The organism is Bradyrhizobium canariense (genome assembly GCF_019402665.1).
GTDB lineage: Bacteria > Pseudomonadota > Alphaproteobacteria > Rhizobiales > Xanthobacteraceae > Bradyrhizobium > Bradyrhizobium canariense.
The window spans coordinates 1-57,671 of the sequence record NZ_VSST01000010.1 but is presented as its reverse complement, the minus strand read 5'-3'; the positions used below and the strand labels follow the sequence as shown (position 1 = coordinate 57,671).

Annotated in this window: 39 protein-coding genes and 13 pseudogenes (1 of these 52 running past the window's edge); 23 read left to right on the top strand and 29 right to left on the bottom strand. The window is 58.4% G+C overall.

The genetic code is table 11. The features are described 5' to 3' along the window. From FXB41_RS04415 to tnpC, 12 genes are all read left to right on the top strand, one after another. Positions 1 to 611, top strand: the end of a protein-coding gene (locus tag FXB41_RS04415; protein WP_219680029.1) for a hydantoinase/oxoprolinase family protein. It extends 1,465 nt beyond the left edge of the window; only the last 611 of its 2,076 coding nucleotides appear in the window; its start codon lies off the left edge, out of view; the stop codon is at positions 609 to 611. Further along, entirely contained in the window at positions 604 to 2,277 is a 1,674-nt protein-coding gene (locus FXB41_RS04410) for a hydantoinase B/oxoprolinase family protein (RefSeq protein ID WP_219680026.1), read from the top strand. Before FXB41_RS04415 ends, FXB41_RS04410 begins: the two co-directional genes overlap by 8 nt. A gap of 123 nt (positions 2,278 to 2,400) precedes the next feature. Next, positions 2,401 to 3,462: an extracellular solute-binding protein gene (locus tag FXB41_RS04405; RefSeq protein ID WP_246648592.1), complete on the top strand. Its 1,062-nt coding sequence runs from the start codon at positions 2,401 to 2,403 to the stop codon at positions 3,460 to 3,462. Between the two features lie 56 nt (positions 3,463 to 3,518). Then, a complete protein-coding gene (locus FXB41_RS04400; protein WP_219680023.1) occupies positions 3,519 to 4,592 on the top strand; it encodes an ABC transporter ATP-binding protein in 1,074 nt (357 codons plus the stop codon). Continuing rightward, complete coding sequence (locus tag FXB41_RS04395) at positions 4,589 to 5,461, top strand: ABC transporter permease (RefSeq protein ID WP_219680020.1); 873 nt, start codon at positions 4,589 to 4,591, stop codon at positions 5,459 to 5,461. Before FXB41_RS04400 ends, FXB41_RS04395 begins: the two co-directional genes overlap by 4 nt. Before the next feature lie 17 nt (positions 5,462 to 5,478). Then, complete coding sequence (locus FXB41_RS04390; RefSeq protein WP_219680017.1) at positions 5,479 to 6,273, top strand: ABC transporter permease; 795 nt, start codon at positions 5,479 to 5,481, stop codon at positions 6,271 to 6,273. A gap of 61 nt (positions 6,274 to 6,334) precedes the next feature. Next, positions 6,335 to 7,315 carry a threonine ammonia-lyase gene (locus tag FXB41_RS04385; RefSeq protein ID WP_219680014.1) on the top strand — a complete coding sequence of 327 codons (981 nt, stop codon included), beginning with the start codon at positions 6,335 to 6,337 and terminating at the stop codon, positions 7,313 to 7,315. A gap of 4 nt (positions 7,316 to 7,319) precedes the next feature. Further along, entirely contained in the window at positions 7,320 to 7,697 is a 378-nt protein-coding gene (locus FXB41_RS04380; protein ID WP_219680011.1) for a RidA family protein, read from the top strand. Between the two features lie 50 nt (positions 7,698 to 7,747). Beyond that, positions 7,748 to 8,518 (top strand): GntR family transcriptional regulator, encoded by a 771-nt coding sequence (locus tag FXB41_RS04375; protein ID WP_219680009.1) that lies wholly within the window; start codon positions 7,748 to 7,750, stop codon positions 8,516 to 8,518. Between the two features lie 366 nt (positions 8,519 to 8,884). Next, positions 8,885 to 9,286 carry an IS66-like element accessory protein TnpA gene (tnpA, locus tag FXB41_RS04370; RefSeq protein WP_219680007.1) on the top strand — a complete coding sequence of 134 codons (402 nt, stop codon included), beginning with the start codon at positions 8,885 to 8,887 and terminating at the stop codon, positions 9,284 to 9,286. Next, entirely contained in the window at positions 9,283 to 9,630 is a 348-nt protein-coding gene (tnpB, locus tag FXB41_RS04365) for an IS66 family insertion sequence element accessory protein TnpB (protein ID WP_219680004.1), read from the top strand. The genes tnpA and tnpB overlap by 4 nt, the downstream gene beginning before the upstream one ends. A gap of 44 nt (positions 9,631 to 9,674) precedes the next feature. Next, positions 9,675 to 11,322 (top strand): IS66 family transposase gene (tnpC, locus tag FXB41_RS04360; RefSeq protein ID WP_219680001.1). Its coding sequence is split into 2 segments (ribosomal slippage): positions 9,675 to 10,265 and positions 10,267 to 11,322, totalling 1,647 coding nucleotides; the frame shifts between segments, so codons are not numbered across the junction. A gap of 346 nt (positions 11,323 to 11,668) precedes the next feature. On the opposite strand, the gene FXB41_RS04355 is transcribed toward tnpC, so the two are convergent. The 5 genes and pseudogenes from FXB41_RS04355 to FXB41_RS40480 form a co-directional block, all read right to left on the bottom strand. Then, positions 11,669 to 12,823: a M24 family metallopeptidase gene (locus FXB41_RS04355; protein ID WP_219679999.1), complete on the bottom strand. Its 1,155-nt coding sequence runs from the start codon at positions 12,821 to 12,823 to the stop codon at positions 11,669 to 11,671. A gap of 131 nt (positions 12,824 to 12,954) precedes the next feature. Beyond that, positions 12,955 to 14,230, bottom strand: a pseudogene (locus FXB41_RS04350) (Glu/Leu/Phe/Val family dehydrogenase). A 163-nt stretch (positions 14,231 to 14,393) separates the two neighbouring features. Further along, positions 14,394 to 15,386 carry a bifunctional methylenetetrahydrofolate dehydrogenase/methenyltetrahydrofolate cyclohydrolase FolD gene (gene folD / locus FXB41_RS04345; protein WP_219679994.1) on the bottom strand — a complete coding sequence of 331 codons (993 nt, stop codon included), beginning with the start codon at positions 15,384 to 15,386 and terminating at the stop codon, positions 14,394 to 14,396. A gap of 1,133 nt (positions 15,387 to 16,519) precedes the next feature. Further along, complete coding sequence (locus FXB41_RS04340) at positions 16,520 to 17,674, bottom strand: M24 family metallopeptidase (RefSeq protein WP_219679991.1); 1,155 nt, start codon at positions 17,672 to 17,674, stop codon at positions 16,520 to 16,522. A gap of 218 nt (positions 17,675 to 17,892) precedes the next feature. Further along, positions 17,893 to 18,161, bottom strand: a pseudogene (locus tag FXB41_RS40480) (LysR substrate-binding domain-containing protein); the annotation flags it as partial. Positions 18,162 to 19,745: 1,584 nt separating this feature from the next. Between FXB41_RS40480 and FXB41_RS04335 the strand changes: the two are divergent. Both FXB41_RS04335 and FXB41_RS41895 read left to right on the top strand, forming a co-directional pair. After that, positions 19,746 to 20,922, top strand: a pseudogene (locus FXB41_RS04335) (diaminopropionate ammonia-lyase); the annotation flags it as partial. A 222-nt stretch (positions 20,923 to 21,144) separates the two neighbouring features. After that, positions 21,145 to 21,243: pseudogene (locus tag FXB41_RS41895) on the top strand (hypothetical protein); the annotation flags it as partial. Here the strand turns inward: FXB41_RS41895 and FXB41_RS40475 are convergent. From FXB41_RS40475 to panB, 4 genes and pseudogenes are all read right to left on the bottom strand, one after another. Further along, positions 21,215 to 21,787 (bottom strand): GNAT family N-acetyltransferase, encoded by a 573-nt coding sequence (locus FXB41_RS40475; protein ID WP_246648591.1) that lies wholly within the window; start codon positions 21,785 to 21,787, stop codon positions 21,215 to 21,217. The pseudogene FXB41_RS41895 and the gene FXB41_RS40475 overlap by 29 nt on opposite strands. A 1,223-nt stretch (positions 21,788 to 23,010) precedes the next feature. Then, positions 23,011 to 23,298, bottom strand: a pseudogene (locus FXB41_RS04325) (polysaccharide deacetylase family protein); the annotation flags it as partial. After that, a pseudogene (locus FXB41_RS04320) lies at positions 23,298 to 23,509 on the bottom strand (pantoate--beta-alanine ligase); the annotation flags it as partial. The pseudogenes FXB41_RS04325 and FXB41_RS04320, both read right to left, overlap by 1 nt. A gap of 13 nt (positions 23,510 to 23,522) precedes the next feature. Then, positions 23,523 to 24,396, bottom strand: a pseudogene (panB, locus tag FXB41_RS04315) (3-methyl-2-oxobutanoate hydroxymethyltransferase). Positions 24,397 to 25,712: 1,316 nt separating this feature from the next. Between panB and FXB41_RS04310 the strand changes: the two are divergent. Then, positions 25,713 to 26,826, top strand: a pseudogene (locus tag FXB41_RS04310) (IS630 family transposase). Here FXB41_RS04310 and FXB41_RS04305 read toward each other — a convergent pair. The 5 genes and pseudogenes from FXB41_RS04305 to bioB all read right to left on the bottom strand — a co-directional run bounded on the left by FXB41_RS04305 (position 26,815) and on the right by bioB (position 31,327). Beyond that, the gene (locus FXB41_RS04305) at positions 26,815 to 28,083 is read right to left on the bottom strand and encodes an adenosylmethionine--8-amino-7-oxononanoate transaminase (RefSeq protein WP_219679985.1); all 1,269 of its coding nucleotides are present in this window, start codon (positions 28,081 to 28,083) and stop codon (positions 26,815 to 26,817) included. The pseudogene FXB41_RS04310 and the gene FXB41_RS04305 overlap by 12 nt on opposite strands. Continuing rightward, positions 28,080 to 28,712, bottom strand: a complete 633-nt coding sequence (gene bioD / locus FXB41_RS04300; RefSeq protein ID WP_219679980.1) for a dethiobiotin synthase — start codon at positions 28,710 to 28,712, stop codon at positions 28,080 to 28,082. The genes FXB41_RS04305 and bioD overlap by 4 nt, the downstream gene beginning before the upstream one ends. Next, positions 28,709 to 29,856, bottom strand: a pseudogene (locus FXB41_RS04295) (8-amino-7-oxononanoate synthase). Before FXB41_RS04295 ends, bioD begins: the two are co-directional and overlap by 4 nt. A gap of 62 nt (positions 29,857 to 29,918) precedes the next feature. Continuing rightward, a complete protein-coding gene (gene panD, locus FXB41_RS04290; protein WP_219679977.1) occupies positions 29,919 to 30,293 on the bottom strand; it encodes an aspartate 1-decarboxylase in 375 nt (124 codons plus the stop codon). A 50-nt stretch (positions 30,294 to 30,343) separates the two neighbouring features. Then, a complete protein-coding gene (gene bioB / locus FXB41_RS04285; RefSeq protein ID WP_376707481.1) occupies positions 30,344 to 31,327 on the bottom strand; it encodes a biotin synthase BioB in 984 nt (327 codons plus the stop codon). 215 nt (positions 31,328 to 31,542) lie between these two features. On the opposite strand from bioB, the gene FXB41_RS04280 reads away from it, so the two are divergent. From FXB41_RS04280 to FXB41_RS04265, 4 genes and pseudogenes are all read left to right on the top strand, one after another. Beyond that, on the top strand, positions 31,543 to 32,178 hold the full coding sequence (locus FXB41_RS04280; protein WP_219679971.1) for a GntR family transcriptional regulator: 636 nt from the start codon (positions 31,543 to 31,545) through the stop codon (positions 32,176 to 32,178). A gap of 165 nt (positions 32,179 to 32,343) precedes the next feature. Continuing rightward, positions 32,344 to 32,703, top strand: coding sequence for a Dabb family protein (locus FXB41_RS04275; protein ID WP_219679968.1), 360 nt, complete (start codon positions 32,344 to 32,346; stop codon positions 32,701 to 32,703). A gap of 116 nt (positions 32,704 to 32,819) precedes the next feature. Further along, positions 32,820 to 34,215: pseudogene (gene pabB / locus FXB41_RS04270) on the top strand (aminodeoxychorismate synthase component I). After that, the gene (locus FXB41_RS04265) at positions 34,212 to 34,787 is read left to right on the top strand and encodes an anthranilate synthase component II (protein WP_219679965.1); all 576 of its coding nucleotides are present in this window, start codon (positions 34,212 to 34,214) and stop codon (positions 34,785 to 34,787) included. The pseudogene pabB and the gene FXB41_RS04265 overlap by 4 nt, the downstream one beginning before the upstream one ends. Positions 34,788 to 35,282: 495 nt before the next feature. On the opposite strand, the gene FXB41_RS04260 is transcribed toward FXB41_RS04265, so the two are convergent. The 6 genes from FXB41_RS04260 to FXB41_RS04235 all read right to left on the bottom strand — a co-directional run bounded on the left by FXB41_RS04260 (position 35,283) and on the right by FXB41_RS04235 (position 42,128). After that, entirely contained in the window at positions 35,283 to 35,522 is a 240-nt protein-coding gene (locus FXB41_RS04260) for an aminopeptidase P family N-terminal domain-containing protein (RefSeq protein WP_219679963.1), read from the bottom strand. 541 nt (positions 35,523 to 36,063) lie between these two features. Then, positions 36,064 to 36,912 carry a formyltetrahydrofolate deformylase gene (gene purU, locus FXB41_RS04255; RefSeq protein ID WP_376707480.1) on the bottom strand — a complete coding sequence of 283 codons (849 nt, stop codon included), beginning with the start codon at positions 36,910 to 36,912 and terminating at the stop codon, positions 36,064 to 36,066. Between the two features lie 77 nt (positions 36,913 to 36,989). Continuing rightward, complete coding sequence (locus tag FXB41_RS04250) at positions 36,990 to 37,607, bottom strand: sarcosine oxidase subunit gamma (protein ID WP_219679959.1); 618 nt, start codon at positions 37,605 to 37,607, stop codon at positions 36,990 to 36,992. After that, a complete protein-coding gene (locus FXB41_RS04245; protein WP_219679957.1) occupies positions 37,600 to 40,584 on the bottom strand; it encodes a sarcosine oxidase subunit alpha family protein in 2,985 nt (994 codons plus the stop codon). The genes FXB41_RS04250 and FXB41_RS04245 overlap by 8 nt, the downstream gene beginning before the upstream one ends. After that, complete coding sequence (locus FXB41_RS04240) at positions 40,581 to 40,856, bottom strand: sarcosine oxidase subunit delta (protein ID WP_219679954.1); 276 nt, start codon at positions 40,854 to 40,856, stop codon at positions 40,581 to 40,583. The genes FXB41_RS04245 and FXB41_RS04240 overlap by 4 nt, the downstream gene beginning before the upstream one ends. 21 nt (positions 40,857 to 40,877) lie before the next feature. Further along, positions 40,878 to 42,128: a sarcosine oxidase subunit beta family protein gene (locus FXB41_RS04235; RefSeq protein WP_219679951.1), complete on the bottom strand. Its 1,251-nt coding sequence runs from the start codon at positions 42,126 to 42,128 to the stop codon at positions 40,878 to 40,880. 446 nt (positions 42,129 to 42,574) lie between these two features. Here FXB41_RS04235 and FXB41_RS42140 point away from each other — a divergent pair. Beyond that, positions 42,575 to 42,682, top strand: a pseudogene (locus FXB41_RS42140) (IS110 family RNA-guided transposase); the annotation flags it as partial. Positions 42,683 to 42,902: 220 nt separating this feature from the next. Here FXB41_RS42140 and FXB41_RS04225 read toward each other — a convergent pair. The 4 genes and pseudogenes from FXB41_RS04225 to FXB41_RS04210 form a co-directional block, all read right to left on the bottom strand. Continuing rightward, positions 42,903 to 43,910 (bottom strand): GlxA family transcriptional regulator, encoded by a 1,008-nt coding sequence (locus tag FXB41_RS04225; protein WP_219679948.1) that lies wholly within the window; start codon positions 43,908 to 43,910, stop codon positions 42,903 to 42,905. 198 nt (positions 43,911 to 44,108) lie between these two features. Beyond that, positions 44,109 to 44,465, bottom strand: a pseudogene (locus tag FXB41_RS40470) (transposase family protein); the annotation flags it as partial. Positions 44,466 to 44,618: 153 nt separating this feature from the next. After that, a complete protein-coding gene (locus tag FXB41_RS04215) occupies positions 44,619 to 46,019 on the bottom strand; it encodes an aminotransferase (protein ID WP_219679944.1) in 1,401 nt (466 codons plus the stop codon). Between the two features lie 10 nt (positions 46,020 to 46,029). Further along, positions 46,030 to 47,541, bottom strand: a complete 1,512-nt coding sequence (locus FXB41_RS04210; protein WP_376707483.1) for an NAD-dependent succinate-semialdehyde dehydrogenase — start codon at positions 47,539 to 47,541, stop codon at positions 46,030 to 46,032. Between the two features lie 157 nt (positions 47,542 to 47,698). Between FXB41_RS04210 and FXB41_RS04205 the strand changes: the two genes are divergently transcribed. Further along, positions 47,699 to 48,175: an Lrp/AsnC family transcriptional regulator gene (locus FXB41_RS04205; RefSeq protein ID WP_219679941.1), complete on the top strand. Its 477-nt coding sequence runs from the start codon at positions 47,699 to 47,701 to the stop codon at positions 48,173 to 48,175. Positions 48,176 to 48,819: 644 nt separating this feature from the next. On the opposite strand, the gene FXB41_RS04200 is transcribed toward FXB41_RS04205, so the two are convergent. From FXB41_RS04200 to FXB41_RS41885, 5 genes and pseudogenes are all read right to left on the bottom strand, one after another. After that, on the bottom strand, positions 48,820 to 50,151 hold the full coding sequence (locus tag FXB41_RS04200; protein WP_219679937.1) for a Glu/Leu/Phe/Val family dehydrogenase: 1,332 nt from the start codon (positions 50,149 to 50,151) through the stop codon (positions 48,820 to 48,822). A gap of 392 nt (positions 50,152 to 50,543) precedes the next feature. Next, positions 50,544 to 51,896, bottom strand: a complete 1,353-nt coding sequence (locus FXB41_RS04195) for a CapA family protein (RefSeq protein ID WP_219679933.1) — start codon at positions 51,894 to 51,896, stop codon at positions 50,544 to 50,546. Positions 51,897 to 52,276: 380 nt separating this feature from the next. Beyond that, positions 52,277 to 53,680 (bottom strand): dipeptidase, encoded by a 1,404-nt coding sequence (locus tag FXB41_RS04190; RefSeq protein WP_219679929.1) that lies wholly within the window; start codon positions 53,678 to 53,680, stop codon positions 52,277 to 52,279. A gap of 773 nt (positions 53,681 to 54,453) precedes the next feature. Continuing rightward, a pseudogene (locus FXB41_RS04185) lies at positions 54,454 to 55,671 on the bottom strand (IS701 family transposase). A gap of 107 nt (positions 55,672 to 55,778) precedes the next feature. Continuing rightward, positions 55,779 to 56,063, bottom strand: coding sequence for an FAD-dependent oxidoreductase (locus FXB41_RS41885; protein ID WP_376707482.1), 285 nt, complete (start codon positions 56,061 to 56,063; stop codon positions 55,779 to 55,781). 319 nt (positions 56,064 to 56,382) lie between these two features. Between FXB41_RS41885 and FXB41_RS04180 the strand changes: the two genes are divergently transcribed. Continuing rightward, on the top strand, positions 56,383 to 57,138 hold the full coding sequence (locus FXB41_RS04180) for a gamma-glutamyl-gamma-aminobutyrate hydrolase family protein (RefSeq protein ID WP_246648590.1): 756 nt from the start codon (positions 56,383 to 56,385) through the stop codon (positions 57,136 to 57,138). 203 nt (positions 57,139 to 57,341) lie between these two features. Further along, the coding region (locus FXB41_RS04175) for an aminopeptidase P family N-terminal domain-containing protein (RefSeq protein WP_219679923.1) at positions 57,342 to 57,671 on the top strand (330 nt) is incomplete at its 3' end.

Sequence of the window (57,671 nt, the reverse complement as noted above, 5' to 3'; positions counted from 1 at the left end):
TGATTCTCTCCGATCTTCAGGAAGACTTTGTTGCCAGTTGCCGAATTCGGGTCGGTACCGGCATGGATGAAGCTGCCCGCGTGATCGCGGATCTGGCATCGCAGGGCAAATCCTGGCTCGCTAGCGAGGAGGCGGAAGGCGCGCTCGAAGGACGTCTCGTTCTGTCGCTGGACATGCGTTACGTGGGTCAGAACTACGAGCTCCCGGTGGAAATTGCCAACGGCGCGGAGCGGCCGGCCTTGCGCGGCCCGGATGATCTGAAGGCCGCCTTCTTCGCCGAGTACCAAAGAAGCTACGGACACTACGACGCGAGTGCACCAATCGAGATCGTGAATGTCAGGCTGCGCGCGGTGGCGAAGCTGCCCCAAAGCAGCTTTCCGGCACGTTCTCCTGAAGTGCTCGCCCCGCCCTTTGACACCAAGGACGTGTGGTTCGACGATAGCGGACCAACTCCTACCCCCATGTACGATCGCGCCGGACTTCCAGCTGGAACGACAATCGAGGGCCCCGCCATCATAACGCAGCTTGATTCAACCACCGTTGTGCCGCCCCGCGCCGAGTTGCGAGTGGACGCCGCCCTCAACATGATCATGGAAATGAAGAATGCCTGAGATCGCGATCGATCCGATTTCCCTAGAAATTACTTGGAACGGGCTGAAATCTATTGCCGATGAATGCTTTATCAGCATCATGCGGAGCGCCTTTTCTACAAACGTGAAGGAGCGTCACGATCACTCCACCGCGATCGCGGACGAGCGAGGACGACTCATTGTCCAGGCAGAGATGGCACTGCCGATCCATCTCGCATCCATGCAGGGATTGATGACCTTCATCGTCAATCGCTTCGACAAAGACATTTCGCCCGGAGATGTCTTTATCGCCAACGACCCCCATGTCGCCGGCGGCACGCACCTGCCTGATATCAACATGGCGATGCCTGTGTTTGACGGAAGGCGCCTCGTCGGCTTCGTCGCCAACATCATCCATCACGCCGACGTAGGCGGCGCGGCTATCGGCTCGATGTCCGGTGGCCTCGACGAGATCTACAAGGAGGGGCTCCGAATTCCGATCATCCGCCTTTATTCAAAGGGCGTTCTCGACGAGGATCTTTTGCAGCTTCTTCTTCTCAACATGCGCCTTCCCGACGAGCGACGCGGCGATCTCAACGCCCAGATCGCGGCCTGCAAGCTCGGCGTGTCGCGCCTCGAAGACATGGTACGGGAGCATGGCGGTGACCGCCTCTCCACCATCTTTTCGGAGATCGTCGTCCGGACCGAGATGCGGATGCGAAAGGCGATCTCCTCTCTTCGCGACGGCATCTTCACCTTTACCGATTACATGGATGACGACGGTGCTGGCACGGAAAACATCAAGATCACCTTGCGCATCGAAAAGAGGGGCGATCGTATCCTCTTTGATTTCGATGGCACCGACCCGCAGGTCGCGGGCAACTTTAACATGACGCTCAACGCGACCCAGTCAGCCATCTGCTTTTCGATCAAGGCATTGCTCGATCCAAACGTTCCAAACAACCAAGGTATATTCGATGCAATCGAGTTGAAGGCGCCGCTCGGGTCGTTCGTCAACTGCGTCGCACCAGCGGCTGTGGCGCTACGCGCGAACTCCTGTCAGCGAGTCGTGGATTGCGTATTCGGCGCATTGGCGCCGCAGGTTCCCGACCGGGTGATCGCGGGAGCCAACGGAGCGAACACCAGCGCAGTGTTCACCGGCAAGGATCCTCGCACAGGCCAGCTCTACGTTTACCTTGAAACGCTCGGCGGCGGGATGGGTGCGCGCGCAACCTTCGACGGCAAGGACGGCGTCCAAGTCAACATCACTAACACATCGAACCTGCCCGTCGAAGCTATCGAGCTCGAATATCCGCTCCGGGTCGAGGAATATTCCTTGATCGAGAATACAGGTGGCGCAGGCCGCTTTCGCGGAGGTCTTGGCATCCGCCGCGTGATCCGTCCCGTTGGGCATACCTGCGAGTTCAACGGCGTCGGGGAGCGTTTCCTCCACAAACCGTGGGGCCTGTTCGGCGGCAAAGACGGAGCAACCGGACGCTTCTATCTGCGGAGGGATGATGGCCGGAAGACGATGCTCGCGTCGAAATCGTCCTGCATCCGGCTTCCGGAGGATTCCGTTGCGGTCCTTGAGACGCCTGGCGCCGGCGGCTATGGGCCGCCAGCCGAGCGAACCGCCGTGGCCATTCAAGACGATCTCACATCAGGGAAATTCAGCCAAGAGTTCGTGAAACAGCATTACCTCGTCTGATGGAGCTGCCCGTTAACGTGCCAGGCCTTAGCCTGGCTCTTGGCCCAAGGCCGAGTCGCAAGACATAACTCTCGGCGAAGTCGCAACAACTCACGGATCTTAATCTGGAACAGGAGACAAGCGATGAATGATCTTACGAGAAGAAATGCTCTGCGTCTCGCCGCGGCAGGGCTGGCCATGCCTTGGGTCACTAAGGCCCAGGCCCAGGAGCGGAAGATTACGCTCGCCGCCTATACCGGGATGTTCGAGGATCTGTACAAGAAGACGGTGGTTGAGCCGTTCATGAAGGCGAATCCGAGCATCAAGGTGAACTATGTCGGCATGCCAACTTCGGCTCAGAACCTGGGCACCTTGCGCGCTCAGAAGGCATCGCCGCAGGTCGACGTCTGCATCATGGACGTAACCGTCGCCAAGGCGGGCGCAAACGAGAGTCTTTATAAGACGGTAACCACTGAACAGCTTCCCGTGATGAAGCAGCTGACACCGAGCGCCCTGATCGAGGGGGCACCCGGGCCTGCAGTGACGTTCGACATGATCGTCTTGATGTACGCGCCGCAGAAGTTCCAGGATGCTCCGACGTCCTGGAAGGAGCTGTGGAATGCAAAACATAAAAACCGCATTGCCATCGATGCGCCGCCGAACTTATTAGGGCTGGGATTGACGCTTATCGCGAACAAGATGGCCGGAGGCGGCGACTATCGCCAGTCGGTCGCGAAGGGCATCGAGTTGCTCGGCGACTTAGCCCCGCTCGTCCAGACTTGGGAGCCGAAGCCGGACTGCTACGCGGCCGTGACCAACGGGGCCGTGGATCTGAGCATTGGATACAATGCGCGGACGCAAATTTCCTCGAAGCAGACACCGGATCGTATCGCGGCCGTGATTCCGGAACAAGGCTCCGTCGCCCAGATCAACACGATCAACCTCGTCAATGGATCTTCGCAAACGGAGGCTGCGCTTCAATTCATGTCCTACGCGTTGAGCCAAGAAGCGCAATCCACGTTCACGGAGGCGGCGTACTACTCGCCGACCAACCCGAACGCGTCCATCAGCGCCGACGCTCGCCAGCGAACCGCTGCGACGCCGGAGAAGATCGCGAAGATGATTGACGTCGATTGGATCGCGGTTGCGAAAATAAGGGACGCTATAACGGAGCAATGGCGCAGGAACGTCATTAGTCGCAGCTGATCGCGGCCTGCTGTTTCTTGACTCGCTAGGAGCACCACTACGGTGGTGGTGAGGCATTGTATCTAAAAGTCGAATCTCTAGAGAAGCGATACGGGCATTTGGTACCCGTATCGGGTCTATCCTTCTCGTTGGGGCAAGGTGAACTCCTTGGGCTGCTTGGGCCGTCGGGCTGCGGCAAGACTACCACTCTGCGGATGATCAGCGGCTTGATCCACGCGACTTCCGGCAAGATCATAGTGGGTGGCCACGACGTCACCCACTTGCCTACCTACCGGCGCAATATGGGCGTCATGTTCCAGTCCTACGCACTGTTTCCGCACATGACCATCGCCGAGAACGTGGCGTTCGGCCTGGAGATGCGGAAGCTCTCGAAGGCGGATATCGCCCAGCGCGTCTCGAGTGCGCTGAGCATGGTTCGCTTGCCAGCCCTAGGCAATCGTAAGCCGCTTCAACTATCAGGCGGGCAACAACAGCGCGTCGCGCTGGCCCGTGCCCTGGTGATCGAACCGGACATCCTCCTCCTCGACGAGCCGCTGTCCAACCTCGATGCTAAGCTCCGTGACGAGATGCGCAATGAGATACGCGAAATCCAGCAGCGGCTCCGCATGACGACTGTGTTCGTCACTCACGACCAGACTGAAGCCATGGCGATCTGCGATCGCATCGTGGTGATGAATCGCGGAAAGCTCGAGCAGATCGGCACGCCACACGAAATCTACGAACGACCCTCCACACCGATGGTGGCTGACTTCGTGGGGCGTATCAACCGAATCAGGTGTCGCTGGCGAGACGATGGAGCTATAGCCTTTGGACATACGGCTATAGGAGCAGTCTCGACAGGCCCCGCAGGATCGGAAGTGCTGGTCATGGTCAGGCCGCATCGTATCGAACTCCGCTCTGCCGGGGCAAAGGCTGGCCGTGCCGAAGGAGAGAACACCATTCCGGGCACGGTTCGGCAGGTCACCTATATCGGGGATTCCTTGCAGTACGCGGTCGAATCTGAAGGCGAGAAAATTATGGTCGAACAGGCGACGACCTCGGCTGGCGACACCTACAAACCTGGGGACGCCGTGACATTGAATTGGCGAGCGCGGGATACGCTCACCTTTGCCGCGGAAGCTGACGTATGAAGGACTCAGCGGCAGTCGACCAAAGCAACTCGTCAAGACGTGCGGCAGGTGTTGTTTTCGGTTTGCTGCTTCCCATCCTGATCGTCAACATCATCGCATTCGTCGTGCCGGTACTCAATCTAGCGGCCATGTCGTTCCGGAGCGCAACCGCGATAGGCTCGTTGGATGAAGCCCTTACGCTGTCGACCTGGCAATCTCTGCTCGGCGATACTTTCTACTGGTCCATCCTTTGGCGGACGGTTTGGATGGGCGCATTGATAACCGCGGTCACGTTGCTGCTTTCGTATCCGCTCGCCCTGTTCGTCAGTCGCCGATCAGGATGGGTCAAGACAGTCCTCGTGGTGGCATGCATTTCGCCACTCCTGATTTCCGCAGTGGTGCGTACCTACGGATGGATGGTCATTCTCGGAAACCAGGGCTTCCTACCTGCCCTGATCCGAGCCTCCGGATTTACGCCCCCGCGATTAATCAACAACGAATTCGGCGTCCTCGTCGGCATGACGGAGATCCTCATGCCTTATATGATCCTGTCACTACTTTCCGGCTTCGGCCGGCTGGACCCGATACTTGATCAAGCGGCAGAGACCCTCGGGGCACGACCGCTTACAGTTTTGCGACGTATCGTTCTGCCCTTGAGCTTGCCAGGCATCCTGCTTGGATGTCTTCTGTGCTTCGTCTTGGCCGTAAGCAGCTTCATAACTCCCAAGATGCTTGCCGGCGGGCGCGTCTCGCTGCTGGCCACGGAAATCTACGATCAGGCAATCGTCACTCTGAACTGGCCGCTCGCGGCCTGCCTGTCCGTGTTCATTCTATTTGTGTTCGGAGCCGCGCTGCTGGCCTACGGACAACTATCGAAGATCGTAGACTGAGAAGGGAGGAGACGCACATGCTGGGGAGCTTTCTACGCAGCCTGCAGTTTCTCGGCCTTGCAGCGATCCTTTTGTTCCTCCTGGCGCCGGTCATCCTGGTCTTCCCTATCTCCTTTTCCGCCGACGCCTACGTCGCGTGGCCACCTTCGGGATGGAGTACCCGATGGTACGGCGAACTGCTCAAGAATGAGGAGTTGACTGAAGCGTTTAGCAATAGCTTGGTACTTGCGATCTACGTGACGATCCTGACGCTGCTCATCGCAACACCAGCGGCCTTGGTGCTTGCGCGGAATACATTCGCGGGCCGTAGCGCCTTGGTTTCACTTTTCACTTCTCCGCTGCTGCTTCCCAGCATTGTATTGGGTTTGGCGATATTGGTCATTTTCGTAGGCTACGGTCTCGTCGGAAGCTGGACGGGCATGATTATCGGCCATCTAGTCATTACCTTACCCTATGCATTGCGCGTTCTGATGACCGGACTCAGCACGCTTCCGCCTTTCGTCGAGGATGCCGCCGGGACACTCGGTGCAGGTCCATTTGCCGTTTTCCGACGTATTACCTTGCCGTTGATCGCTCCGGCCTTGGTTGCTTCAGCAGCATTGTCTTTCATTGTTTCGTTCGACGAAACGGTCATCTCGCTCTTCATCGCTGGTACACGGCTGAAGCTTCTTCCCGTGTCGCTATATCACTACGTCGAAAGCCGAACCGACCCCCTCATCGCTGCGGTCTCGGCTCTCATGGTTCTCGGCATCTTGGTCCTTGTCATTGTGATCGAGCGGGCAATTGGCCTGCGAAAAGCGGTCGCGAAATAGGTCGTTGGATTGAGAGGTTCTTGCGGCATTCACCATCTTCTAAGAGAGAAAAGCCCAACATATGATCACGATTGACACCATTGGGCAGGCCTACGCGCGATTGCGGGGCAAGCATGTCCTGACTCCCTTATTAGAATACGAGCATATCAATGATCTCGTCGGGGGGCGCGTTCTTTTCAAAGCCGAAAATCTACAGCGAACCGGGTCATTCAAGTTTCGAGGAGCCTACAACAAGATCGCGTCGCTCGACGACCGGCAACGGGCTCGCGGCGTCGTGACCTTTTCGTCTGGCAATCACGCACAGGGTGTCGCTGCGGCAGCGAAATCATTCAATATTCCAGCCACGGCCGTCATGCCTGACGATGCACCCGTTCTAAAGATCCAGAACACACGCAGACTCGGCGCCCAGGTTATCCTATACGATCGGCGGACAGGCGACCGTAGAGCCATAGCAGAGAATATAACTCAGGAGACCGGTGCGATCATGGTACCGCCCTTCGACGATGAGATGGTGATTGCCGGACAGGGTACGATCGGAATCGAGATCACCGAGCAACTGGAAGCCGTGCGAGCGCCGGCTGACATCTTGCTTTGTCCTGCCGGGGGAGGTGGACTGATCGCAGGGGTTTCCACTGCGACAAGGGCGCTGACTCCCACTCTCGATGTCTACTGTGTCGAGCCGGAAGAATTCGATGATACGTGCCGGTCACTCAAACGGGGCGAGCGGGTTGCCAATGAGCCGGGTCGCACTTCAATTTGCGACGCTATCGTTACCCAGATGCCAGGCGAGCTCACCTTTCAAATCAATCACGCCAATCTGTCTGGCGGTTTCGCGGTCTCCGACCAGCAAGTCGGCTCGGCGGTCAACGAACTGTTTGAAATGACAAAGCTCGTCGTCGAACCTGGGGGAGCTGTTGGCTTTGCAGCATTGCGTTCCGGCGCGCTGGCGTTGAACGGCCGGACGGCAGTGGTCATCCTCTCCGGAGGGAACGTAGACCTGGTGCAATTTCGTAAGAACTTCGATATGGAAATGAGGAATTAGATCCATGATTAGGAAGATTGTCGCGACAGCCGCGCCTCCGCCAGCGGGCAACTACAGCCAAGGCATCGTCGCCTCCGGCGAATTTCTCTTTATTTCCGGGCAAACACCGCGTCTCGCCGATGGGACGCGGTTGAAGGGACGGCCCTTCTCCGATGATGCTCGGCAGGTCATGAACAATGTGAAGGAAATAGCCGAAGCCGCCGGCTTCGACCTGGCGACACAATGCGTTAAAATCGTTGTCTATCTGACGGAATGGGCAAACAAGCCCGAGTTCGACCGGGTACTCGCTGTCTATTTCCCGAAAACCCGTCCGGCCCGCACGATTGTGCAGTCGTCTTTTGTAGACTTTAGTGTCGAGCTGGAGGCCGTCCTCGTCCGCTAAAGTGTTGCTTCGGCAAGACCATTGAGCCATATGAACCTAGAGCGGTCGGATTGATCCGCCTGAAATTGCGTTGCTCGGGCGTGAAGGATAAGAGAGAAGACGTGGCAAAACAGGTCCGTGGCGGTAGCAAGATCTACAACACGATCCGCGAAGCGATCCTTCGGCTGGAAATGCGCCCTGGATCCGTTATCGACGAGGCAGAGCTGGCTAATCGGATTAAGGTCAGCCGCACGCCGGTCCGCGAGGCGATCATCCAATTGATCGCCGATGATTTGGTCATTCGCGACGGGCGATCCGCGAGGGTTGCTCCGCTAGACTTCGACGAGGTGCCCAAGCTTTATGACGCCCTGCTTGTTTCGAGCAGGATGATCCACCGCCTGGCCGCGCAGAACCGGACTTCCGAAGACCTAAGAAACATTCGGGCTGCAATGGTCGCGTTTGAAAACGGGATCGAATCGGGGGACGGGCTGACGCGATCCGAACTCAACGTCGATTTTCACCTGAAGATATCCGCTGCGGCGCACAACGCCTATTTCGAGAGCTTCTACGAAAAAATCCTGCTCGCAACCATCCGCCTTGCCCGAGCCTGCTTCTCAAGTCTCGAGCGAACTGAGTTCGTAGCGGCACATCCTGAGGAGGACATCGCCGCCCATCTGGCAGAAACAGTGCGCCACCATAAGCTGATGTACAAGGCTATCCAAGCTCGCGACGTAGAGGCCTCGGACCGGCTGGCAGTCATGCATCAGGATCTCTCCAAGAATCGTCTACAAAGAGCGCTGTTTCAGACTGCGACAGCGTTGGGGGCCGTTGCGCTGAACTAGGCTCTCTGAAAGGGCGACGCTGTCCTGAATGGCCATTAACGGTTGCCGCACTACCATCCCATTCGTCAGGTGGTGCCCGCCCCACTCTCCGTTCCAACCTTTTCCTTCTAAACGCGTCCGGCGTCGTGCTTTCGCGACAACTCATCCCCCTCAGCGCGTCAGCCAGCCCGCCACCGCCCGCGTTCTTATCGAGATTAGGCGAAGCCGCGTCCCGTTCTTCCGTTCTTCTTTACGCAGCACAATTCAGGAAGTTAGCAAGTTAGCAAGTTACGCCGTCACGCCTGATCCGTATTCCTGCGTTGAGGGCCGCCTTGTTTGACGGACGCGGACGCTGCAGGTCCTAGGGGTAATCCTAGGAGAAGCGCTATGACGATTTCGAGGGCGGAGGTGATCACATCGGTCGAGCGGCGGCGCCGGTGGTCGCAGGATGAGAAGGAACGGCTTGTTGCAGCATCGCTCGAGCCCGGAGCCTGCGTTTCCGAGGTGGCTCGCATGGCTGGCCTTCATGTAAGCCAGCTGTTCAGGTGGCGCAAAGAGCTTTGCAAGCACGCTGAAGCGAGTATAGCGCCGTTCGTGCCGGTCGAGATTGGGTCGTCTGTGCCGCCGCGGGCGATGGCCGAAGCGCCATTGACGACGACGGCGGCCCGTCGACGGAAGCGCCATGGCATCATCGAGATCGACCTTGGTAGCGGGCACCGCATCCGGGTCGATGGCGACGTTGATGGAGACGCCCTGCGTCGGGTTCTCGAGGCTCTGGTGCGCCGATGATCCCGGTTCCGACGGGCGCGCGCGTGTGGCTTGCGACAGGCTACACGGACATGCGCCGAGGCTTTCCGACGCTGGCACTCCAGGTGCAGGAGGTGCTGCGCAAGGACCCGCTCAGCGGTCATCTGTTTGTCTTCCGCGGTCGCCGAAGCGATCTTGTGAAGGTGATCTGGCACGATGGCCAGGGAGCATGCCTGTTCACCAAAAGACTGGAGAGAGGGCGGTTCATCTGGCCTTCGGTTGCCGGCGAAGCAGTGACGATCTCTCCGGCGCAGATGAGCTACCTGTTGTCCGGAATCGATTGGCGCAACCCACAAGAAACCCAGCGTCCGACGCGGGTCGGATAGCCGTTTTGGGTTTGAATCTGTGCTTGATCTGATTCAATGGCTTCATGGTATCGAAGCCGAACGACCTTCCATCGGATCTTGTCAGTGCCCTGGCAGCGCTGCAGGCCGAGCGTGAGGCGCGGCTGCGAGCCGAGGCGATGGCGGCCAGTGCGCGGGCGGAGCTGTCGGACAACGCGGCGCTGATCGCGCATCTCGAGCTGCGGATCGAGAAGTTCAAACGCGAACTGTACGGGCAGCGCTCCGAGCGCACGGCGCGGCTGATCGAGCAGTTGGAATTGGAACTCGAAGAACTCGCCACCACGGCGAGCGAGGATGAGCTTGCGGCTCAGGCCGCGGCGGCGAAGACCCAGAGCGTGCGCGCCTTCACGCGCAAGCGGCCGGTACGCAAGCCCTGGCCGGACGACATCGAACGCGAGCGAGTCGTCATTGAGGCGCCAACGACCTGCGCCTGTTGCGGTGGGGCGCGCCTTGCGAAGCTCGGCGAGGATGTAACCGAGACGCTGGAGGAGATCCCGCGCCGGTTCAAGGTCATCGAGACCGTGCGCGAGAAGTTCACTTGCCGCGATTGCGAGAAGATCAGCCAGCCGCCGGCGCCGTTCCATGCCACACCGCGCGGCTTCATCGGCCCGCAATTGCATGGCGACCATCCTGTTCGACAAGTTCGGCATGCATATCCCGCTCAACCGCCAGAGCGCGCGCTTCAAGTGCGAGAGGATCGACCTGCCGTTGTCGACGCTGGCCGACCAAGTCGGCCACGGGACCTTCGCCATCATGCCGCTCTTCCACCTGATCGAGCGTCATGTGCTCGCGGCCGAGCGCCTGCATGGCGACGACACTACCATCCGCGTCCTGGCCAAGGGCAAGTGCAAGACCGGGCGGATCTGGACTTATGTGCGGGATGACCGGCCCTTCGCCGGGCCTGCGCCGCCAGCGGCGGTCTATTACGCCTCGAGCGACCGACGAGGCGAGCATCCCCAGAAGCATCTGGCCGCCTTTGCCGGTATCCTGCAAGCCGATTGCTACAACGGCTTCGAGCCGCTGTTCGATCCGCAGAAGAAGGTGCTGCCGATTACGCCTGCGTTTTGCTTCGCCCATGCGCGGCGGGGGTTCTTCGAGCTGGCCGACATCGAGAAGAACGCCCGGGAAAGCCACAGGGGCAAACCGGTCTCTCCGATCGCGTGGGAGGCGGTCAGACGCTTCGATGCTTTGTTCGAGATCGAGCGCGCCATCAACGGTCGCGGCGCCGACGAGCGGCGCGCCGTGCGCCAGGAAAAAAGCAAGCCGCTGCTCGACGACATGCACGCCTGGCTGCTGCGCGAGCGAGAACCCCTCTCGCGCTCCTCCGAGGTCCTGAAGCCCATGAATTACATGCTCAGGCGCTGGGTCGACTTTGCCCGTTTCCTCGACGATGGCAGGATCTGCCTCAGCAACAACGCCGCCGAAAGAGCGTTGCGCGGCATCGCCTTGGGAAGGCGCAATTGGACCTTCGCCGGCAGCCTGCGCGGTGCCGACCGCGCCGCCATCATGCTGACGATGATCACCACCTGTCGTCTTAACGATGTCGATCCCAAAGCCTGGCTCGCCGACGTCCTCGCCCGGATCGCCGAGCTTCCCGCTTTGCGTCTGCACGAACTGCTGCCCTGGGAATGGAAGCTCCAAGCCGACAAGCCTACCGATCAGCAAGCTGCCTAACCTTCACGCAGCGCTATCATAGCGCTACCCGCCCCCCGCGCGCATGTGTCAATCAAGCGGCCTTCGTCGTATGCGTACCCTGATCCTTCTTTAATAAAAAAACTGCCCCACGATCACGCGCGACCCATATCGCGGTGAAGCAAGTCTTGGCGGAGGAAGCAATAGAACGGACTGTGGCGCTGACAATGAGAAGTGGTCGCTCGAGTTCGCTTAGGGCGGCAAACGCCGCAATGGCGGCCACTAGGCGCGCTGCGGCCAGCCTGGGTTTTGTCGAGGAGCTAGATCATTGAGCGGCGCCTCGTATCTAGCCGTCCTTATATTCTGGCGTTGCCTTTGCAGGAGTTTTCTAATTCACAACTAGCGCTTTTGGCGCATTGGTAAGTTGCTCCTGGCCGGTGGCTGTGCAGAGCACGGTCTCCCCGACAGACATTGCCAAGTTGTTGGCCTCATCGTGTAGGATCATGTGAAGAAATATGACCATGTTCGGTTCTATCTGAAGAGGACTACCGGCATATATAAACGGCTCCTCGGCCCACGACGGCGGAAATGTCGCACCAAGATGGTAACCAATAGCGCTCGGAAATATCCCTGCATAGCCGGCCTTAGCAAACGCGTTCGCATGCGCATCAAATATTTCGCCGAAAGTACGACCTGGCCGACAATTATCCTTGCATGCCTCAAGCGCATCCTTGCACGCCGCGAACATGTCTCGTTGCCTCGGGTCAATTGAGCCGGTGACAACACAGTGCATTAGGCAGGTATGATAGTGTCTATAGGAAGCGCCGAATTCATGCGTGATCTGGTCATTGGCTCCGATATATCGGCGACCGGAGTGATATCTGAGTAGTAACGCAGTTTTTCCGCTCCCCATTGGCCACACTCCCGATCCCGGCGGATCGCCATCGCCGCGTAAAATCGCGGCATTCATTGCCGCGTAGATGTCACCCTCGAAGGTGCCCGGCGTAGACAAGCGGTTCGCTTCGTCGAGCGCCGCGTGACAAAGAACCGCCGATTGACGCACATACTCGAGCTCAGCGGCACTTTTCAACCAACGTAGTTGATCGACGAGGTCGGACTCGTCGCGTAACACGCAGAACCCATCCAATGCTTCATCGAGCATTTTCCCACGCTGCGTGGAGAGACCAATAGCGCGATATTCAACACCCAGCTGCTTTCCGCTCGCACCGCGGCGTTCAAGAAACTCCCTGATCGCAACCGCGGGATTCACACCCTCGCGGTCTTTCCAGATTTCGATGTCGGAGATTGTTGAGGTTTGCCGCGCCAGTACAGCATCCGGAGTTCTGGTGAGAAGCGATACCGCCCCATTGCTGTCGAGATACAATACTTGGAATGAGAGATAACCGATCCGGTCATATCCTGTCAGGTAATACATGCTCTCCTGCTTGAAGAGCAGCATACCGTCAAGACGCTTAGCTTCCATCGATTTGAGACATCTCGCGATGCGGGCCTTATATTCCGTCATGCTGAAATGTAGCGTCATCGTGAGCGTCCGCCTCGTTGGTTGAGTATTCTGCTTGTATACTGAAGTGCTTCTCCCGTCAACGGGCGTGCCGCCTGTCCCCGGCCATTTATCATCTGGAACGCTCCGGAGCGCGTGAGCCTGCTGTGTGTTCAATCGCTCGGACCCTTGGACTTTGAACCAAGACTATGAGCAGCAATGAAGTTACTATGGGAATAGCCCACGTGTTTCGCTCCACGTACACGCTCTACGCCTATCGCCATAGCCGCGGTCGGGTTGAACACGTTGTCGCGCCTGCTGCGTGCCAACACCTGGTCGAAGGCCCGATCCAAGACTTGGTACTCGCGCCGGATGAACCTCTTCCTCTTCCCAGAATAAGCGCTGGAGGTCCTGGACCCACTCGAAATAGCTTACGACGACGCCTCCGGAGTTGCACAAGATGTCCGGGATCAAGAAGATTTCCTCGCTGCGCTTTTCCAAGAGCTGGTCGGCCTCGGGCGTGGTCGGTCCGTTAGCGCCCTCGGCAAGGATACGACAGCGCAGGTTGGAGGCGAGCTTAGCGTCGATCACTCGTTCCATGGCAGCGGGGACGAGCATGTCGCATGGCAACGACAGGAGGTCCGTCGTATTTAGGCCGTGCTCCTTGCAGTAACCTTCTAGGCTCCCTCGCGAAGCAGCATGTTCAACCAGCGTTGGAATGTCGAGGCCGGCAGGCCGATGAAGAGCGCCGGTATGATCGCTGACCGCGATGACCTTGACTCCTTTGTTGTGCAGCTCCAGTGCCGCGATCGAGCCGACATTGCCAAATCCCTGGACGACAGCGGTTGCACCATCCAGGCAGATTTTTAGTTCATCTGCGGCGCGACGGACCAAGTGCGCCACGCCCCTGCCTGTCGCTTCACGCCGTCCGAGCGTTTCACCCGCGCTCACAGGCTTGCCCGTGACGATCTCGGCAACTGTTTGTCCTTTGTACATCGAGTAGGTGTCCATGAACCAGGCCATGACCTGCTCGTTGGTGCCCATGTCAGGCGCCATCACATCTGTATGTGGTCCAACGAATGGGATCATCTCCTGCATATACCGCCGCGAAAGCGCTTCAAGTTCACGCCTGGACAAGGTCGAGGGGTCGACAGTGACGCCGCCCTTGGCACCACCATAGGGCAACCCGACCAGTGCGCATTTCCAGCTCATCCAGATCGCCAGCGCGGCGACCTCGCCGAGGTCGACGCTCGCGGCGAACCGCGTGCCACCCTTCGTCGGGCCAAGCGTGAGGTGATGCTGCACGCGATAACCTTCGAACACCGCGGTGGAGCCATCGCTTCGGATCAATAGCCGCGCCCTCGCATCTTCCGGGATGGATAGATAATCCGCGATCACCTCGAATTGTTTTACGGCCATCTCAAACACTGGCCCATTGTACGCGCTCACGTGAGCTCCTTAGCGAGACGTTGATTTAGCAAGCGACACTCTCATACGTAGAGGTACTCGAGATTGAGCTGGCCTGCAGTTCACAAGCGCGAGCCATTTTTCTCGCACCTACCGTGCACCGTTCGGTCAAGCACCGCGGACGGTGCGACTGCACGAAACATGGCTAAACGGCGCTGACGTCCAGATCCTTGCATTTTGCACAGTGCAAATTGGCGTGCGGAGCCTCGCCTCCGGGCGTGGCGTTCGAGAAAAGCGTAGCCTGTCGCCTGCCAGGACTTGCCAACAAAAACAAGCCTCGGCGCGAAACGGCGGCTTCCACGGTATTGGCGAGCAAGTAGGCAACGGTCATCGGGCCAACACCGCCTGGGACCGGGGTAATGAAGCTCGCGCGCTCAATCGCCTCGGCAAAAGCTACATCTCCGACAAGCTTGGCAGCGCCCGTTGAATCGATCCTACGATTGATACCGACATCGATTACGACCACACCAGGCTTGAGCCAATGGCCACGGACGAGTTCCGCGCACCCTGAGGCGGCGACGACAATGTCGGCTTCTCGACAAAGGTCTGGCAAGTTTCGCGTTTCGAGCTGCGCACCTGTCACGGTACAGCCAGCATCCCCAAGCAGGAGCGCCAGGGGCTTTCCAACGATGTTCGAGCGACCGATGACAACAACGTCGAGCCCGCGCAAGTCGCTGACAACCGTCTTGATGAGATGAACAACTCCTAGCGGGGTGCAAGGGGCGAGAGCAGGCCGGCCCACCGTCAATCGTCCCACGTTGTAAGGATGAAAGCCGTCTACGTCCTTGGCAGGATCGATCGCTTCCAGAACGCGCGAGCGATCGATATGCTCCGGTAACGGCAGCTGGACGAGAATGCCATCAACGGATTCATCCGCGTTGAGCTGCTCGATTAGCCTCATCAACTCGGCTTCACCAACGCTGCTTGGTAGCTGGTACTGCCGAGAGTTTATCGCTACGCCTCGCGCTTGCTTGGCCTTCATCTTTACGTAAACAGAGCTAGCGGGATCGTCGCCTACCAGCACGACCGCCAACCCGGGACTGATGTTGCACTCGGCCTGGAGCATGGCCACTTCTTGCGCAACACTGGCCCGAAGGGCCTCAGCGATGGCTTTCCCATCGATTAGACTAGCGATCATGGTAATTCCCCGAATATATATCAGTCGCTCGGCTTGCTGGGCTCTCGCGATGCGAAAACAACAAAGGGTGTTGCTGTTGTTCTCGATTGACGCCCTGTTGCGCATCGATACCGAAACATTGCGCGTTTGAGGGGCGCCCAATTTTCAACCCTATCAGCGCGAAGATGCGAGTGCTCCTAAGACTACCGGGCAGACCTGTCGGCCCTTGGTGCTGGGGCACAGTTTCCGGGCCGAAACGTACGACATGTCCAACAGCGCGAACCGAGGAAACGTGCGAAACACTAGCGCTCTATGCCAGTCGTTTCACATGACCTGCTGGGAGAGCATGAGACGGAACCATTCACGAGATGTGTCGCCGATGAAAGCAAGGGGAATCGATGGGCCTAACTGTCTTATCATTACGTGTACGTCGCATTCTTCACGTGGAGTCACTTTTAGATGGGTCCGCCGCGCAGGTCGGCGAAGAAGCGGCGCGCTTCGGGACGCAACAAAGATTCAAATTGCGATGCCGACAGTTGCCCGATGATTTTTTGAAACAAGGATTGGCGAACAATGGCTTGCTTCCGGGAGCTGAGTTTGCCTCAGAACTACTAGACCAAGCCACCGGTCATTCTTGACGACATGCGTCCTTAACATGACTGTTTACGACATTCGGATTTGCGGCACAGCTACTCCAATTGCGAAACGCTCGACAACCATCCGAGCGCCTGCTCCTGCCTTCCGCGTTGTCCTTGTCAGTGGCCAACTAAGGCGCACTTGACCACCCCGTGGTTTCCCGAATAGTGAAGCGACAACATCGCTTGGGCAATCCACCCAAAACACCGCCACGCAAATGGGTTACCTTCGTCATCGAGTAAGAAGCGGATGAAAGGCGGACCGCATCGGACACATATCCGGCTATCGGTTCGATGAGAACGCAACCGCTCGGCGCGAGGGTCACGATGAAACAGGACAGGCAGATTCTTGCATCCGGCTCACGGACAAGACTTCAAGCTTTCGCGCGTAACCCCGCATGCAGTTTCTGAACCATTTAATGGAGTTGACAGGCTTCTCAGTCCAGGTCTTTCAGCACGTATTGCGTCTGTCCTGAACTGAGGTGGATATTTGTCCGATACGGTCAGCTCACCCTCTCTTCAAACCGCGGTTTTGGCTGGCGTCACGCCTTCATTGCTCGAAAACAATCGACGCTCCAACTTGCTCAACCTTTCGGCACCGTTAAGGCCAACCACGACAGTCTCGCTGATAGCGATGCCTCGGGCCGAGGTACACATATGGAAGACCATTCCCTCTTCCAGAACCCATTCGGAGTTTGGAAGAAAGACCCAGGTAAAGTCACCAGCACGCATTAATCGACTTGAATAGTAACCGAGGGTATAGCCAGTATTATTGGTGTAATCTTTTCGAAGGCCTGCGTCGATCGCGCCCTGCCGCATTATGCGATCTACGTCCTTCGCTATCGCGCCGGGCTTCATGGCTGCAATCTGCATGTCTTGCAGCTCGATCATCTTCCTCGATTGAACCTCCAACTCTGGAGGAATGTCGCCTAGGACAACATTGCGCATCAGGCGAGAGCTGTAGCCCTCGACCCGCGGAAGGAGCTCGACGTGCAGAACGTCTCCTTGCTGGAGAGGCGTATCATGAAGATTCCCGTGCAAGAAATTCCATCCCCGGCCAACAGTGATCACGCCAAGTGGACCGGGGTCGCCTCCGTGGCGGAGGTATCCGTCGAGAGCGATGCGCGCAGCTTCCCGTTCCGTGAAACCTGGCTTCACGGCCTTCACGATTTCCTGCATCGTGGCGTCAGTGACTGCGGCGGCACTGCGAAGATTTTCAAGTTCCGCCTTCGACTTCAGCTTGCGCATCTTCCAAGGCAGTGCGTCGACGTCGACAAACTCGGCTTGCGGCAACTCGCGCTTCAGCGCTTCGAACGTCTGGACCGTGAGGCCATGGCTCGTTAGGTCAACGCCGATACGCGCGCGATCGAGGCCACGCCGTCGAAACTGCTCCGCAATGACCGTAGCTGGGGTTTCCCAGTCGGCATAGCCGACGATGTCCTTGATCCAAGTACGTTCGGCCAACGGCGCGACGTCCAACGACCTCAACACAAAGAATGGTTCGCGCTCCACGGGAATAAAGCCAGCACGGTAGAAGCTCACCGATACGTCATAGTTGAAGTAGTAGGCCGTTGTTTCACAATCATCGACGAGTAGAACATCGAGCTTGCGGGCGCGCAGCTCCGCGCGCAACCGCTCCACGCGGGCTTGGTATTCACGATTTTCAAAACGCATTCACGCTCCCCCATCTTCGGCTGCACTGGCTTACGAACCAGCTTAAAATAAGAGACCGCGCGCGCGGTTCGAGAGCAAAAATATAGCGTGGTGGACAGAAATCCTGCAGTCGAGCGCTCATTTTCGCAGGATTTCGAAATGACGGAGCTCCAGGCGCTGAGCGATGCATCTGCGATCGGCACGGGCCGCGATTGACACCGGGGCGCCGAGCTCCTGGTATCCTCAACGTGCGTGACGAACAGCCGCCCCGCAAGCTCAGCCTGACTTTTGATTGGTCCTTCTCGTGAAAGGTAAGTGTCCGCCGCATAGACGCTCAACGTATAATCACTCAGTTTTGACGGTATCAGCCGCCCTGCTTGGGCCGCTCCAGCGTGATGGCGATATCAGCCTCTCGCCTCGACAACGGGAAGGTGCGCGGAAGCGGCACCAGTTGGATGACAAGCCCGGGATGTTTCGCCGCGCCCGCGGAGAGGCGATCGGCCAGGAAAATGAGCTTCGGCCCTGGCTAATCCGGCGCCTGTTAAGAGACGCCTAAACGTCGTTGATTGCGCAGCCGTGTCCGCTGGCATGCCGGGCGGATAGACGAGATAAAAGGCTGATCGTGCGACCAAAGTTCTGCTTCCACGCGTCGTGCGGAGGGTACCTAGAAGAGCAACGAGGCCTCACGAATCGGAGATTGAAGGGGCGTTCGCCTGAAGAGATAGCCTACGAGGATCCAACGCTCGCTCGAGCGACGCTTCTGTTGGTCGGACCATCATCCAGCAGTCTGGATAGCGGCGGGGCCGTATGGCAAGCCGATAGATCCGCAATAAGGATCTCCGGACCGGTAATCCTGTCGGGATGATGCTCAGACTCCAACAGGCACCCTACTTCTTTAAGAACCTCGGCAGAACGGTTGCGAGGGGTACGGTACTGAGCGGTCGCCCCACCTCATCTGCCATGACCAAAACCTCCGACACCCTATTCATTTATGCAGAACGCTGCTGTGATTTCGGCTGGCGGCGCTCTCACGCAAGCCGGGCTTCGTCGCATCGCTTTTTAGCCGCTCCGACCACCAGCCATCGGCGATTCAAGCGACGCCACGCTGATCGGGAGTTTAGCGAAGCGACGATCTAAGCGCGCTGTGAAGTTTGATTGGGTTCGCGCGGACAGCATTGTCCCTATTTTTAATCTGCGCCTAGGGGAGACAGACAGACGATCCCGCCGGATTAACCCAGCCAGCAAGACAGGTCGCCGGTAGCTCTGCCGAGATTCAGGAAGTGGTCCCGCGATTCACGTGCGAGATCAGATCGATCAATTCGTGTCTGGAGGAACTTCGCTAATTTCCGGGCGATGTACTTGGCATTACTGGGCCACAGTGGATGATCTTGATGGCCTTAACGGAGTTGGACAGAGAAGTCGGTCTCCCGGCCAACGTGGTGTCCAAAATGATGCACGTTGACCCTCAAAGCTGCTGGAGAAAGACGGCTACCCGGGCGCAAGCCCTGCACAGGCGATGACCGGGTCGTACAGCTGTCGCTGACGGACGAGACTTCCAAGCATCTCGCGATGCGTCGCCGCACAACAGGAAGCACTCGATAAATTTATTTTAGGTGATTTCTGCACTAGCGAATTGACCGAGTTCGCTGAGATAGGCTTGCGGCACTCAGGCATCGCCTAGAGAACGCTTGCTTGAAAGTCGCTCTAGATTCTTGAGGACCAAAAACAACCAAGCGCCTTGAATGGGCGTGCTGTCTTGATCAATGCCTGATTGAATTCCACCCCTCACTATTTCTTTAGAGGAGCGCGGGCGAAGATGGTCGTGGTCGGTCTGCACGACACAAGGCACGCTGGTGGTGACGGGTTCAGGAAGCAGCGGATCCGCTGCCAGCTATATCGCCAATAGGGCGCTTTTTTTATTGCTGCAGAGCTCGCCGCATCGTTTGCGACTTTCGGCTCGAGCGATCTAAGTTGATTAAGGGGGCCCTCGGATGAGCGAATCTTGCACAAAATGATTCCAGAATGCGGGACTTTATTTTCGTAAATAGTATTCCCGCGCAAAGCGCTCCCGACGAGGCAAGAAAGCCAAACCATGTTTCTCCTCAATCAACACATCGACCACCGCACGCCCTCGATGCCTCGGACGCCGATACGTTGAGCGTCGAAGCCGCTCGCGAGGCCGGGCGGTTTCTCAAGCATCGCGTTGGTCACAAGGAAACCCCTCTTATTTCTTTGCCGGGCCTTGCCCGCGAGATGAGAGTGGGTCCGATCCATCTAAAGACGAAGGCCAACGTCTCGGCCTTGGGAGTTACAAAGCCTTGGGCGGTTCCTGTGCAGTGATCCGTCTGGCGCTCGAGGAAGCAACTCGGCAGCTCGGTCGCGATGTTGACGCGTCGGAGCTGCACACACCTGAAGTAAAGACCGTGGCACGAGGTATGACGGTCTCTTGCGCTACGGATGGCAACCATGGCAGATCAGTTGCTCAAGGTGCACCAGCTCGTTGGTGCAAAATGCGCCATCTTCGTTCATTCAGACGTGAGCAACGAGCGCATCGCCGGCTTTGGTGCGCAGATCATCCGCGTCTACGGCAACTATGACGATTCCGTCGTCGAGGCATCGCGAGTTGCGGCTCAAGAGGGTTGGATCACGGTGTCTGACACGTCCTGGGCTGGCTATAAGCGGATCCCGCGATTTGTAATCAGGGATATACCGCCCTTGTGAGCGAAGCCCTACGCCAGTTGCCGGAGCCGCCAACACACGTCTTCATCCAGGCAGGCGTCGGTGGAATCGCCGCAGCCGTTGCTGGACATCTATCAATTCTGTTGGTCAACGACCGCCCGTTCTTGACAGTTGTCGATCCCTCGCGGGCAGCATGCCTGTTCGAAAGCGCGCGGGCCAGGCATCCCGTCAAGGTAGATCATGGGCAATCGACCGTGATGGCGATGCTCGAATGCTACAAGCCTTCGCTCGTCGCTTGGCGCATCCTTTCGCGCACAGCGGATACTTTTATACTGTCGACTACGAGGACGCAATCAGCGCGATGAAACGTTTGGCAAATTCGAAGCACGGCGATTCCCGCTGTCGTTGCCAACGAAAGTGGTGGTGTTGGTCTTGCAGCCCTACTGAAGGCTGCTTCTGACCCGATCTTGCGTGGTAAGATCGGTCTTGGACCCAATGCACGGGTGTCCCTGATCTACACCGAGGGCGCGACAGATCCTCTCCTGTACGAACAGCTCGTCGGTGCGACGCCAACACAAGTGACCGCGAAGAATATCAAACCGGTCAAGAACAGGTCAACGGATGGGCGGGCTCGTGAGCCTTTGGTAAGCCGTCCCATCCGTACGCCCTGGAAGACTGGCCAGCGTTCCGCCCTTACAGAAGGCTCATTGGACCGCCCCCTAAGCGGCGCAGGGGTTCATGAACCTTCGAGCTGGGCACGCGGATTGGCTGACTCAGAATGAGGGGTTTGAGATGCGCCGCTGCTCTCTGATTTGTCGGCTGGACTCAAACCCGGCACTACAAACTTCATCGCGGGTCGATCGGGCGCTGGCAAATCGACGCTCACGCAAACCTCGCAGAGGACGATTCCGGGATACTGCGGCTTAGTGCGCGTTGCCGCCGAGGATCTAACCGCGATCTCCTCTCAGCATTGCGTTTCGCGCGTTGACTAGCTAAGCCGTGTAACGGCAACTTGAGGCGTGGGCCGATCTCTGCAAAACCAGCCTTTAGGTACAATGCTGAGTTGGGGTTACGGCTCCACATGGGTTGCCTCGGGACCCCCACTTCGAGCTGGCCCCAGCCTTTTACCGTCCCCAGGCCCACCGCAGCCTCAATGAGACGCATCGCGACTCCAGACGATCGCTGATCCGGCACCACGTAGAGTTCGGTGATAATACCGTAGGTTCCGCCCGCAAAAAGGGCAGCGCTTTCCGACATCATAATGAGGCCGACCGGGCCTGCCTCCGTGAAGGCCAGAAACCCATGGACGCGCTCTTTCATGGCCAGGAGGTCGACAACAAGCTGGGTATCTAGTCCGCCCTGCTTTTGTCCGCCCTCAAGTTCGGCAAGTAGGGCAGCAACCATGTGAGTCACCGTTGTGGCGTCATCGATAGAGACTTCACGCGTGGTCACCATCTCATATCCTCTTCCAAGTTTAACCAACTTACGACGTGGTCCAGCGGCAGCATCGGGGCAGGAAGCTGCCGCAGCACCCGATCCAAACAGATATGCCGCACGGTTGAAGGTCAGATGACGTCTTAGTTCACACCGAGGTGATAGCGTCTTTGTGTCGCTCCTAGCTAAGCTAAAAATGTCTCGGAAAATCGAAAGATAACTTGCCGAACATCGTGACGGTCGCACGGAGCAGTCTCTTCTTCTTTGGACTTGCGTGTCGCCCCACATCGGGGACATCGTGTTCATGCTCGGACGTTACAGGAGCGAGGCTGACCGCTTGCGGAAAGACTCACGGATTTGGATCGACTCTCCCCCTCGTAGAAAGTTCGAGCGGCAGGCCGACCAGCGATTTGCCGGATCCAGTCCCGAGCAATCACATTCGACGGTCCCTTCCCAATGGCCGTGCGCGTCGCAGAAGGAACGCTCATCGGGCCGCGGTAATAACTGAACTACTCACCTTATCGAAGATGTTGGTGGGCATCATGAGCGTCCCTGACCGGCTTCATCGCCTGAGATCAATGCTCTCAGAGAATCGTGGAACGCGCGAGTCCAAGGCACACTGTTTTTGGTAGTGTTTAGATAATCAGATTCTATAATCTCTCATCGGACGCGCCAGTTGTTACCGCGCGATCAAGAACATCACGGACGTCCGACGAACGCGTGCAACTTGGTCGTTGAGCGCGCGATTGAGGTCGGCTTCTCTCGTGTTCTCCGAATAGACAATGTCCCGACCTGGTGAGCCGGTTTCACGGCCCTGGCATGGCATTGCCGTAGCATCGTCGGGCCGTGCCGCGCGAGATCGTTTTTGGCGTTCACTTGCATCACTTTACGATCTGTTTGTTTGGACGACCTCTTCTAGTGCTTGCGGACACGCGTTACAGCGTGAGACGGTCGCGGCATTTCAGCGGAAGATAGCTTGGGTCACAAGCGCTGGGCTTCTCCATTCCAAAATCAGGAGGTACTGCACGACAAGATACCGAGCGGCTAGGCGTCCCCTGCCAGTCCTTCCGGCGCGTAAACGGCAACGATGAGGCAAACGTCTGAAGTGACCTACGTCACTGTTGCGGTTCCTACCTGCCCGAAACGGCTCAGGCGCGATTCCGCCTTCATCCTTGCACCGGCTCGCATGAACGACGGCTTGGTGGATTCCGGAGCTCCACTCGCGCCGCCGTGACATTCCGCCATCAATGCGTATCGGCACTCCTCTGCAGCGCTGGGGTCGGAACGATGTGAACGACGTGATAGCCGTTGTCGTGCAGGTACCGTAGGAAGGCGGGCATCATCGCGGCGGTATGTGCCTTGGCGTCGTGAAACAGAATGATCCCCTTGCCCTCGGCATTGAGCTGGTTGGTGATGAGCTTCAGCTCCCGGTCAGGCGTCATTTCCTCCCAGTAGCTGGCCCACAGGTCCGCTCCGAACACGACCATGCCCCGAGACTGGAGTAGCTCGAGCGTCTTAGGGGTCGCGTCGAATAGGTGCTGAGATCCTCATTGGGCCCGAACTGAGTGGGATTGACGAAAATGCTAACTACGGCGACGTCGCATTGCGTCCGGCTGGCCGCGACCAGTGCCAGATGGCCGCCGTGTAGATAGCCCATCGTCGGTACAAGTCCGACGCGTTTATCGCGCTGCGAACCTCTGCGAGCGCGCGACGAAGCTCTGCGACCGTCGTGATCGTTTGCATGTTGTGCTTTACATTAGGTTGGATTGGAGGGTGTCCAGTTCGTCACCGTGTCGCGAAGGCCTTCGGGAAGCCGATAGGACTCTTGCGATGTCGGGAATGCACCGTTGCGGACATCGACTGCCCAACGCGAAAGGGCCTCCTGTAACAACTGCAAACCATTGGCATAGGCTCGAACGAATTTGGGGCGATGACCTTGAGTCAATCCCAGCACATCGTGAAAGACGAGCACTTGGCCTGAGCAGTCTGGACCCGCACCGATTCCAATGGTCGGTACCCTCAGGGATTCCGTCGCTCGGGCCGCGAGCTCAGCCGGAATACCCTCCAGGACGAGAGCGAAGCATCCGGCCTCCTGTAGACGGTGGGCGTCATCGAGCAGGTGCAAGGCATCATCGGCTTTCTGGCCCTGCACCTTGAACCCACCCATGACATTGACGCTCTGAGGGGTGAGGCCGAGGTGGCCCATCACGGGAATCTCGCAATCGATCAGGGCACGCACTATTTCGATACGCTTGGCACCCCCCTCGAGTTTGACAGCGTCGGCGCCTCGCTGCAGAAAACCTCCGGCATTGGTATCGTCTCCGCTGGACTGAGATGGAAGCTAAGAAAGGGCATATCAGCCACGAGCAAGGCACGAGGCTTTGTGCGTACAACGGCTTCGAGGTGATGGTTCATCATGGCCATGCTCACCGGCAACGTATCATCGAATCCAAGACAGACGTTGCCGACGCTATCCCCGACAAGGATGACATCTACGATCGGATCGGCGATGCGTGCTGTAACAGCGTCGTAAGCGGTGGTCATCTCGCGATACGACGCCCCTCCTCCTTCCATCGCTGCAGGACCGGAATCGTGACGCGTTCAACAGGCGGCTCTGAAATGTGGCTCATCTTAGATCCCGATCCACCCCGCATGCTCGGGAGTCGGCGCTTCCTGGGGGAGGCGAAAGGAAGCTGTCAATCGGGAGACGAAAAAAAGGCAATTACCTCTCCAGGGTCATGGACGGACGCATCAAAACCTCCAATGACCGCGCGATCATCAAATAAGAACTTCTCAGCCGTTCTTTCCTCATGCGGAGCGGCTTTGGGTCACGCTGACGCACACCGCGCGACTCAGCCCAGCTTAACCCGAGGGAGGTCCCTCGGCCGTGGACGGCTCGTGGGCATGCGCTGCTGTGTTGATCCATGACATCGAGGCCGCCCCAATCTTAAACCAGCACGAAGCCGCACTCAGCAAGGCTGCGAGCCCAAGAGGAACGAGATCTTTCGTGTCGGAATTAGAATCGGCACGCGCTGTAAGGTACGGGAAGGCGATGTCCATTGAATGGCAGCGTCGGTAGCAATCGTAGTTGCAATATCCTCTCCGCGTTACCACCTCTCGCACGTAACCCGGACCTAAGGACCGATAACATTCGGTGCAGGTTCTGTCGCCGCGCGGGGTCCTTTGATTCACGAGTATAAATTTCATAGCGTGGCCCATTAAGCCATGTACTAAGCCGCTCGCGACCAGCGGAACCATTGATGGTCGGCCTCCCGCCGCGCCTTGAAGCGGTCGACGCATTTCTTGGAGCAAAGGGCCGTACGCCAGCAGTAGTAGCGGATCAACCCGAACCTTCCGCCGCATACCGTGCAGCACTTTACTGAACTGTGGTGCGAACCATGAGAACTGTTGCGCATTTCTCGCCTCCTGTCTGGATTACGTGGATAGCCCCCCTTTCCTTCGCTGCAACACCACGCCCGCACGTGAAGTGCAGCGCGGGCGATGCCTAGTCTCGCGGCTTGTACGGACACCGGGCGCAAGAGTTTGAGCTCTGAATTGCGCCTCCTTGGCGAAGCGACACGCTCCATCGGCGTGCTTCGCCAGCCAAGTGTTGATTGCCTAATCTAACGATATTTCGATCTTGATTTATGCAATGAGTTACGCGTTGACGCTTAAATCCCGCGTGCCAACGGCTTTCCTCGACGGAATTCAGCCGGCGACGATGGGATGCGTACAGCAACTCGTCTGGAGTTATCAGAACCACCCTCTTTGCCTTTACGCGTCAAAGGGTGGTAATCCCGGCGGTCGAACCTTGGGTTGCCGCTCGCTAAACGCGGCAAGACCACCTTAAGCTAGTGTCCCGAGTCACAAGTTCGCAATCGTAGATTCGCAGTAGATTCGCGTCGCCGTGCCAAGGATGGAGGCTGCAGCAGCGACGGAGGATCTGATGGCGGTCCAGCAACTTGCGCCCCTGACATTGAGCGATGAAGAGCGTGCCGAACTGAAGTCGCTGACGATGCGGCGGAAGACGGCGCAGGCGCTGGCTCTGAGAGCCCGGATCGTGCTGACCTGCGCGGAAGGCGGTCAGAACAAGGAAGTTGCGACCAATCTGGGCCTGGACCGGTCGACGGTAGGCAAGTGGCGGCGGCGTTTTTGTGGAGCGACGCATGGACGGGCTGCATGACGAGCCGCGCTCCGGGGCGCCGCGCACGATCGACGATGCCCGCATCGAAGCTGTGATCGTGAGGACGTTGGAGAGTTGCCCCGAGAACGCCACCTATTGGAGCTCCCGCGACATGGCGAAGGCCCGTGGCCTGTCGGTGTCGACGGTGCAACGCGTCTGGCGGGCCTTCGGGCTCCAACCGCACCGGATGGAGACGTTCAAGCTCTCGACCGATCCAAACTTCGTGGCCAAAGTGCGCGACGTCGTCGGCCTCTACGTCTCGCCACCGGAGCACGCTATCGTTCTATGTGTGGATGAGAAATCCCAAATCCAGGCGCTGGACCGCAGCCAGCCGATGCTGCCGATGCGTCCAGGCCAGCCGGCCCGAAGGAGCCATGACTACACGAGGCACGGCACCACATCGCGTTCGCCGCCCTCGACATTGCGACCGGACGCGTCATCGGCAAGTGCTACGGACGCCACCGAGCTGCCGAGTCCCGCAAGTTCCTCGACGAGATCGAGGCCTCAGTGCCGCGTGAACTCGACGTCCATCTCGTCATGGACAATTACGCCACGCACAAGACCCCCTTGATCCGAAAATGGCTGGCTAAACGTCCACGTTGGCACGTGCACCCCGACCAGTTCGTCATGGCTCAACCAGGTCGAGCGTTTCTTCGCGCTCCTCACCGATAAGAAGATCAGGCGCGGCGTCTATCGCAGCGTCGCCGCCCTCAGAGCTGACATCACTTCGTTCATCGACCGACACAATGCCGATCCCAAACCGTTCCGATGGACCAAGTCCGCCGATGACATCCTTGCTTCCATCGAACGCTTCTGCCGGTACAATGCCCCGGCAGAACACGATCCGATATCGCGAACTTCTGGTTCAGGACACTAGCGCATCGGCGGCATCTGTGATGCCGAGGTCGATTTCATCAAGATCTGCCCTCGTGACGCAGTATGGTGGCATTACATAGATCGTATTGCCGAGCGGGCGCAGCAGCAGATTTCGATCTTTGAAGAACGCCTGAAGCTTCGGGCCGACCCCCGCGAGATAGCCTGCATCCTCCGTTTTCAGATCGAGCGCTGTGATCGTGCCGGTACGACGGACGTTTGCAAAGCGCGGGTCGGCGCGGAATGACTCAATTGCCTGCTCTTGCATCGCCGCGACCGACGCTAGGCGTTGGCGAGATTCCGGATCTTGCCAGAGATCCAGGTTGGCCTTTGCGGCGGCGCAGGCCACTGGATTTGCCGTATATGAACTCGAATGAAAGAACGTACGTGTCCGATCTTTCGAATAGTGCGCGTCGAAAATATCGGCCCGACAGAGTGTCACCGCGAGTGGAAGCGCCCCTCCCGTGAGGCCCTTCGAGTAGCAGGCGATATCGGGAGTGACATTCGCTTGCTCGCAGGCGAATAGTGTTCCGGTGCGGCCCCAGCCCGTCATGACCTCGTCGGCAATGAACAGGACATCAGAGGCCTCGCAGATCCGCTTCATCTCTCTTAGCACCCACGTCGGGTATATCAGCATCCCACCTGCCCCCAAAACCAGCGGCTCCACGATAAAAGCGGCTGGCATTTCGTTTCGACAAGCCGACTCCAGCGCGTCGAGCGTCGCCTGCTCACGACCGCTCGCAGGAAATGGGATTGAGGTCACGTCGAACAGAAGGGGAGCGTATGGCGCGTTGAACACCCCTCGGGCACCGACCGACATCGCACCAATTGTGTCCCCGTGGTAGGAATGTTGCATCACGACAATGCATCTTCGCTGTTTGCCGATGTTGTGCCAGTAGCCGACTGCCATTTTTAGCGCCACTTCCACGCTGGCCAAGCCACTGTCCGAGAAGAAGACATGCTCGAGGCCATTGGGCGCCAGCTTCAAGAGTTGCGCAGTAATCTCCTCAGCCGGTTCGTGGGTGTAGCCTGCGAAGATGATCTGGTTGAGCTTGCCTGCCTGTTCCTGGATGGCGCTCACGATATGTGGATGGCAATGGCCGTGGGTCACCACCCACCAAGATGATATAGCATCGATAATTCGACGACCATCGGCGGTGTGGAGATAGGCGCCCTCTCCCCGCATAACTTTTGTCATCTCCTCTTGGAGCGCGTGTTGTGTGAACGGATGCCAGATCGGCGACTTCGGATTCGTCCTCATTGCTTGAATTGATCGGCACGGAACGAGCTTTTAAAGGCGGCCTGCAGCGTGTCTGCTGCGAGGGGCGACAGCCAGGGCAATCGCCCTAACCAACGCGCCCGCCCAATCTCCCGAATTGCGATCTGGGTCTCAGCATTTTGTTCCCCAATGAAGGCAATGCCAAGAATAGGGATCTGGCGCTTTCGCAGAGCCTCTATCGACAGCAGCGAATGATTGATGGTGCCCAGTGACGTGCTCGCGCAAAGCACGACCGGGAGCCGCCATCGCTCGAAGACATCAATGTAGAGTGTATCGCCCCTCAGCGGCACCATCAGTCCGCCAGCGCCCTCAATCACCAACGGTCGGTCCCCGGTGTCTGGCACATTGAGCGAATCTGGCTCGATCCGAACTCCGTCAATTTCAGCGGAATGATGGGGCGAGACGGGGGTTCGAAGTCGGTAAAGCTCCGGCATGATGCGATCGGGCGAGAGACTGCCCAGCCGAGCTACGAGCTCGGCATCAGTCTCGCCTTCAAGGCCGGCCTGTATCGGTTTCCAATAGTTCGCGCCGAGGAGATCGGCGAGCCCCGCGGAAAACACCGTCTTCCCGATTCCGGTATCTGTGCCTGTGACCACGATCTGCTGCCTCATCGCGCTTCACCTCTGGTCTCCTCGAACAGAATATCGAGCATTGCACGCACGTCATCCTCCCCAACGTTAAGCGTCAGTGAAATTCGCAAACGGGCCGTGCCCGCCGGCACGGTTGGCGGCCGGATTCCGCGGATATCGAAGCCGCGAGCCTGCAGTGCGGAGGCGAGCCGCATCGCACGCGCATTGTCGCAAACGATGTACGGCACGATCTGCGAGACCGAAGAACTTCGCCAACCGCGCAAACCCATCTCCCGATGCGTAAACGCGACCAGCTTGGCCAGACGCTGCTGTCGCTCAGGTTCATGTTGCAGGATTAAGAGTGCCTCCCGCACGGCCATCAAGGGTGACGGCGCGGTGGCGAAATGAACGGACGACAGCGATTGACCAAGAAGTCGCGCAGCGCGCGTGTGGCAGTGACGAGCGCCCCGGCAGCGCCCAGCGCCTTGCCGCAGGTATGAACGACCAGGAGATTTTCGCGTCCCTCATAGGCCGCGGTGAGCCCTCGTCCCTGCTCGCCGTAAACGCCTGTGGCATGAGCCTCATCCACCATCAGGAACGCGTCGTACCTGTCCGCGAGCGCGACCAGACCTTCGAGCGGTGCGAAATCGCCATCCATGCTGTAGAGACTTTCGGCCACGATCCAGACCCGACCCGTTCCGCCGCCGGCCCGCCAGTCTCGAATTGTATTTGCGACCGACTCGGGGTCGTTGTGGGCGCTTATCCGAAAGTCGGCCCGGCCTGCCCGCACGCCTTCATGAATACTCGCGTGCACGAGAGAGTCGAGAACAAGCAAATCGCCCCGCTGCGGCAGCGTTGTGAGGACGGCAAAATTTGCGACATAGCCGCCGCCAAAGAAAAGTGCCGTCTCAGCCCCAAAGAACTGAGCCGCTTCTGTTTCGAGAGTTTCGTGTTCGTCGCAATTGCCGCGCAAAAGCCGCGACCCGCCGGCTCCGATCGGTGTGCCGGCTTCGAGCGCGGCGTAAACAGCCTTTTTCATGCGCGGCGCGCTCGCCAGCGCCAGATAATCGTTCGATGCGAAATCGATCCCTGCGCGCGGCTCGAGGCCACGCAGTCGGTTGTCTTCCTTCAGAGTATGCAAGGCAGCGACGTAGTCGCCAACTTTGACCCCGTGGATTGAATACATTCTTCACTCGCACAGTAGCGGTCGATCTCGCGATGGTTCTGATGGTAGGAGGAGCACAAGCTTCAGCATCGGCCTCTTGGCTTAAAACCTGACAAGATGCGATTTTCCCGATCAACTATCACAACGCTCGGACTGAACGCTTTTGCTTCCGCCTCATCAAAGGAGGCATATGCAACGATCATAATTTTATCGCCGGGCATCGCGAGTCGCGCAGCCGCGCCGTTCAAGTCGATGGTGCCCGACGCCCGGGGCGCTTCGATCACATAGGTGCTGAAGCACGCTCCGGTTTCGATGTTGTAGATCTCGACGCGCTCGTTGATCAGGAATCCTGCCGCGTCCAGCAGCCCACGATCAATCGAAATCGAGCCATCACTGTGCAGATCGGCTTCAGTCACCGAGGCGCGAAGGATTTTGCCTTTCATCAGGGTAATTTGCATTTATCGCCTACGCTGGAGTTTGCACACAGCGTGTTCGTTGGCTGTTTCACTCAGGCAAGACCGGACGTGATGCCGAGCCGGTCCAACAAATTCACGTCGCGGTCGCGCTGCGGGTTTTTGGTGGTCAAAAGCACGTCGCCGATAAAGATCGAATTCGCGCCGGCCAAAAAGCACAGCGCCTGCAGTTCATCCGTCATATTGTGCCGTCCGGCGGCCAACCGCACCACGCTCTTCGGCATCATGATTCGGGCGGTCGCAACCAGGCGCACCAGCGCGATCGAATCGGGACGCTCCGCGGTTTCATTGACTGGCACGCCCTTGACCTCGTTCCACAGGTTGATCGGCACGCTTTCCGGATGCTTACGGAGATTGGCGAGCAGCACGAGCATGCCGAGCCGGTCCTCGAGGAACTCGCCCATACCGATAATGCCTCCGCAGCAGACCTTGATGCCGGCCTCGCGCACACGCGCAAGTGTGTCGATGCGATCCTGCAAGGTGCGGGTGGTGATGATCTTGCCGTAGAACTCCGGCGAGGTGTCGACATTGTGATTGTAAAAGTCGAGCCCAGCCTCGGACAGCCGTGCGGCCTGCTTCGACGTCAGCATCCCGAGCGTGACGCAGGTTTCCATGCCGAGACCTTTAATCGCGCTAACCCTCTCGCAGACTTGATCGAGATCGCGGTCTTTCGGACTGCGCCAGGCCGCAGCCATGCAGAAGCGCGTCGCGCCAGCGTCCTTGGCGGATTGGGCGATGGCGACCACTTCGGCGCGATCCATCAAGCGGGTGGCTTTCAGACCGGTGTCGTAGTGCGCGCTCTGCGAGCAATAGCCGCAGTCTTCCGGACAGCCACCGGTCTTGATGCTGAGCAGGCTTGCTGTTTCGACGCGGTTTGGATCGAAGTTCTTGCGATGAACGCTCTGCGCCTGCAACATCAGGTCGGCAAACCGCAGCCCATAGAGTGCTTCGGTCTCGGCGCGCTGCCAGACATGGCGGACCGGCGCTCTGTTGCCCTCGTCATTCCGTTCCATTCCCATGGCAGCAACCATAAGTCTCGCCCTTCCTTATAATAGATAATCTTGGCGATTATCTATTATGTGGCCGCCCGTTCCTGCCTTCTTTGCCTTCCAACATCAAACATAACCGTATGCCGACGCTCAAAGACCGCGAAAGTCTGCAGGGATTGCAGAAATTCTGCAAAGCCAGTCGGCCTTATGTCGACCATCGACGGAGAAGCAATGATAAATAATCTATGATGACTGACGAGAACACGACGATTGCGGCGCGCATCGCGGAGTCACTCGGTGAGCGCATCATCAGCGGCGCGCTGCAGCCAGACGTCCCGCTCCGGCAGGATCTTGTCGCGCGGGAATTCAATTCCAGCCACGTTCCGGTGCGCGAGGCTTTTCGGCAACTGGAGGCCCGACATCTTGTCGTCGCTGTGCCCCGTCGCGGTGTGCGGGTAGCCCCGCTCGACACTAATTTACTGAAGGAGATCGCCGAGATGCGTGCTGCGCTCGAGGTGGTCGCGTTGCGCAATGCCGCTCCAATACTCACATCCACCCATTTGGCACGGATCGAGCTCGCCCTGATTGAAGCAGACAATGCCCAGACCATTCAGGAGTTTGAGACGGCGAACCGCCGCTTTCACCAGGCGCTGGTGGCGCCCTGCGCGATGCCGCGCCTGCTAGCGAGCCTTGACGGACTACAAATTGAAAATTCACGATTGATGTTCGCGATGGCGCGAAGTGTCGGCTGGCGACCACGGTCCAACCAGGATCACCGCCTGATTCTGCAGGCACTGCGAGCGCGCAGGGTCGATCAAGCCTGTAACCTGCTCGCACGCCACATTCAAACGATTGAGCGCCTTGCCCTTTCCGCTTCCTGAGCAGAAATAAGATCTGATGAGCTTCGTTGAAAACCGCAGGCGATCGCAAGATGCCAAACCACCGACCGTCTTGCCGAGCGACACAGCGACCGGCGATAGAGTTGCAGCGGGGTCGATGCCAAGATAGTTATGCGACGTACTTCCGATATCACCCAACGGTCACCCATGATTCGTCACATCGTCTTGTTCACCCCCAAGGATAAGGTCCATATCGACCAGATCATCGAAGGCCTATCGGTACTCACCACAATCCCACATGCACTCCGGCTCGAGGTCGCTCGCAATCGCAAGGTCGACCAGCTCGGCAACGATGTCGACGTTGTGGTCTATGGTGAGTTCGACAACGAGACGGAACTCGCAGCTTACAAGGCGCATGATCTGTACCAAGAATCGATCAGGCGCGTGCGACCGCTCCGGGAGCTACGGTTCGCGGCGGACTATAATGTATCAACAGATGCGCGTTTGGCCTCAACGGCAGCGAAGAGCCAAGTTACTAGGCGGCACTGTGTCCACTGGCGGGGTTAACCTGACAATCGATCTCAAGAGCTTGCGGGTCCCCGACGAGCGTCGCTTTCGTTGGAGTCGGGGTCACAATCGGAGCACGCCTCACAACACGCCAGTCGTCGGTGACTGACAGTCCCATGCACGTCCGCGAGCTGCAGTGGATTGAGCCGGTCACAGCGATGCGATGTCTCGCGCATCGAGCACACCTCACGTTTTTCGATAGCGCAGCAAGGCATGAGTTGCTCGGGCGCTACTCATATCTGACCTGCGACCCGTTCAGCACCTACATCGTCGCGGACGGACAAGCGAGTTGCAACGGAGGGGCTTTCGAGGGCGATCCATGGGAAGTCCCTCGCACCCTGCTCGCCAAGTATCCGCAAGAGCACCGTCCTGATCTCCCGCCGTTCCAGGGAGGCGCGGCCGGCTTCCTTGCTTACGATCTGAACAGGACTCTGGAGCGATTGTCGGCGCCGACGTTTCCCGGTCAGCGTTTGCCCCAATCCATCCTCCATTTCTGACGTGGTCATCAGCTACGACCACCGTGACGATAGATGCTGGCTCGTTTCTACCGGATGGCCGGAGCAGGATCCCGCACGTCGCGCCGAGCGCGCACGCCGTCGAGCCGACGAGTTTGCAGCAGCATTGCTTGCGGGCCCAAAGACGTCGGGGAACGACTCCCCCGGCGGAGCTGCGGCATGGCATTCGAACTTCAGCCGTGAGGGCTCCATTGCGGCGGTACAGCGCGTCATCGACTTGATTCTGGCTGGAGAGGTCTTCCAGGCTAATATTGCGCAGCGCTTCAGCGCCCGCCTGTCGACCTCATTTGATCCTCTTGCCTTCTATTGCCAGCTGCGATCATTGAACGCGGCACCGTTTGCAGCCCTCCTGCGCTACGGCAAGCTCACCATTGCATCGAGCTCGCCGGAACGATTCCTCAGGCTTTACGGACGACAGGTCGAAACGCGCCCCATCAAAGGCACGATCGCGCGTTCTGCTGATTCAAAGGAAGACCAGCGCCGCGCTGAAATCCTAGTCGCATCCGAAAAGGACCGTGCCGAGAATACTATGATCGTCGACCTCATGCGCAACGATCTGTCGCGCGTTTGCACTCCACATTCGATCGACGTTCCAGCGCTGTGTGGCCTCGAATCCTATGCCTCAGTGCACCACCTCGTATCGATCGTTACGGGTGAACTTGCAGACGACCAAGACGCAGTTAGCCTGCTTCGAGCTTGTTTTCCCGGAGGCTCCATTACAGGGGCGCCAAAGGTGCGATCGATGGAAATTATCGCAGAAATCGAGGGGGCGGCGCGAGACGTCTATTGCGGGGCGATCGGCCTTATCAGCTTCAACGGGCACATGGACACGAATATCGCGATCCGCACTGTCACGATCGACGACGGCCTAGCCTCGTTTCGTGCAGGTAGCGGCGTAACGGCGATGTCGGATCCAGAGGCCGAATACGAAGAGACGCTCGCCAAGGCGCAGCGAATCTTTGACACATTTCGTGCTGAAATATCTGGTGCATTTTGATTGTCATCATCGACAACTACGACTCCTTCGTCTTCAACATTGCGCGCTACTTCCGCAAGCTTGGCGAAGCAACGGAAGTGATCCGGAACGACGAGGTCAGCGTCAGCGATGTTGCCGGCCTCAAGCCACGCGCAGTGGTCATTTCCCCCGGTCCCTGCACCCCAAGTGAGGCCGGAATATCTACGGCCGTCGTCCGCGAACTTTCGGGTCGCGTGCCAATTCTCGGTATCTGCCTCGGACACCAGTGTATTGGGAGCGTCTTCGGCGGACGCATTGCGCGTGCACGTCGCCCCATGCACGGCCGCTCCTCGTACGTAGCGCATGAGGGCCGAGGGCTCTTCAAAGAACTCCCGTCGCCGCTTTGCGCCGGACGCTACCATTCCCTTGTTGTTGAGCTCGAGTCATGCGCGCCGCATCTCAGGGTGACGGCGCGTTCGGACGAAGGCGAGATCATGGCCCTCGCACATCGCTATCAACCGACCTATGGCGTGCAGTTCCATCCGGAATCGATACTTACTCCACAAGGGGACATATTGCTTACAAATTTCTTGCGACTCTCAGAGACCTCCTGAGGGAGATTAGGAATCGCAGGCGCGGCTACTCAAGTTACGAAAGCTAATCGTTCGCTTCTGCGAGTCTGAGATGCTTATTGATCGTCTACTTCAGCCAGAGATGACGAACTCCACGGCATCCAAGCCGCGGACCTTCAAAAATCCTTCCGGCTCGACCGGCTCTCGCGATTGGCAAGCTCGGCCGCGAGCGCCTGTCGCCAGCCTTCCCAGCCACGTTGACCGCGATCATCGTCAGCTATCTTGAATGGATGCAGGATCTCCAGCGGCTAATTTTTGGGTGAGGCGGAGGTATTCGATAGCTTCCATCGAATTCTCCAACGCTCGTTTCAGCAAACGACAGCTCGCGCCAAGCGCGACCGCATTTCTCATCGTATGGCCGCATGGGTATCGTCGTTCGCGTGGTTCAGTCCGTTAAGCGGATCAGAGACCTCTTTCCGTAGTGACTTCCAGGCCACGTGTGCACCTTCCGGTCAGTCCAGATATCGATGTCCGGGATCATCGGGACGGTTGACGCGCCAGTACAGCGTCCGGAGCCCTGGTGAGAAGCGACACCGCGCCTTTGCTGTCGAGGTACAATACCTGGAATGAGAGATACCCGATCCGGTCAAAGCCAGTCAGGTAGTACATGCTCTCTTGCTTGAAGAGCAGCATGCCGTCGAGGCGCCTCGCCTCCATGGACTTCCTGCATTTCACGATGCGGCCCTCGTATTCACTCACGTCGAAATGCAAGGCCACACGGATTGTCCCCTCCCGCTTGGTATCCGAAATGTATACAGCTTCATGCCGCGGAAGCGACTTGTTCTAGATCATGGATACTTAAGCGGCGAAAATCGGAGCAAGCTTGCCCGGTTTCGCCCGCCCGGTCCGCGCCATCGGCCGAGCGCTCGAGTTCTAGTTCTCGCCATTTCGGTTCTGAAATCCTGTGCCATGGTCTCCTGAGTGCAGGTGCTCAGGAAAAAAATATCACCAAGCAGACAAAGGCGAGATTGACGAGCGCTGCCACGAACGCCCACCCATGAATAGCCGCCGGCGAGAGCTCAACGTTATCCAGCGACGGGTCGACCCATAGAGGTGGCATCTCGATCACCCCGAAAAGAACGGGAGAGGAAATCCCGGACCAGGGCTGCACGTGTGTGCGCACGGCACGCCTAGCCGGCCGATCGCTTTACTGCCGCGCGGCATCAATCGTTCGTCGCGTCCGATGAGGGCCGATCGAACGGGCGAAATTCCTGGCCAACACGACCTTGCTTTGACGTGGTTGTTGTCCAGGCTCGTTTCAGCCGGTGAAGACAACGGTTTTCCTTCCATTGAGCACCACGCGGTCCTCGAGGTGATGACGGACGGCCCGTGCTAGTACGCGTCGTTCTATGTCGCGCCCCTTGCGGACGAGATCGTCCGGCGTGTCGCGATGCGAGATCCGTTCAACGTCTTGCTCGATGATAGGCCCCTCGTCGAGATCGGAGGTCACGTAGTGCGCCGTCGCGCCGATCAATTTCACGCCGCGCTCGTGGGCCTGGTGATAGGGCTTGGCTCCCTTGAAGCCGGGCAGGAACGAGTGATGAATGTTAATGCAGCGCCCTGACAGCTTGGCTGAGAAGCCATCCGAGAGAATCTGCATGTAACGCGCGAGGACGACCAGGTCGGTGTTGGTCTCCTGCACCAGCTCCCAGATCTTATCCTCTTGCTCCATCTTGGTCTGCTTGGTGACTGGAAAATGATGGAATGGCAGCTTGGCGAGGTCGCTCGAGGCCAAGTGCTCGCGGCCATGGTTCGAGACGATCGCCGTCACGTCCATCGGTAGCTCGCCATTGCGCCAACGATAGAGCAAGTCGGCAAGACAATGATCAAACTTGGAGACCATCAACATCACGCGTTTTCTTGCCGTCCTCTGTCGGAGCGTAAATCTCATTGAGAGGCGCTGGGCCAGCTCCTCGATGGCTGCAGCTATCTCCGCCGTCGATTTCGCGTGCTCGAGGCGATCGAACACAACGCGCATGAAAAAGCGGCTGGTCTCGGTATCATCGAATTGCTGGGCATCAAGGATATTGCAACCGGCTTCGAACAGGATCGCTGAAATCGCCGAGACGATCCCGGGCCGATCGGGGCAAGACAAGGCGAGAATCATGGAATTGGACATCTCACTCACCGCCAGGTGGCGGACTCTCCCTTTATCAAGCCGAGGCCAAGTTCGCGCGAACGCAATCAGCCAGGACGGGCCACGTTACAACCGAACTCCGCAGCGGACGCCGCAAACCACGACCAAAAGCTAGCCGCCATGCTGCGCGACACGAGGATTTCGAAAGCCGGGCCATCGGGCCCATCCTTTATTCGCCATAGCTGCACACCGACATGCGCAAAGCTCGTCAAGGCGGTCGCGCCGACGGGAAACGCTTTCCCATGGAGATCGATCATCGCCCCCTTTGCGAGAACCTCTCGTGCCCGCCTTCCTGAAACGCACAGTGCCGCCCGGGCGTCGCCCTGGTCGCTAACAGCCGCCTCGTCTGAAAGCAGGCTCGTGAGTTCAGAGAAGCCTGCTCGTTGCCGAGCCAAGAGCATCCACTGGCCGGGGCCTGACCATGCCAAGCCATGCGTGGCACTCAGCGCGATCGAGGCTGATCGAGGCAGGTCAAGCCCTACCAGCTGCTTGGTGATACGCTCGAGGCCGGTTGAACCGGTCGTTGCGATCAAAGTCGCAAGTTGCAGGTTGGCTGGAAGCTGCACCTTGACGCCGGGCTCGCCCGCCGCCCCGATCTGGCCGACCTGGATGATGGCGGCCCAAGCGTCGCGCCGGCACCAGGAAGAGGTTGCTTGCTCAGCCATGCAGGCGGGTACCTTCACGATCAACAAAGATGGGCGAGCAAATCTCCACGTGGATCTCGCTATTGCGTACCGGGTCAACGGCACGGATACGCTCTCCAACCCGGCGAGGCCCATTCTTAAGCAGGCCCAGCCCGATCCAGTGCCCCAGGCTTGGTGAATAGGCTACCGACGTCATGTAACCCTCGTCATTGTCCGTGTTGGCGGTGCGGCCCATGGAGATGAAATGAGCACCGGCCCGTAGCCGCTCAGCGTTGTTGATTGGTCGCAATCCCACCAGCGTCGGGCGGTCGCTTTGCAAGAGCGCCTCTCGCCGGGCCATCAGCCGGCCGATGAAATCCTTCTTGGAGGACATCATCTTGCCAAGCCCGAGATCGCGGGCTGTCGTTTGGCCATTAAGTTCGTTGCCGGCAACATGGCCCTTCTCGAGACGCATGACGCCGAGCGCCTCCGTGCCGTAAGGCGTGATCCCGTGCGGCGAGCCCGCGGCCATCAGCGCGCGCATCATCGCCTCGCCATAGTCGGCAGGCACGGCGAGCTCGTAGGCCAGCTCGCCCGAGAACGAGATCCGGAACAGCCGCGCCGGGATACCCCCGTTGACCGTGACTTCGCGCGCGGCCAGGTATGGGAAAGCCTCGTTCGAAATATCGTGCACGGCATCCAAGATATCGCGCAGGACCTCGCGGGATTTCGGGCCGGCGATCGCGGCCTGCGCCCATTGTTCGGACACCGAGACCATCCGCACATCGAGCTTCGGCCAAAGCACCTGATGGCAGAATTCGAGATGCTGCATCACCTTGCCGGCGTTCGCTGTCGTGGTGGTCATGAGGAAATGATTTTCACGCAGACGCGAGGTGGTACCGTCGTCCATGACGAAGCCATCCTCACGCAACATCAGTCCGTACCGGGCCTTGCCAACTGGCAGTGCCTTCCAGCCATTGATGTAGACCCGTTCCAAGAACTCGGCGGTATCTCTGCCCTGAATATCGATTTTGCCGAGTGTCGAGACATCACAGAGGCCAACTCCAGTGCGGACGGCAAGCACCTCGCGGGTGACCGTGGTCAGCCAATCCTGCTCGCCGGGCTTCGGATAGTATTGGGCCCGCAGCCACTGGCCCGTCTCGACAAAGACCGCCCCTTGCTCCCGCGACCAGTCATGGGTCGGCGCGAGGCGTACGGGGCGGAAATCTTTCCCCCGGTGATGGCCGGCGAGAGCACCGATTGCAACCGGCGTAAAAGGAGGCCGGAAAACAGTAGTACCAGTATCGGAAATCGCCCTACCCGTTTGCTCGGCCATGATGGCGAGACCGGCGATGTTGGAGGTCTTCCCCTGGTCGGTTGCCATACCGAGCGTCGTGTAGCGCTTAAGATGTTCAACCGAACGGAAGCCTTCCCGCGCCGCTAACTCGACGTCTTTCTCTGTCACATCGTTCTGGAAATCGACAAAAGCCTTGCCTCTGCCGCCCCTCACGCGCCAAATCGGCTTGACGCGGTTCGTCTCGGCGTCCGTCGTCGGAATGGGCTCGATGTGGGTCGGACGGAAGCCGATCTCCACTGCCGCCTCGCGGCCAAGCCGCGCGCCATCTTCCAGCGCCTGGGCAAGCGTGAAACGGCCAGCGGCGCTCCCCCCGACAGCTAGACCCGGCGGCAGCGTGCCAGGCACAAACGCCTGCACATCCTCGTTCCAAATCGGTCTGCCATTCTGGTGGGAGGTGAGGTGAAGTGTCGGATTCCAACCATTGGAAACCGCCAGCAGATCGCAAGACAGCGTCGTGTGCTTCCCAGAGCTATCGCGTACTACGACGCCCCGTACGTGATGCCCACCTTGCGTTGCTTCGACCGCGCCGCCCGCAAACACCCGTGCGCCAGCACGCTCGGCGAGCGCTTTAAACGTTGGGTCGATTTCGCTGCGCGAATCGACGATCGCTGACAAGCGCACCCCGGCCGCCACCAGATCGCAAACCGTGGCCCAGCCGTTGTCGCCCGTCGTAAAGACGACAATCTCACGACCGGGAAGGACACCAAAGCGATTGACGTACGCGCGCACAGCGCCCGCAAGCATGACCCCGGGCCGATCGTTACCAGGGAAGACGATCGGCCGTTCGAGCGCTCCGGACGCAAGGATCGCGCGCTTCGTATAGATCCGCCAACCGCGCTGACGCGGCTGATGAGCTGGCGGAACGGCAACGTGATCGTTGACACGTTCAACCGCGCCGAAGATCCCGTGGTCATAGAGCCCAAACACGCTGGTCCGGAGCATAGTGCGCACTTCGGAGAGAGCAGCAAGCTCAGCCAATGTAGCCGCCACCCAATCAGCGGCGGGACGTCCGTCAATTTCACGCCTCTCGGCGAGCAGACGCCCGCCCAAGCGAAAATCCTCATCGCAGAGGATAACGCGCGCGCCACTACGGCCCGCTGTGAGCGCGGCAGAGAGGCCCGCCGGCCCAGCACCGATAACCAAAACGTCGCAAAAAGCGAAGGCCTTCTCGTAATGGTCAGGGTCCGCGAATCGGGCGGCGCGCCCTAGCCCCGCGGCACGGCGGATCACCGGCTCGTATAGCTTTTCCCAAAACGCAGCCGGCCACATGAAGGTCTTATAGTAGAATCCAGCGACCAACGCGGATCCAGCGAGACGGTCCACTGACAAGAAGTCGCAACCGAGCGAGGGCCAACGGTTCTGACTCGTTGCCTCAAGCCCCTCGAACAATTCGATGATTGTCGCCCGTGTGTTCGGCTCACGCCTTGCGCCCGTGCGCAACTCGACTAGAGCGTTCGGCTCCTCGGAGCCGACCGAGAGGACTCCGCGTGGGCGGTGATACTTGAAAGACCGACCGAGCAGCCGCACGCCGTTTGCGAGCAGCGCCGAGGCTAGGGTATCGCCAGGATGGCCATCGTAGGTCTTCCCATCGAAGCGGAAGGACAACGTCTGAGTGCGATCGACCAGTCCCCCGCTTGGTAGCCGGAATGGCTGTGCGTTCATGCTGCTACTCCCGCCTTCGCGCTCTTGGTCGGGACCGCCGACTCGATCACATGGGTCAAGGTATGGCGCCGCACCATGAGCCACGCGCGACACCCGGCGGCGTGATACCAGAGCTCGTCATTTGGACCGCGCGGATTATCGCGCACGTAGACGTATTCCAACATGGCGGCTTCCGTCGCATCGAGCCCCTCCGGGCGCCGTGGCTTGGCATCGCCGAGGTACGTAAACTCCTGGACGTCACGCGCGCCGCAATGAGGACATGGAATTCGCATCGGACCCGCTCGAATGAACTCTCAGTGGAGGTTTGGCTGGGCGCCCACGCCCTTTTCGTCGATCAGCCGTCCCGTCGCGAACCGGTCGAGCCGATACGCGGCGGCCAACGGGTGCGGCTCGTCCTTGGCCACGAGATACGCAAAGCAAAAGCCGGATGCCGGCGTTGCCTTGAAGCCGCCGTAGCACCAGCCGGCATTGAGGTATAAGCCCTCGATCGGGGCGTGGTCGATGATTGGCGAGCCGTCCATCGACATGTCCATGACGCCGCCCCAATGGCGCAGCAGCCGCACTCGGCCCAACCCGGGCCAAAGGGCCATTGCTGCCTCCATCACGTCTTCGATCACCGGGAGGTTGCCGCGCTGGGCATAAGAATTATAGCCGTCAATATCACCGCCAAAAACGAGGCCACCCTTGTCGGACTGGCTGATGTAGAGATGGCCCGCGCCGAAGGTTACCACGCAGTCGAGCAGGGGCTTGAGACCCTCGGACACGAAGGCTTGCAGCACGTGGCTTTCAATAGGGAGCCGCATTCCCGCCATCGCGGCGAGGCGAGAGGAATTGCCGGCAACGACAAGCGCGATCTTCTTCGCCTTGATTGGGCCACGCGTGGTCTGGACACCGGTTGCCCGTCCATCGACGATATCGATGCCAGTCACTTCGCAGTTCTGCACGATGTCAACGCCGCGAGAGTCGGCAGCCCGCGCGTAGCCCCAGGCGACGGCATCATGGCGCACCGTGCCGCCGCGCCCCTGCAGCAGCCCACCCTGGATAGGAAACCGGCTTGTCTCGTAGTCCAGGAACGGCAGCATGGAGCGCACCTGCTCGCGATCGATGAACGCGGCATCAACGCCGGCAAGGCGCATTGCGTTGGCCCGGCGAGCGAAGGCATCGCGCTGAACGTCGGAGTGGAAGAGGTTGAGGACGCCGCGCTGGCTGACCATCGCGTTGTAGTTCAGCTCCTGCTCCAGGCCTTCCCAGAGCTTCATCGAGAGCTCGTAGAAGGGCGTGTTCCCGGGTAGCAGGTAATTCGACCGGATAATCGTCGTGTTGCGCCCGACATTGCCGGAGCCGATATAGCCCTTCTCGAGCACGGCGACGTTGCTAATGCCGTGCCGGCTGGCAAGGTAGTAAGCCGTTGCGAGACCATGGCCCCCGCCGCCAATGACCAGGACATCGTATCCAGGTTTCGGGGCAGCATCGCGCCACGCCGGTTGCCAACCACGATGGCCCTTCAACGCCTGCGAAATGAGTGAGAAGATTGAATAGCGCATTGGCGGGTTCGAGACCGTGTCGTGGCTGGCTTTGAATCTTTGTACGTCTAGTGCAGATTGAACGGCGCAGCCTTGCCGGCATGACCCTCAGCGACACCTGATTGCCTGGAAGCGACAACCCTAACCGAAACAACAGATGGCATCTGGCGGCTCGTCCCGTGCTGGCGATGGTGTCGACGGGTCACCTGGGCGGTATGAATCCCGGGCAAGCGTTGAACGCTGGCGCGGTCGCGCACGAACTGCTCGCAAAGACCCGGCGAGGCGTCCTGGCGCGGCCAATCAGTCATCGGATCGACCGCTGCAAGGGCGACATCAGGGTAACTTTTGCGGATGAGGCAATTCGAAGGGGCAAATTTAAACACGATGACGTAATTGCGGTCGGCGCCCGCGGCTCGAAAGGTCCGGTATCTTCAAGGCTTACCGCAATCTCACGAATCGAAAGGGCTATGAAGCAGTATGTTGGGCTAGATGCCTCGCAAAAAGAAACTTCAGTATGCGTGGTCAACGAGGTAGGCCAAGTCTTGTTCGAGGGGAAGGCCAAGTCCGACGTGGGGCGCCCGAGCGCGCGAGCTACATCACTCCCGTGCCCGGCGGTGTTGGCCCCATGACCGTTGCCTACTTGCTCGCCAACGCCGTGAAAGCGGCCGTTTCACGCCGAGGCTTGTCATTTCCTGGAAAGTCCCGGCAGGCCCAAGGCCGCGTTTTCCTTGAACGCCGCGCCAGGAGGCGAGGCTCCGCACGTCTGGACACGTACAAAATGCAAGGACCTAGACGTCAGCGCCTATTAGCGAGTGTCTCTCGCAATCGCTCAGTTCGCGGCGCTTGGCCGAACCGCGCTCGGAAGGTACGAGAAAAATGGCTTGCGCTTGTGAAGCCACAGGCTAGCGCAATCTCGAGTACCGACAAGCTGCTTTGCCGCACGAGATCGCGCGCGCGATCCAAGCGTAGTGACAGGTAATGCTCGCCGAGAGAGCAACCGAGATGCTGCCGGAAGAGCCGCTCAAGGTGTCGTAACGAGACGTTGGCAACACGCGCCAACTCGTCCCGCGAAATCGGGTTCTCCACGGCTTGTTCCATTCGGCCGATTACCCGGAGCAGCGGGGCGTGCGCGATACCGAGGCGCTCCCGTAACGGCATCCGCTGGGGACCCGCGCCCTCGCGAACATGCGTCTGCAGGAACCACTCGCTAACCGCCATGGCTAGCTCGGTACCGTGTTCGCGAGCAAGAATCGCGTGCATCATGTCTAGCGGCGCGGTGCCGCCGCCCGATGTCAACCTGTCGCGGTCGACTTCATAAAGAGAGCGCCGCAGGTCCAGGCGAGGGTACTCCTCTGCGAACGCGGGCGCATGCTCCCAATGAATCGTGAACCGGTAACCGCTGAGCAAGTTCGCGCGCGCAAGAACATAGGGACCACCCGATACGCCACCGATCTTGGCGCCACGGCGAGAAAGATGTCTTAGCCAGGCAAAGGTCGCGGGATCTTTGAACAGGGCTGGATTACCCCCGGCGCAGACGAAGACATAGTCGAGCTGCGCCTCCTCCCCGACACGGTAGTCGGCGTGGATTCGTACCCCGTTGGAAGCTGCAGCCGGCCCTCCGTCAATTGAGACATGGCTCCAGCGGTACAGCGTGCGTCCCGATAGGCGGTTTGCAGCTCGCAGGGGTTCAATGACGCACACGTACGGAAGCATTGCAAAGTCGGGAATGAGCAGGAAGCCAACATGGGCAGCCGGCGGGCCGGCGCTGTCCTTTCCCGGCACTCGAAGGTCGCTAGCGATCATGCCGACGTCGCCCCAGTTATCGGCGAGAAGTTGTCCAGTATCTTTCTGAGAGAGGCAATGCGCCCCTTTTGGGGTAGCGCTCGTCTCGTCGGAGCTGGCCGGGATAGCGGAGACGAGACGAGCGCGGGTTGCGTGATCGTGGTCACGACTTTTGAATCGTCAGCTGTCATTGCTGGTCTCAACGATGTCGCAGTGGTGGGTCAGCGTGAACCGCACAGGACACCCCACTGCCCGGACGGCCATGTGTATCTTGGTGCTCGGGCCGCCGCGCGAGCGGCCGATCTTCAGACCCCCTTTTTTGCTCCGGCGGCGTGCTGATGCGCCCCGACGATGGTGGAATCGACGATCAGATATTGATATTCGAAGTCCAATCCTCCGACATCGCCTCGAAAATGTGCGCCCGAACACCGTTGATCGCTCCTGCGCACGATCCAAAGCCCGCCTTTTACAAATATCCGGTTGTCGCGCCCGGTTGAGCCCTTCTGCTCGGGCCGGCCGATGATCAGCGGCGCCATCCGCTCCCACGCCCCATCATTTCAAAACTAATCGGTCCATCACACCCAAGACTGCCTACCCCAAAAGACAGCCTTGAATCTGATTTGCTCCTAAAAGGGAATCCTTAGAGTCCAACCGACCTAGCGCTTGGCTTTGCTGTCTTGAGTCTGATCTCTCACCTTCGAGGAGCGGTCTTGCGCGTAGACCCCCACCTCAAGTGTGAGCGGAATCGTTTGCAAGTTCGTCCATTACTTGCTTGGTCGCCTGATATGCAAGATCAACTATTTCATCGATCTCTGCCTCGGACACGACGAGTGGCGGGGCAAAACCAAGTATGTCTCCGTGCGGCATCGCTCGAGCGATAAGTCCTCGATCACGAGCAGCCTTTGAAATACGAGCACCTACTTTTAGCTCCGGATCAAATCTCCGTTTTGTCTGACGATCCGCCACGAATTCAACAGCGCCGAGCAAGCCTACGCCTCTGACTTCTCCAACGATCTCCAGCTGCGCAAACCGCTCCTTAAGCCGTCGTTGCAAGTGGGCGCCGACGGTCTTGGCTCGGTCGCTTAGCGCCTCTTTCTCGACAATATCGAGGACCGCGTTTGCAGCTGCGGCTGCAATTGGATGGCCGGAATATGTATATCCATGCGAGAAAGCTCCAACGCGATCGGCTCCTTCTTCCATGACCTTGTACACCTTCTCACCGACGATAGCGGCAGAGAGTGGTACGTATCCGGAAGTCAGCCCCTTGGCCACAGTCACCAGATCTGGCTCGATTCCATAGAGTGTGCTGCCGAAGTCGGCACCGGTTCGGCCAAACCCACAGATGACCTCGTCAGCGATCAGAAGAACGTCGTAGCGACTGAGCACGGTTTGGATTTCTTGCCAGTACCCAGCAGGAGGCGGCGTAATACCACCCGTGCCGAGCACCGGCTCTGCGATGAAGCCACCGACCGTCTCTGGACCCTCTCGCAAGATTAGTTGCTCAAGCTCCGCTGCACGCCGGCGAGAAAACGCCTCTTCCGTCTCGCCCGGCTCAGCACCCCAATAATGATGCGGCGTTCCCGTGTGCAGAATACCAGGGAAAGGAAGATCCATGTGATCGTGGTAAAACGACATGCCAGTCATCGAACCGGAAATGACCGAGCAACCGTGGTAACCGCGCTCGCGCGAGATAATCTTCTTCTTCCTGGGCTGACCACGCAGATTGTTGTAGTACCAGACGAGCTTTGCTTGCGTTTCGTTGGCGTCCGATCCGGACAGCCCGTAGAACACTTTGCTTGGCTTGCCGGGTGCCATTCGCACGAGACGATCCGAAAGAGTCGCCAGCACTTCCGTCGTGTGCGCCGCGTAGGTGTGGTAGTACGCTAGTTGATATGCCTGCCGCGCAATAGCTTCTGCGACTTCGGTGCGACCGTAGCCGATGTTGACGCAGTACAGTCCCGCAAAGCCGTCGATATAGCTGCGGCCCTCGGCGTCGTTTATGCGAATACCTTTGCCGCCTGTAACGATCGTGGGATCGCCCATCTTGCCGGTGGCGTAGTCCTTCAGCTGAGTGAAAGGATGCAGAACATTCGAGCGATCTCGTTCAGCGATGGCCTTGATATCAATCATGTCGCTTCTCCTAACCTGCCAGGTCGCCGAAACAGACGTACTTGAGTTCCATGAATTCGGCTAAGCCGTGTCGTGAGCCTTCTCGACCAAGGCCAGACTGCTTCCATCCGCCGAACGGAATAGGTGGCCCTGTGAATGAGGCTGTGTTGATGCCGACCATTCCGCACTCGATCCGCTCCGAAACCCGAAGCGCCCGACGCAAGCTGTCGGTGTAAATGTACCCGGCCAGCCCCATTTCGCTGGCGTTGGCTCTGGCGATGACCTCTTCTTCGGAGTCAAACGGAAGGACTGCTGCGATTGGGCCAAATGTTTCCTCAGAAGAAATGAGCATATTCTCGGAAACTTCAGTGAGCAGTGTCGGAGGGACGAAGTTGGGGCCGGCTGTGGCGCCCTGATGGGCCGACACAACTGTGGCTCCCTTTTTCACCGCATCATCAACTTGGGCCCTGCACTTGTTGGCAACAGATAGCTTGGTCATAGGCCCGATATCCGTCGTCGGGTCCAATCCATGACCGACTCGGAGTCGAGCTATTTCCGCAGCAAACGCCTCGACAAAGGCCCGATACATGGCCTTTTGAACGTAGATGCGGTTAGCTGCCAGGCAGTCCTGACCTGACGTCGCGAATTTGGCGGCCATCGCCCCCTTGACCGCCTTCTCGAGGTCGACGTCATCAAAGATGACAAACGGGGCATGCCCGCCCAATTCCATAGAGACCTTCTTCACCGTGTCCGCTGCCCCTTCAAGGAGATGGCGGCCAACCTCTGTAGAACCTGTGAACGACAGCGCCCGCACTCTCGTGTCGTGCAAGAGAGGCGTCGACAGTTCGATCGGGTTACCTACCAGGACTTGAAACACCCCGGCAGGGAGTCCGGCCTGTTCGGCCAGGCGCGCAATGGCGAGCGCGGAGAGCGGTGTCTCCGGAGCAGGCTTTACAATGATGGGACAGCCAGCGGCAAGCGCGGCCCCGGCCTTTCGCGTAATCATCGCAACAGGAAAGTTCCAAGGCGTAATCGCAGCCGCAACACCGATTGGCTGCATTCTGACGTGAAGGAGACTGCCGGGCTTGTGACTTGGGATGGTCTCTCCGTACGCACGTTCTCCTTCGGCTGCGAACCACTCAAGAAATCCTGCACCGTACTGGATTTCATGACGCGCCTCCGCAAGGGGCTTACCCTGTTCGCTCGTGACGACGACCGCGAGTTCTTCCGCATGCTCGAGCATTAAGGACGCCCAAGACCGAAGGATCGCCCCCCGCTTTGCGGGCAACAATTCGCGCCACGCCGAGAAAGACCGGTCAGCCGCCGCGATCGCGGCATTCATGTCGGCTGCGCTGCAATGCGCAACGTCAGCGATCTGTTCTCCGGTCGCTGGATCGACGACGACGTCTCTGCGCTGGCCCGAAATCCACCGACCGTCCAGCAGCGCGGCGCCTGCCACAAAATCTTTACGCAGAGTCTGCAGACGCTCCTTAGCAAGACCGACCAGCTCCCGATTTTCGGGCCGAAGAGTTTGAAGGGCCATTTGCGGGTCCGACACCGTCAATTGTTGAAAATCGTTGTGCATTGAGCATACTGGTAATGCCAACAGAATTGCGGCGCATTTCCCCGATGCAATAATGATTTCCTGCAGCGGACATGCGTTTGATGACGGAATACACCTGATGGCTGGAGCTTAAATCATGCGATACGACCGGATAGACGCGCGCATCCTTGAGATTGTGCAGAAGAACAACCGCCTGACGTCCGAGGTGATCGGCGAGATGGCTGGGCTTTCCGCTACCGCGTGTCAACGGAGGCTAAAGCGACTTCGCTCTGAAGGTATCATCGAGGCCGACGTCTCGATCGTTTCAGCGAGGGCGGTCGGACGACCGATCCAGATGCTCGTTCTAGTGAGCCTGGAGCGCGAGCGTTCAGACATCATCGACCGATTCAAGAAAGCTATCAAGTCGTCAGCTGAAGTCGTGAACGGATGCTACGTGACCGGCGACGCTGACTTTGTTCTCTACCTTACCGCCCGTAGCATGGAGGAGTATGAGCAGTTCACTCGACGGTTCTTCTATGAGAACCCCGACATCAGGGGTTTCAAGACAATGGTTATAATGGATCAGGTAAAAACCGGTTTCGCCGTTCCGATCGAGATGCCGGACGAAGATTGAGCTGCCCTCGCATGCATTCCAAGCCCGCACTTTTTCCTCACGCATTCGCATACAATGCCCATCTGTTCCGTCGAGTAGGGCGTAGGCCTCGCCAGTCAGTTCGTCATGCACTCCGCGATCGACCAGACGTCCATCAACGCCGCGATTACGATATCTTGGTCCAACGGGGCAGACCGAAGGTCAGACTACCAAGCTCAGGCTCGTCAAGCGTCAGATGTACGGACGTGCCAAGCTCGACCTGCTTCGGGCCCCTTTGATCGGCGCTACATGATCACCGATGCACCAAAATTGAGGCGACTCGCTGGTTCAGTACTGTCCGAGCGCCGATTTTCATCAGTGGAGATGGCTGTTGCAATTCATGCGTGCCTGCACGCATCGGCAAAGCGAGGGGTCCACGTGTCGTCTTCTTTCGCTTTTGTTCTCCAGTCGCGATCTCATGAACGAATTACTCGGGTGTGATCCCGACTTGAATTTCGATCACGCGAACACCGGCAAGCTTGTGGTCTTTAGGATGCGCAACGCCTTCGATTCGGCTCGGCGCCTGCTGGTACCGCTACGTCTCTGTCGAAGAGGGGATTGCGCCTAAAGCTTTCATCCTGTTTTGCGGGCGGTGTCCGCGCGATCGAGAATTTGAGTGTCGCGGCTCACAGATATAAGCCTCGCTGTTCGCGCGCCTCCAGGACGCGACGGCATCCCAGGATGTATGCAGCATCGCGAAGGCTAACTTGGTATTCAAGATGCGCACGCCACACGCTGTCGCAAGCGTCAGTGAGCATTTGGCCTAGTTTGTCCCGTACCTCGGCTTCTCGCCAGAAGTAGGACGAATGATCTTGCACCCATTCGAAATATGAAACGATCACTCCGCCAGCATTAGCAAGCACATCCGGGATCACAGTGATTCCTCTATCAGCCAGGATCGAATCCGCCTCTGGCGTGGTCGGGCCATTAGCGCCTTCAACAACGATTTTTGCATTTGTGGCGCGAGCGACAGCGGCTGTGATCTGCCCCTCGAGGGCCGCAGGAACGAGAATATCTGTGTCCACCAGCCAAAATTCTTCGCGCTCAATCTCAATCCCGAGCCCAGATTCCAGCACCGATCCTGATCTCAACTTGTGGCTAGACAATGCTTCGACATCGAGACCATCTTCGCACACAAGCGCGCCGTCGACGTCCTGCACCGCAACAACGAGAGCGCCGGCTCGAGCGAAGCTTCGGGCCGCGGCACTACCCACGTTTCCAAAACCTTGGATAGCAACACGTTGGTTACGAATATCTTGACCTAGCCGGCCTGTGAGTTCTCGAGCGGCGATAAAGACACCATCCCCCGTGGCATCCTTGCGGCCCACGGACCCGCCTAGCTCGATGGGCTTACCAGTTACGACGCCACTCACCACCTGGCCTTTGGTCAAGGCATAGGCGTCCATCATCCATGCCATGACCTGAGCATTCGTATTCACATCTGGAGCCGGTATATCCTTGTCTACTCCGATGACGTTTGCGATTTCGATCGTGTAGCGGCGCGTAAGCCGCTCAAGCTCCACGCGGGAGAGCTTCGCCGGATCAACTCGTACAGCGCCCTTGCCGCCACCGAAGGGCAAGCCGACGACGGCATTTTTTATGGTCATCCAGCCAGCAAGTGCCATCACTTCAGACAGGGTCGCATCTTGATGGAAGCGCACCCCGCCTTTAGCCGGCCCGCGGCTAGTGTTGTGGTGCACCCTATAGCCTTCAAAATGAGCGATGGTCCCGTCGTCCCGCTGAATCGGAACGTCGACCACCACCGCCCGCTTTGGCCGTTTGAGAGTTTCGACCCACCGACCTAGAGAGCCAAGAAATGGCGCAGCGCGGTCCACTTGGGAGAGGTAGTTGAGCCACGCATCCGCACGAGCGTAATCGACGAACGATAACTGCCCTGGCGCAAGCGCAGCACAGGCAGTCGCCGATTCGATCGGTGAAATCTCCGCCCTGAGCGTCATTCCTGGTTCCTCATATGATCGATGTTTGGGAAAGTTTGTGCTTTGCTGCAAGGGCGCGCGCTTGAGGTCTGGGTCGATTGACGCCGGGCAGGCCCCGCCTGACTAGTTGTTCTTTCTCGCAAGAAGAGATCACAGCGGCGGCAACCGAGCCGTCCTGCGTCCCCTTGCCGCGCTTCAGCTGATCGGAATCGCGATCGATAAGTGTGGACCGGGTTCGCGAACCAAAACACATGGCTCCGTTCAGTTGAGTGGAGTTACACATAGCAAGCTCTGATATGGGGCGGCGAATACTTGAGGAAGCACAGACCATCCTTGCAGCGAGCAAAAGAACCGTAAATGGAGCCCTGCCTCGCTTTGAGGTACTCGCCAGCCTCACCCGACCCCATTGCTAATCAAGGTCTCGCATTACTCAAGACCAGATCGGCATAGCTTTTTATCTTACAAATACGTTTTGTGAAATCATCATTCGCTTCATGAGCCGCACCTTCGCTTAGATGCTCCTCCAGCTTTTCTACACGCATGTATCTTTCGCCGCCGTGATGAAAGGCTTTCTGGAATACCGGAACAATTCTTATGCTATCAATGAAAGTGCGGCTATTGCCATCCATGATGCCTTTCGACAGCTTCATCTTCAAAACCAAGCCTAACGATAAATGAGGCGCGGCATCCCATTGGTCGTACGTCAAACCGCCCAACGAATAGGCGATAACCGCAATGCGATTTGGATCTCTATTTGTGCGATAATATTCGACGGGCTGAATGACATGAGGATGATGACCAAGGATCAAATCCACGCCGCATTCGACCAACTGGTGAGCTGTCACGACTTGTTTGTAACGCGGGAAAAACTCGAACTCGAACCCCCAGTGAATTGAAGCGATGATGAAATCGCAGTCTTGCCTTTTGCAGTCCTCAATTTGCTTCTTGAGCAACTCCAATTCAGGTTCAACGTATTTTGATACGAGTTTGGCCGTGTGAATACGATAGCTCTCGGCCGGTGGAAGCCGGCGGCCATTGAGCCCGAAGGTAGCCGATACGAATCCGATCTTTACGCCTGCCCTGGTAAAGACATTTGCACGACCGTATTCCGCTGGAGTCTGTGGAGTGCCGATACCCATAATTCCATGGTGGGTGAAAAGCCTCTGTGTGGTCTCAAGACCTGCTATGCCCAGGTCATTAGTGTGGTTGTTGGCAAAATTGAGTGCGGTAAAATGCTTTCCTTTGTGTCCGGTTAGGGCAGAGAATTGAGCAATTGAGCTGCGAAGGAGCGTGCAATTTTCCGGATCTCGCCCAGCAACGAGGCAGCCATCGAACTCCTGTTCTGTTACAGGAGCCTCCAAGTTCGCAAACGAGAGGTCCGCATCGAAGAGGACGTCTGCGACATTCTCAAAAACAATATCTCGGCAAGACTCGATGCCATCGGATGGCATTAGATCTCCCGATGCGCTGATTGTGACCGAGGCATCCTTTTTGAACCCATCTGGCAGATGCACGGCGGATTTGTCCTGCACGAACAACGCTTCACGGACGTTCTCTTGTGCTTTGAGGATCGGCCTCTCAGCTTTGTAAAGCCAGTATGCCCAATCGAGAAATGTCATCTCTTCAGCATCGGTGGCCGCCTGTGCAAGAGGAAAATCCCAGTCCCGGGATAGCTTGGCTTTTTCCAAGGCTTCTTTGGCCTTCGACTCGAAAGAAGATTTTGCGGTCTGACTCGCTGTGTCGCCGCTGGGCAGTTCATTTCGCATAGCGCAAGTCCCTTGTTGAAGACGAATGCTCTAAACTTGTTTTATAGCGCGCCTGAGGTGAGGCATCCTGAGGAGGGACAGCAACCTGACTTGCTCTATAAGCTTGATTCCGGCTGCGGCAGAGAAGCTCCGCCCGATGTTCCATTGTCTGAGATTGCATTGCGCGCTCGATGACCAATCCAGCATCGCCACGGCCCGATTTTGGCAGTTCGCTCGACTCATGCAAAAGGAACTCGGGCCGTCCGAGCGAGGCCATACTCCGAGCGATTGCGGCGGTTAGCGCCGACACGATTCTCATGCAATGATTCCGCTCTTGCTCGAGCCGCTATGACACGAGCGCTTCCATTGCGCCTTGCGAGATTCGGAATACATCTTGATAACTACGAAAGCCGAGCGAGGTGATCGATAATCCTGGCCCAGCTCCGAGCCCCCTTGTAGAAGCTTGTTAGGTTGTACTTCTCATTAGGCGAATGGATACGGCTATCGTCCAGGCCGAAGCCAATGAGCAAGCAGTCCATGCCGAGCTTCTGATTGAAGGAAGCGACGATCGGGACGGAGCCACCCGCTCCCATAAGGGCAGCCGGACGGCCCCACTCCTCCTCGAGCGCTTTAGCGGCCGCAGCGACATGCGGAGATTCGGGGTCGAACGCAAATGCGGGGTAGCCTCCGTCATCGGCCCGGAACTCGATGGAGCAATCCTTTGGGGCACGGCCTCGGATGAACTTCTCGAGGGAGTCCAGGATCTGCTGTGGATCTTGCCCAGGCACTAGGCGGCAGGTCAGCTTGGCCGATGCTTTGGACGGAATCACCGTCTTAACTCCGACTCCCTGGTATCCGCCGGTGACACCATTGAACTCACAAGTCGGGCGGACCCACAGCTGCTCGAGCGCGCTGTAGCCCTTTTCTCCAGCCGGCCGACTGAGACCGATGTCACTCAGGAAGGCTGCAGCGTCGAAACCTAGCGATTCCAGCTGCCGCCTTCTTTCGGTCGATAAGGTCGGGATGCCGTCGTAGAATCCAGGCACAGTCACTCGCCCATCGCCATCATGCAGCCCGGCTAGGATGTGCACGAGAGCTCGGATCGGGTTCAGGGCTGCGCCGCCAAACTGACCAGAGTGCAGATCTCTGTTCGGGCCAGTCAGCACCACTTCGGCACCGACAATGCCGCGCATCGAAAGCGTGATACCCGGCGTATCTTTGTCCCACTGCACCGTGTCACAGATCAGCGCAAGATCGCAGGTAATCTCCTCACCGTGCTCAGCCAGGAAACGCGACAGGCTGTGCGCGCCGCATTCCTCCTCTCCTTCGATCACAACCGTGACCCGGAACGGCAACTCACCGGCGACCCGCTTCCATGCGCGAAAGGACTCGAGGAAAGTTGAGAACTGACCCTTGCTATCTTCTGCACCCCGCGCCACCACCACTTCGCCATTGCCCGGCTCGACCGCTAGCCGCGGCTCGAACGGCGAAGATACCCACAAATCGAGGGGATCTGGCGGTTGCACATCATAGTGACCATAGAAAAGAACGTGTGGCTTGCCCGCTGCACTACGTGGGCCGTCGTGAGCAACTACAATCGGATGACCGACCGATTCTCTTAACCCCGCGTCGAAACCAATCTCGCGAAGCGTGTTAACGCACCACTCTGCCGTGGCCCTACAGCTGTCTTTGTACGACGGATCGGTCGAGATACTGGGAATCCGCAACACTTCAAAGAGTCGCTTGAGAGCTGGCTCCCGGGAATCATCAAGCGCCTTAAGAACGGCAGGCAGGTAGTCGGTCATGTTGCGGTCCTCGTCTCGCATCCGGATATGACGCGCCACCCAACTCGTCGAAATGCGAGAAAGCCGCATGCTAGCGACCCGAGGCCTCGCCGCAGGCGACCGCGACTACAGATTAGATCGGGGCTTGTGTGCCGAGTAGTACCCCGAAGCACCATCTGAAACTCCCACGCGTCATATGCTGAATAGGCTTGCCAATCAGCATACCAGCGCGACAAAGGTATTTGCTTCGCATTTCTCTAAGCGATCGATGGATTCCTGCATTCAGCGGCAACATTGCGATGGATTTCACCTGCGAGAACAGGGCCGACTTGCAATAAAGACGAGTCGACGCTCGCAACGTCGAGATCGCCGGGCCTTCCCGCATTTTCCCAATCCTGCCGACTGGCCGCCTGCAACTGCGCTCGGAGGGAATCGGATCAGCTTGCGTGCTGGCGCTCAGCATGGAAGATTCTACGAAACAACTCGCAAAGATGCTGCTTAGGTGAGGAGCAGTTAACGAAAAGAGAGACGGAGAGGACCTGCGGGCCTCTGTCGAGGCGAGTCGAGATATTGCGGCTCCTTTCCAAGGCTACGATTCTTGATTTTCGCGCATTATGAGCTCTAGCATTACAGTTGGCTTTTTGCTTTGAAAAGCGCGCGCTGAGCGATCGCTTGGTGAGCTCTGCGCCAGAGTGATCATGCGATGATGTGGGCGGGCTGGATCCGCTTTCGAGCGAGCCTGACGGCGATGCGCCGGACTTCCTGGATTGACCATCGGATCAACGACGGCGTGGCTATGCTTTGGATTTTGCTGTGGTTCGACGTTTGGTTTTTTTTGGCGGCGGCGGATTGGCATGATGCCGGATCACCGCCATCATGGCGAAGGCGAGCATCACCATAGACACGTGGCGATGCCAGCCATGCCAGGATCTGCTCTCGTTGTGATCGAGCCCGAACTCGTTTTTCGCGGTTTCAAAGCTGTCCTCGATCGCCCAGCGACGGCCTTCGACCGCGACCAGCGTTTCGATGGATGTTGCCGCTGGGCACCAGGTGGTGAAGAAGGCGAGATCGCCATCGGCGATACGACGACGGATCAGCAGACCGCGTGTCCAAACGCCCGGATTTTCGTCGTTTGATTCTCCGACCAGATCGGCCAGTTCGAGATAGCACCAATCATGCAGCCGTGGTCCTTTGGTTCCGTCCCCTGCCGACAGGCGGTTCCAGTCGGACGAACGCCGCGTCGAGGCGATGTCCGCGGCGGTGCCAGAGACTGATCGCCGCTTGCCCCAGGAATGAAATACATGAGCGCTGCTGACCCCGAGTACATAGCCTTTGCCTGCGCGACGTAGTTGCTGTTAGATATCGCCAACCCCATAGACAATATCGCCTGCAACCCACTTGAATGGGACAGACGTGGCTATGGCGCGTGCGATCATTCTCGTCGCAAGCTTTGGCTTGGTCGCAAAGCCGACATCGGCAGGCACATATGCGGTTTCCAGACGATCCGGATCGTCGGTCCATTCCTTCGGAAGATACAGCGCGCGATCGATGAACGCATGACCATGGCGCGACACGTAGGCGGCGAAGACGCCGATCTGGCAGTTCGTGATCTTGCCGGCGGAACCAGTGTATTGCCGCGCCACCCCGCACGACGCCTTGCCTTGCTTGAGAAAGCCGGTCTCGTCGATCACGAGCACCGCATCGTCATCCGCCAAATGCTCGATGACATAATCGCGGACGATATCGCGCAGACCATCAGCATCCCAATCCCTGCGACCCAGGATCGCCTGTTGCCGCCAAGGACCGGGATCGCCAGCTGCCTCCGCGCGCATCCAACCGGTCTTGCGTTGCTCATCTCCGAGCAGGCCTTCCAGAAACACGCCTGCATTCCTCGCAACACGATCTTGATTGAACAACGGACGTATCCGTTGCTTGATCTCACGAAGCGACGCCGCCCACAGCGCAAGCGTCTCTTCAATCGACGCTGCCTGCGTCCACGATCTTCGAATCATGGTTGCCCATGGATTCAGAAATCCTCAGAAAGGGCAACTGTAATGCTAGGCTTCTCGCCCCCGCAGATTGCATACGCCACCGATATTGGCTGGTACTGCGCGACCTGCTAAGTCTCAAAGCGCTTGTAGTGCTTGCGTGGCTGACGGACACGAGCGACGATGCGCAAGCAATGTGCCTCTGGCTTTACACGGCGTACTGCACAGCCCAGCCGGAGAAGAACGCCGGCAGCCCGATGCCAGCTCGCTATACGTACGCCGATCATGGACGGCACACAACGTGCGATGACGCGCTCCGCCATCTCCAGCACTGTGACGAAACAGCCTTGTTTCGCCGCCGCAGCAGCGACCTCATCTGCTGCCCCTAATCTCCTGAAAGAAGTCAATATCAGCATCTGCGAAGGCACGCGATCTCCACGGCGACCTGGTCTTCTAGGGTCAACGGGGCGAGGGGCTTGGTGCATCTTCGTGCGGCACCCGAGCTCTCGGTGCGCACTGCCACGTTTGGTGACACGAAGAAAGCTCCACATTTTCGGATCTGGCGCCGAATTTCGGCACTGTGAAGCTGCAAATTAGAGAAACTCGACTCTGGGGGAGTGCAAAAAGCGACGTGTTGTAAACTCGACAAGAAGCTGCGGATCGAAAGCACAGCAAAAAATGACACGGGGCAGAGACGGAGGGACGGATACATTAGCATCTGCGCAGCTTCGGAATTTGCGGCCTAGCCGGCCGTTCATTGCCGTCTCGGCTGATGTTTGCGAGTTGTATAATTATCCATGGCACGCGGCGCCGCAACAGTATCTTGATGCCGCAATTGGAGGGGCCGGTGTATTTCCGCTCCTGGTTCCTTCGTTTGGCGATAGGCTCGACTTCGACCAACTGCTCGCCACTGTCGATGGCGTTATGATTACGGGCTCGGCCTCTAACGTCCATCCATCCCTTTATGGCGGTGACCCGAGTGAAGCAAACGGTCCTTATGACCTAGCCCGCGATTCGACTACGCTGCCTTTAATAGGCAAGGCGATCGACCAAGGCGTCCCGCTCCTTGCCATCTGCCGTGGTCTTCAGGAAATGAATGTCGCGCTGGGTGGGACGCTCGCAAGCGAGATTCAGGAACAGCCGGGCATGCTCGATCATCGGGCGCCGCAGACCGACAGTCGCGATGAGCGGTTTGCCATCCGCCAGACATTGACCGTTAAGCCCGGTAGCTGCCTTTATAAGTTGGTCGGCGGCGAAATAAACGTAAACTCGGTCCACCGCCAGGCGATCGAAAGGCTGGCAGCACAGCTCCAGGTCGTAGCCGTAGCGGAGGACGGAACTGTGGAAGCGGTGTCGGTGCGAAACGCCAAGGGCTTTGCCCTTGGCGTTCAGTGGCACCCCGAATATTGGGCAAAATCCGACGAACCATCCGCTTGCATTTTCCGCGCGTTCGGAGATGCGGTTCGTGCCCATGCGGCGACGAGGACATAATGGCAGCTGGAGGATCTTTCGACGAGATCACGTGGTCCATCGCTGATGCCACAGCACTGCGACAAGGAAGACAGTCCCCACGCTTGATATACAACTCTCCTCGGGGTCACGCAGTGTTTCGCGACTGGGCCAATTGGCTCGATCGATGACTTCGATTTCACGATTACTAGACGACATTTACTAGTCCACGCAGGAACACTTCGATGACACAACCTCCGCCTTTCCCGCCGCCCTTTCCTGTCGATGAGTACTGCTCGCGCCTCGCAGCATTGCGTATCATCATGGCCGAACGGCAGATTAACCTACTTATCGTCGACCAGTTCGAACATATGGTCTATTTCAGTGGATACCGGTCCACGGCGGCCACCTACCAAGCTTTACTTATCCCGCTCGATCAACAGCCCGTCGCAGTGATCCGCGCGCTCGATGCACCGATCTTCGCAGAAAAGAGTTGGTTCGCCGACCATGTGGCATATGCCGACAACGAAAATCCGATCAAAGTTGTTACCGAAACGATTAAAGCACGCGGTTTT

Bases quoted from the DNA above. Each gene is read 5' to 3' on its own strand.
- FXB41_RS04190 (WP_219679929.1), bottom strand. From the start codon at position 53,680: ATGACCGACTACCTGCCTGCCGTTCTTAAGGCGCTTGATGATTCCCGG.
- FXB41_RS04225 (WP_219679948.1), bottom strand. From the start codon at position 43,910: ATGATCGCTAGCGACCTTCGAGTGCCGGGAAAGGACAGCGCCGGCCCG.
- FXB41_RS04205 (WP_219679941.1), top strand. From the start codon at position 47,699: ATGCGATACGACCGGATAGACGCGCGCATCCTTGAGATTGTGCAGAAG.
- FXB41_RS40475 (WP_246648591.1), bottom strand. From the start codon at position 21,787: ATGGTGACCACGCGTGAAGTCTCTATCGATGACGCCACAACGGTGACT.
- FXB41_RS04280 (WP_219679971.1), top strand. From the start codon at position 31,543: ATGATGACTGACGAGAACACGACGATTGCGGCGCGCATCGCGGAGTCA.
- FXB41_RS04240 (WP_219679954.1), bottom strand. From the start codon at position 40,856: ATGCGAATTCCATGTCCTCATTGCGGCGCGCGTGACGTCCAGGAGTTT.
- bioB (WP_376707481.1), bottom strand. From the start codon at position 31,327: ATGGGAATGGAACGGAATGACGAGGGCAACAGAGCGCCGGTCCGCCAT.
- panD (WP_219679977.1), bottom strand. From the start codon at position 30,293: ATGCAAATTACCCTGATGAAAGGCAAAATCCTTCGCGCCTCGGTGACT.
- FXB41_RS04340 (WP_219679991.1), bottom strand. From the start codon at position 17,674: ATGCGTTTTGAAAATCGTGAATACCAAGCCCGCGTGGAGCGGTTGCGC.
- FXB41_RS04390 (WP_219680017.1), top strand. From the start codon at position 5,479: ATGCTGGGGAGCTTTCTACGCAGCCTGCAGTTTCTCGGCCTTGCAGCG.
- FXB41_RS04245 (WP_219679957.1), bottom strand. From the start codon at position 40,584: ATGAACGCACAGCCATTCCGGCTACCAAGCGGGGGACTGGTCGATCGC.
- FXB41_RS04305 (WP_219679985.1), bottom strand. From the start codon at position 28,083: ATGAGGACGAATCCGAAGTCGCCGATCTGGCATCCGTTCACACAACAC.
- FXB41_RS04200 (WP_219679937.1), bottom strand. From the start codon at position 50,151: ATGACGCTCAGGGCGGAGATTTCACCGATCGAATCGGCGACTGCCTGT.
- tnpA (WP_219680007.1), top strand. From the start codon at position 8,885: ATGACGATTTCGAGGGCGGAGGTGATCACATCGGTCGAGCGGCGGCGC.
- FXB41_RS04215 (WP_219679944.1), bottom strand. From the start codon at position 46,019: ATGATTGATATCAAGGCCATCGCTGAACGAGATCGCTCGAATGTTCTG.
- FXB41_RS04195 (WP_219679933.1), bottom strand. From the start codon at position 51,896: ATGCGAAATGAACTGCCCAGCGGCGACACAGCGAGTCAGACCGCAAAA.
- FXB41_RS04250 (WP_219679959.1), bottom strand. From the start codon at position 37,607: ATGGCTGAGCAAGCAACCTCTTCCTGGTGCCGGCGCGACGCTTGGGCC.
- FXB41_RS04355 (WP_219679999.1), bottom strand. From the start codon at position 12,823: ATGACGCTACATTTCAGCATGACGGAATATAAGGCCCGCATCGCGAGA.
- FXB41_RS04385 (WP_219680014.1), top strand. From the start codon at position 6,335: ATGATCACGATTGACACCATTGGGCAGGCCTACGCGCGATTGCGGGGC.
- FXB41_RS04380 (WP_219680011.1), top strand. From the start codon at position 7,320: ATGATTAGGAAGATTGTCGCGACAGCCGCGCCTCCGCCAGCGGGCAAC.
- FXB41_RS04210 (WP_376707483.1), bottom strand. From the start codon at position 47,541: ATGGCCCTTCAAACTCTTCGGCCCGAAAATCGGGAGCTGGTCGGTCTT.
- purU (WP_376707480.1), bottom strand. From the start codon at position 36,912: ATGATTCTCGCCTTGTCTTGCCCCGATCGGCCCGGGATCGTCTCGGCG.
- bioD (WP_219679980.1), bottom strand. From the start codon at position 28,712: ATGAGGCAGCAGATCGTGGTCACAGGCACAGATACCGGAATCGGGAAG.
- FXB41_RS04275 (WP_219679968.1), top strand. From the start codon at position 32,344: ATGATTCGTCACATCGTCTTGTTCACCCCCAAGGATAAGGTCCATATC.
- FXB41_RS04235 (WP_219679951.1), bottom strand. From the start codon at position 42,128: ATGCGCTATTCAATCTTCTCACTCATTTCGCAGGCGTTGAAGGGCCAT.
- FXB41_RS41885 (WP_376707482.1), bottom strand. From the start codon at position 56,063: ATGCTGATATTGACTTCTTTCAGGAGATTAGGGGCAGCAGATGAGGTC.
- folD (WP_219679994.1), bottom strand. From the start codon at position 15,386: ATGATCGCTAGTCTAATCGATGGGAAAGCCATCGCTGAGGCCCTTCGG.
- FXB41_RS04395 (WP_219680020.1), top strand. From the start codon at position 4,589: ATGAAGGACTCAGCGGCAGTCGACCAAAGCAACTCGTCAAGACGTGCG.
- tnpB (WP_219680004.1), top strand. From the start codon at position 9,283: ATGATCCCGGTTCCGACGGGCGCGCGCGTGTGGCTTGCGACAGGCTAC.
- FXB41_RS04410 (WP_219680026.1), top strand. From the start codon at position 604: ATGCCTGAGATCGCGATCGATCCGATTTCCCTAGAAATTACTTGGAAC.
- FXB41_RS04405 (WP_246648592.1), top strand. From the start codon at position 2,401: ATGAATGATCTTACGAGAAGAAATGCTCTGCGTCTCGCCGCGGCAGGG.